Raw genomic sequence first — 55,811 nt, forward strand, 5'->3', positions numbered from 1 at the left:
GGCCCGGTGGGCTCGACCCGCGTGGATCCGTTCTGGCGGGGCCCGGATCCCGCGGCTTGCGGCCCGAGGGGCTTGCCTCCGCGCGGCCCGTCCGGGACGATCGTGAGCCGCGGCCAGGACCGAGGGCAACGACCCCGTACCGCAGCGCGTCCCCTTCTGAGAAGTCGACCACAGATCCGACCGGGGCGGCCCCCGGCCCCCCGAAGCCAGCACCCGCACCGACGGGGAGGACCACGACTCCGTCAACTCCGAGCCCGGATCCCTCGCACGTCCACCGCGGGGGGCTAGGTTCTGAGGACAAGGTGTAGACGTACGAGGGAAAGTGCACATATGAGTCAACCTCGGCTGCTCGGCGGCCGCTACCAGCTCGAGGGCGTCATCGGGCGCGGCGGCATGGCCGAGGTCTACCGTGCCAGAGACCTGCGTCTCGACCGCGTCGTGGCGGTCAAGACGCTGCGCTCCGACCTGGCTCGCGACCCCACCTTCCAGGCCCGCTTCCGGCGGGAGGCGCAGTCGGCCGCGTCCCTGAACCACCCGTCGATCATCGCCGTGTACGACACCGGCGAGGACACCGTCGGCGACACCTCCATCCCGTACATCGTCATGGAGTACGTCGACGGCAGCACGCTGCGCGACCTGCTGCGGGAGAACCGGGCGCTGCTCCCGGAGAAGGCGCTGGAGATCACCGACGGGATCCTGCGGGCGCTGGACTACAGCCATCGCGGCGGCATCGTGCACCGCGACATCAAGCCGGCCAACGTGATGCTGACCCGGGCCCACGAGGTCAAGGTCATGGACTTCGGCATCGCCCGGGCCATGGCCGACTCGGCCGCCACGATGACGCAGACCGCCCAGGTGATCGGGACGGCCCAGTACCTGTCGCCCGAGCAGGCCCGGGGCGAGCGGGTCGACGCGCGCAGCGACATCTACTCCACCGGCTGCGTGCTGTACGAACTGCTGACCGGCCGGCCGCCGTTCACCGGCGACTCCCCGGTGGCCATCGCCTACCAGCACGTGCGGGAGGAGCCGGTGCCCCCGTCGCAGGTGGACGCCGACATCCCGCAGTGGGCCGACGCCATCGTGCTCAAGGCGATGGCCAAGGACGCCGACCACCGCTACCAGAACGCCAACGAGTTCCGGCAGGAGATCCAGCGGGCGCTGCACGGGCAGCCGGTCGCCTCCACCGCCGCGTCCACCATGCTGATGGGCGCGCAGCCGCAGGGCACCCAGGTGATGGGCGGCGTGCCGCCGCGCACCCAGATGCACCCGCCGGTCGGCAACGGCTACGACCTGCCGCCGGTGCACTACGAGGACCCGCAGCAGCGGGGCGGCGGGGGCAAGAAGGCCGCGCTGTGGGTGGCGCTGGCGGTGGTGTTCATCGGCGGCGCCGCGCTGGTCGGCTGGGCGCTGTCGGGCCGGGGCGGCGAGGAGATCAAGCAGGTCGCCGTGCCGAGCAGCATCGTCAACCAGTCCCAGGACGAAGCCGTGGCCGCCCTCGCCCGGGTCGGGCTGAAGGTCGGCCAGACCAAGGAGGAGTACAACGACGACGTCCGGCGCGGCTACGTCATCAGCACCGACCCGCGGCCGGGCACGCAGGTCGACGAGGGTTCGCCCGTCAACCTGGTGGTCTCGCGCGGCAAGAAGCCGCCGGAGCAGGTCGAGGTGCCGGACGTCGCGGGCCGCCCGTACGACGAGGCGGCGCAGATCCTGACCGGCCGCGGCTTCCGCGTCGCCCGCGACTTTTCGTCGTCGTCGGACGTGCAGCGCGGCATGGTGATCCGGACGACCCCGCCGAGCGGTTCCAAGGTCGACGCCAAGTCCCGCGTGGTGGTCGTGGTCTCGACCGGCCCGAGCCAGATCAAGCTGCCGGACCTGTACAACCAGAGCCAGCGCGCCGCCTGCAACCGCCTCAAGGGGCTGGGGCTCAAGTGCAACGTGCAGAAGCAGCCCGCCCCGCCGGACAAGCCTGTCGCCCCGGGCCAGGTGTTCGCCCAGAGCCCCGAGGCCGGTGCGACGGTCGCCCCGGGTGACACGGTGACCGTCATGGTGAACGAGCCGCCGCCGTCCAGCCCGCCCCCGGGCTCGGAGGGGCCGCCGGACGGCCACCGGCCCGACTCCGGCTGACCGACGGGCCCCGGATGCCTGTCCAGGGATCCGGGGCCCTTGCTTGTGCGGAGAGAACTGTGGTCGTGGACGCCCCCGATGACCACGGGTCAAGCATGACCCGTCCGGTCACCCGCCGCAACAAGAAGGTTTCAGAAAGTGATGAATCCGGGGGCCGGGGGTGGCGAGAACGTGAGAGAGGGCTTCCGCCACTCGGGGGCAATGGCGGAAGCCCTCTCGTGATGGTCTTCGGATACCGGGCCGGACGCGTTACGGGTTTCCGAAGAAATTTTTGCCTCGCACCGGCGAAGGGCTCGCCGCCACCCCGGTCACACGGTAGATGCGCAGGCGGCCAGCCAGTTCCGGAGCAGCGCGTGGCCGGATTCGGACAGCACCGACTCGGGATGGAACTGCACGCCCTCCAGCGGGCGGTGCCGGTGCCGCAGGCCCATGACCACCCCTTCGGGCGTGCGTGCGCTGATCTCCAGGACGTCGCCGGGCACGGTCGCCGGGTCGACGGCCAGCGAGTGGTAGCGGGTGGCGGCGAACGGGTCGGGCAGGCCGGCCAGCACGCCGCGTCCGTCGTGGTGGATCGGGCTGGTGTGGCCGTGGACGATGCGCGGCGCCCGGGTCACCACCGCGCCGTAGGCGTGGGCGAGCACTTGGTGGCCGAGGCAGACGCCCAGCAGCGGCAGGCCGCGCCGGTCGGCGTCGCGGACGAGGTCGAGGCAGACGCCGGTGTCGGCGGGGTGGCCCGGGCCGGGGCTGAGCAGCACGCCGTCCACGTCGCGTGCGTCGTCCGGGAGCACGTCCGAGCGGTCCTTGACCACGCAGTCGGCGCCCAGTTGCAGCAGGTACTGGACGATGTTGAAGACGAAGCTGTCGTGGTTGTCCACGACGAGAATGCGCACGTTCCTATTGTCGCAGGTCAGCGGCCCGTAGAGGCGGGGGCGGAGGGGGTGGCCCCGTCGACGACGCCGCGGTCGAACTGCACCTTGGGTTCCAGCCAGGGGAACACGACATACCACAGCAGCAGCACGCCCGCGGCGGCGAGCGCGAGGGCGGCGAGCGCCTTGGTCCGCAGCCGCTCGCCGGGCAAATGCCGCCAGATCCAGGCGTACATCGCGGAATCCTCCAGGGTCAGTCGCCGGCCTGCGGGCTGGTGGGGGCGGTGACGCGCGCCCGCGTCTCGACCAGCCGCCCGAAGACGATCATCCGTTCGGCGGCGGAGTACTTGGGATGGCAGGTGGTCAGGGTGATCAGCCGTTCGGTGGGACGGCGCCGCGGGTGGTTCGGCACCGGCGCGATCACCTCCACGTCGTCCGGCTTGACGATCTGGCGTCCGGTGACCTGGTAGACGAACTGGCGGTGGCGGGTGTCGATGAGGATGCGGTCGCCGCGGCGCAGCTCGCCGATGCGGTTGAACGGGGCCGAGTAGGTGGTGCGGTGCCCGGACACGACGAAGTTGCCGACCTCCCCGGGCATGGCCGTGCCCGGGTAGTGGCCGGGCCCCTTGCGCAGGTCGGACAGCTCCACGCCCTCGATGACGACGTACCGGTACTTGCTGCCGAGCCTGGGGATGCGGATCATGGCCAGGCCGCTGCCGAGCTTGACCTTCTCGGTGGTGACCGGCGGCGCCTGCCACGACTTCGCCAGTTCCTCGCCCAGCCGGTCCTGCTGCTCGCGGGTGTAGCGGCCGGTCCCCCACAGGCTGTAGACGACGAACAGCAGCAGGACCAGACCCCCGGTGATGCACAGCTCTCCCAGGCCACGGATCATCGTCCGCACCGCGCGTCGTCCCCCCTCGCTGCTCGTCGGGTCGCCGTCCCGCGGCCGCCGCCCGGCTAGGGGCCCGCGTACGGCGGCACCGTGGCGTGCTTCATGGTCACGTTGCCGGTGAAGGCGGGCAGTTCCACACGGCGCAGCGTCCGCACCGTGTAGCCCAGCCCGTACTCGCGCACGTACCGGCGGTAGACCGCGATCTCGGGCGAGTCGTCGAGCGCGGCCCGCAGCCGGTCGGGGTCGCCGACCGCGGTGACGCGGAACGGCGGCGAGTACACGACCCCCTGGAGGATCAGGGTATTGCCCACGCACCGCACGGCGCTGGTGGAGATCACCCGCTGGTCCATGATCTGCATGCCGGTGGCGCCGCCCGCCCACAGCGCGTTCACCACGGCCTGCACGTCGGCCTGGTGGACGACCAGGTCGTCGGGGCTGGTCCCGCGCGGCAGGTCGCCGGACTCGGGCTGCGGCGCGTCGTCCAGCGTCACCCGCACGCCCCGGCCGCGCAGCGGGGTGAAGCCGGACGCGGCGGCCAGCCGGTCGGCCCCCGCCTGGGCGTCCTTGACCCGCGTGTCGTGCCGTCCGGCCTGCCGGGACGCCCGGTCGACCTCGTCGCGCAGCCGCCGGTACTCGGCGCGCTCCCGGTCGCCGCGGCGCTGCTCTGCGATGATCAATTCGGTCAGCCGGGTACGGCCGGTGTCGCGCAGGTCGGTGCCGCGGGACGTGCTCGCCCCGGCTGCGAACAGGGTTCCGGACAGGACCGTCAGGAGCGGGAGGATGCTTCGCCACGCTCTACGCCGTACGCTGCTCACCAGCGACTACGCTAACCGACAAAGACCCATGTGCGGACCGGCGCTCCGGCCGCCGACCGCCCGAGGAGATCGATCCGACCGTGGCCAAGTCCAAAGTCCGCAAGAAGGCCGTCTACACGCCGCCGCAGAAGTCCAAGGCGCCCGAGGTCAGCCCGCGTTGGCTGGTGCCCACCATGATCACATTGTGGTTGCTGGGGCTGGCCTGGATCGCGACGTTCTACGTGACGGCGAGCACGGGCACCGAGCTGCCGTTGATGACCGACCTGGGCAACTGGAACCTGGGCATCGGGTTCACCGCGATCATCCTGGGCGTGATCCTGTCCACGCGCTGGCGCTGACCGTCCGCCGGTCGGCGTACGGCCGCGTCCGGTCACGTTGTCCACAGGCGTAAGGCCCGCGGCACGGAGTTGTCCCCAGGTTTTCCACAACCTTCGTGCGTTCCGTCGTGGCCGGACGCGGCCAATCCTGGCTGCCGCACGCCCAGGGACACCCGCCGGCGCCGCAGCGCCGCGAGCGAACGCGGGCGCCGCGGACCGCGGTGGCGTGCGCGGTGGCGTTACAGCAGCATGCCGCCGGAGGTCAGTTCCGCGGTCTTGACCGCGACCAGGATGGCGAGCACCGCCAGGACGGCCACCGGAGCCGCGATGTGCACCGCCCCGCGGACGCGGTCGGGCGCATAGGCGTAGGCCGCCGCCAGGACCCCGCCGGTGACCAGGCCGCCGACGTGGCCCTGCCAGGAGATCCCCGGCACCGCGAAGGTGATCACCAGGTTGATCACCAGCAGGAACACGATCGGCCCGACCTGGCCGCCGAGCCGCCGTCCGATCACGAAGTACGCGGCGAACAGGCCGAAGATGGCGCCGGACGCGCCCACCGCGCCCTCGGTCGGCGCCTGCAGGTAGAGCAGCACCGACCCGCCCAGGCCCGACAGCAGGTACAGCGCCAGGAACCGCCAGCGGCCCAGCACCTGCTCCAGCGCCGGGCCGATCGCCCACAGCGCCCACATGTTGAACAGGATGTGGGTGATGCTGAACGAGCCGCCGCCCGGCCGCTGGTGCAGGAACATCGAGGTGACCAGGCGGTACCACTCGCCCTCGGCCACCCCGATCATCCGCCCCGTGCGCCCGATGCCCTGGCCGACCATCATGAAGTCCCACACGACCCGCAGGGACGCCAGCTCCGCCAGGTAGACCAGCGCGCAGATGCCGATGAGCGTGTAGGTCACCACGGGCGTCGCCGAACCGGACGCGCGGGCGCCCAGCGTGGTGCGGGGTTGGCGGACGCCCCGGTTCCCCTCGGCCACGCACTCGACGCACTGGTGCCCCACGGCCGCGTCCCGCATGCACTCGGGGCAGATGAAGCGGTCGCACCGGGTGCAGCGGACGTAGGTCTCCCGTCCCGGATGCCGGTAGCAGGTCGGTACCGGCGTCCCGGATCCGGACGCGAGGTTGGGGTCTGTGCTCATTCAGCGGCTCCGCGGGCCTGTGCGTGGGCTCTCACATGTACTACGACTGGCGGCGCTCGATCGTCACCGACTGGATGACGACGTCCTCGCGCGGCTTGTCGTTCGGGCCGGTGGGGACCTTGGAGATGCGGTCCACCACGTCCGTGCCCTGGATGACCTTGCCGAAGATGGTGTGCCGGCCGGTCAGGTGCTGGGTGTGGGCGACGTTGGTGGTGATGAAGAACTGCGAGCCGTTGGTGTTCGGCCCGGCGTTGGCCATCGCCAGCAGGTAGGGCCGGTCGAACTTCAGCGACGGGTGGAACTCGTCCTCGAACTCGTAGCCGGGTCCGCCGATGCCGCGGCCCAGCGGGTCGCCGCCCTGGATCATGAAGTTCTCGATGACCCGGTGGAAGATCGTGCCGTTGTAGAGCGGGGTGCCGGTCTGGATCTCCCCGGTCTCGGGGTGCCGCCAGGTCTTGGTGCCCTCGGCCAGCCCGACGAAGTTCTCCACCGTCTTGGGCGCCTTGTCGGGGTACAGCTGGATCACGATCGGGCCGAGCGACGTCTGCAGCGTCGCGAAGATCTCCTCCGCCATGGCGGGGCCTCCTCGTCGTCGAGTCGGGAAGTATGTCGGATCGGTGCGTTCGACGCGTTCGCACACGTCGAGTGCGGTCACACACGCGGCCTGCTCACCCTGCGTGACGCTTCGGACGCGCGAACGGGGTTTACCCCCCGCCTCCTGGGAAGGGTGCCGACAGGACCTCGCAAACAGGGAGGTTAGCGTGTCCCTAAAGATGAGCATTCGCCGCAGGCCGCGAGAAGTGGCAATCTCGCGGTTGGAGCGTATGCAGGAGGCGTGCCGGCAGGGCGCGTTGCTGTGCCGGCAGGGTGCCTCCGGCGCCACCGAGCGGATCGTTCCGGCGGCGCGCCAGACGCGTGACATCGCCGCCGAGCGTGTGCTCGTCGCGCGCGAATGGAGCGCGCCCCGGCTGGAACAGGCCGCCGGGTACGTGGAGACGGGTCTGGCCCCGCGCGTGAGCTCGTTCCTCACCGAGGTCGCCCACCGGGTGGAGCCGCCCCGCCGCCACCGGCGCGGCCGCAACGCCGCCCTGATGACGGTGGCCGGTGTGGCCGCGGTGGGCGTGGCGGGCGCGCTGCTGACGCGGCGCGGCGTCACACGCAGTGCGATGGACGAGCTCAGCGGGTCGCAGTCGCAGCACCAGTCGTCGTCCGACGGCCAGGTGCACACGTCCTAGCGCCGGGGGAGTCCCCCCACAGCGTGGTGAGGGCCCGGCCGTCCGGCCGGGCCTTCACCTTGAGCTGGGCCTTCCGTCGCGGGACGGGGGCGATTCCGGTGATTGCTACCAACCGGTACCGTGAACGCCATGTCGCCGAAGGCCCGTTCGCTACGGCAGTTCGTCGCCGTCCAGGCCCGCCGCGCCGCGCACGCGGCCGTGCACCGCGGCTGGGAGTGGATCCAGCGGCAGGGCGAGATCACCCCGCACACCCCCGGCCGCCGCCGGTTCGCCTACCTGGGCGAGGGCGCCTGCATCGGGTTCCCGGTCGGCGCCATCTACGGCGAGCCGTGGATCTCCATCGGCGACCACACGCTGGTCGGCACGCACTGCACGATCTCGGCGGGGTTCGTCCCCGGCCTGGACCTCGGCCCGGACCTGATCGTGCGGATCGGCAAGGGCTGCTCGCTGGGCCGCGGCACGCACATCGTCGGCCACCAGTCCATCGAGATCGGCGACGACGTGTTCACCGGGCCGAACGTCTACATCACCGACCAGAACCACAGCTACGGCGACCTGGACATGCCGATCGGACGGCAGTGGCCCGAGAACAACCCGGTCGTGATCGGCGACGGGTGCTGGATCGGCACGGGCGCCATCATCCTGCCCGGCACCCGCCTGGGCCGGAACGTCGCGGTGGCGGGCGGCGCCGTGGTGCGCGGCGAGTTCCCCGACCACTCGGTGGTCGGCGGCGTCCCCGCCAAGCTGCTGCGCCGCTACGACGCCGAGCTGGGCTGGCAGCCGCCCCTGCGCAACCGCCCCCTGGCCTCCCTGGAGGAGCTGGACGGCCTGGCCGCCCTCACCCTGGACGACCTGCGCGAGGAAGCCAGCTGAACCGGCCGGGGCCGGCCCGGCACGACCGGTTCAGACGACACCGGCGCGGCCCGCGCAAACGCAGGCCGCGCCGGGACACGTGTCTCAGGAAGGGCGGGGGTCTCCGCTGCGGCGGGTGCTGTGGGCGGCGGGGCCGCGTCCCCCGTGCGGGGCGCCGCGGCGTTCACCGCGCTCGGGGCGTCCCCCCGAACGGCGGCCGCGACGGTCGCGGTCGCCCGGCGCGCCGCGGTGGACCCGGCCGCGCGAACCGCCCGGACGGCGTCCCCCGCTCCGCTGCGGACGTTCGGGGATCAGCGGCTCCTCGATCGGGATGCCGGACGGCTGCCGCGCCCCCGTCAGCCGGACCAGCTCGTCGTCGCCGGACGCCACCCGGACACGGCGGGCGTCGATGCCCGCCCGGCGGGTCATGGCGGTGGTCGCGCGCACCTGGTGCGGCAGCACGAGCGTCACCACCGTGCCCCGCTCGCCCGCGCGCGCCGTCCGGCCCGCGCGGTGCATGTAGTCCTTGTGGTCGGCGGGCGGGTCGACGTGCATGACCAGGCTGACGTCGTCGACGTGGATGCCGCGGGCGGCGACGTCGGTGGCGACCAGCACGTTGATCGAGCCCTCGCGGAACTCGGCCAGGGTGCGGGTGCGCAGGCCCTGGCTCTTGCCGCCGTGCAGGCCCGCGGCGCGCACCCCGACGTTGGTGAGCTGCTTGGTGAGCCGGTCCACGCCGTGCTTGGTGCGGGCGAACAGGATCGTCCGGCCCTCCCGGTTGGCGATCTCGGCGGTGATGAGGGCCTTCTCCTTGGGCGCCACCAGCAGCAGGTGGTGGTCCATGGTGGCGACGGGCTCGTCCACCGGGCCGATGGCGTGCGTCACCGGGTTGTCCAGGTAGCGCTTGACGAGCACGTCGACGTCGTCGTCCAGGGTGGCGGAGAACAGCAGCCGCTGCCCGCCCGGCCGGGCCTGGTCGAGGATGTCGGTGACGTCGGGCAGGAAGCCCATGTCGGCCATGTGGTCGGCCTCGTCCAGCACGACGATGCGCGTGTCGCCGAGGTCGCAGGCGTCCTGGCGCATGAGGTCCTTGAGCCGCCCGGGGGTGGCCACCAGCACCTCGACGCCGCGGCGCAGCGCGTCGATCTGCTTGAACATCGAGGTCTGCCCGATGACGGTCTTGAACCGCAGGCCGACGGACCGGCCGAGCGGCTCCAGGTTCGTCTGGACCTGCTGGGCCAGCTCGCGCGTGGGCACCAGGATCAGGGCGAGGGGACGCTTGGGCTGGGCCCTCTGCCCGGCCAGGCGGGCCAGCAGCGGCAGGCCGAACGCCAGGGTCTTGCCGGAGCCGGTCTTGCCGCGGCCGAGCACGTCCCGTGCGGCCAGCACGTCGGGGATCGCGGCGGCCTGGATGGGGAAGGGTTCGTGGATGCCCTGCCGGGACAACGCCGCCACGAGCTGGTCGGGCAGCCCGAGTTCGGCGAAGGAGGGCAGAGCGATGTGGTTGTCAGCGGGCGGTACGGTCACGCATTACCTTCCGAGAGGGGGCTACGTCTCGGGAGGCCACCTCGGATCTCGGAGCGGTGGGCTGCGCGGACGAGCCGGACGCGGGGGCGTCGAAGAAAAATCGGTTCGGCCAGTCTAACGCCGGGACGGCACGCGTTTATGCCCGATCCTCTGGGATCCCTCTCACCACAGCCGTCTGGGAGACGGGGTGGGGGGCCTGGACGGTGACGCCGCCGAAGAGGGAGAACGCGCGAATCCGCAGGGTGGGCGCGTCGGGCGGCAGCGGCTCGCAGTCGTCGTCCGCGCGTCCGCCGAACAGCCCGGCGGCGCGCAGCAGGCTGCCGCCCTCCAGGACGACCCGCACGCCGTGCGGCACGCACACCGTCACCCCGCCGAGCAGGGAGACCTTGGTCAGCGTGACCTCGGGGGCGGTCAGCTGCGCGTCACGCAGGTCGAGGCAGGTACCGCCGACGACGCTGAGCGACACCAGGTGCCGGTCCATGTGCCAGCGTCCGTGCCGCCGCAGCCCGCCCACGGGCGCCACGTGCCACTCGGTGCCGCCCTCGGCCGCGGCGTCACTTTCGGCCACGGCGTCGCCCTCGGGCAGATCGCGGACGAGCCGTTCGAGATCGTCCCGGGTGCGGGCGAAGTGGATCTCCTCGACCCGCGCGCTGTAGTCGCGCAGGCTGAGCAGGCCCTGGCCGCAGGCCCGGTTGAGCCGGGCCACGACGGCGTCGCGCGCCGCGTCCGGCACCGTCTCCGCGTCCGCCCTTCGCCGTGGACGCGCCGTTTGGCCTAGTTGTTCCATATCGCAGGTCCTACCCAAGAAGTCCGAGATAGTGCAAGGTTCGACAATCAAAGCCGAGACGACCGGAGCCTCCCGCAGACTCCGCCTCGCCTGGCCACCCGTACCACTCGGCGGATCGCCGGTGGATGTCAGGTGTTGCGCGGCACCACCAGGCCGGATTCGTAGGCGAGGACCACGAGCTGAGCGCGGTCACGGACATGCAGTTTGGCCATGGCACGGTTGATGTGGGTCTTCGCGGTCATCGGGCTGATCACCATGCGGTCGGCGATCTGGTCGTTGGACAGGCCCCGCGCGACCAGGGCGACGGCCTCGCGTTCGCGGTTGGTCAGCTCTTCCAGCCCCGTGCCGGTGCCGGTGCCGAGCGGCTGGGTGACGTACCTGTTGATCAGCTTGCGGGTGATCGAGGGGGCGAGCAGGGCGTCGCCGCGCGCGGCGACGCGCACGGCGTGCAGGAAGTCCTCCGGCTGGATGTCCTTGACGAGGAATCCCGCCGCGCCGGCGCGCAGCGCGTTGAAGACGTACTCGTCCAGGCCGTAGTTGGTCAGGATGACGACGTGCACCCCGGCCAGGGTCGGGTCCGCGGCGATGCGCCGGGTCGCCTCGATGCCGTCGACGACCGGCATCTGGATGTCGATGAGCGCGATGTCGGGCAGGTGTTCCCTGGCCAGCGCCAGGGCCTCCTGCCCGTTGGCGGCCTCGGCCACCACCTCGATGTCGTCTTCGAGGTCGAGGAGCGCGCGGAATCCGCTGCGGATGAGCGGCTGGTCGTCGACCAGCAGGACACGGATCATGACGTCTGGTCCACGGGGAGTTCGGCCTGGACGGTGAAGCCGCCCTCGCTCCGCGGTTCGGCGCGCAGCCGGCCGCCGAGGGCGGTGACCCGTTCGCGCATGCCCAGCAGCCCCACACCGGGCGTCGGGGCGGCGCCCGGCGCGGCCTTGCCGTCGTCATCGATGCGTATCGCGAGGACGTCCGGACGGCAGTCGATCCGAACCGACGCCGTGGCGGCGTCCGCGTGCCGGGCGATGTTGGTCAGCGACTCCTGAACGATCCGGTAGACGGTCCGGTCCACCGCCGCCGGCACGTCGTGCCGGTCGCCCTCGATCGTCAGCGTCGTGTCCAGGCCGATGGTACGGGCTCGTTGCACCAGTTCCGGGACGTGGTCGAGCCCACGCGGCGGGGCCGTGTCGTCGTCGCGCAGCGCCTCCAGGGTCGCGCGCAGCTCCCGGGTGGCCTCACGACCGGCCTCCTGGATCGCCAGGAGGGCCTCCGGCACCTGTTCGCCACGCCTGCGGGCCACATGGACGGCGACCTCGGCCTGCACCTTGATGATGGAGATCTGGTGGGTGAGCGAATCGTGCAGCTCCCGCGCGATGCGCAACCGCTCCTCGTTGGCGCGGCGCCGCGCGGTCTCCTCCCGAGTCCGCTCGGCTTCGTCCGCCCGCCGCTCGGCCTGCCGCACCGCCTCCCCCGCGGCGCCCGCGGCGATCAGCCAGGCTATCTCCAGGGCGCCCCGGGACCGTGCGAACGCCTCGCCCGTGTCGTGCAGGCCCGAGGCCAGGGCCGCGAGGGGGAGAGCGGCCAGCATGGCCACACTCGCCGCCACCGTGATGGTGCGGTGTCCCGCCCGTACGGCCGCGTACACGGCGAACAGGTACGCGACGGCGGGCACGTCGAAACCGGCCGCCTGGTAGCCCAGCGCGCACAGCCCGGTGACGACCAGGACGGGCACCGGAGCGCGGCGGCGCGCGGCCAGCGCCAGGCCGCCGACCGTCAGCGGCACGTAGCCGAGCAGGTCGAGGTCCGTGGCGGGGTGCTGCCCGGACAGCCCGGTGACCAGCAGGAGCGTCGCCACCCCGGCGGCGATCGCCCAGTCCCTGGCATCGATCCGTCCCCTGCCCATGCGCGCACCCTAGCCGGGTGTTCACGCGGGCGGCTCCTGCGCTCGGATGATCAGTCGGCTACCGCGCACGCGGTACCTTCCGGCCCCTGCGCCGTCCGCGGTAGCCGGATGCGACGTCGGCGGCAGCGCGAATTGCCCACCTCCGCCGGACGACCGGCGGCAGGTCCGGCGGTCATGATCAGGCGACGTCCAGTCACAGAGGAGAAGGAGCGCCCCATGTCCGTCCGTCACCTGCTCGCCGCCGCCGCGGCCGCCCTGCTCGCGGGGATCGTGATCGCCACACCTGCAGCCGCGCACGTCTCGGCCGAACCGGCCGCCGCCAGCGCCTACGACCTGAGCCCCGGACGACTCGGGGCCATCGTGGCCGCGCTGTTGGGGCTGGTCAGCGTGGTCATCGGCGGACTGGTCCTGGCCCGTCCCACCGGTCGCGGACGAAGCAGGGCCAACATGGCCTTGGCAGCGGGACTCATCGGCATGGCCCTCGGCGGAGTGGTCGTCGCCACCGCCGACGGCGGTCTCGGCACCGGCAACGGCCTCGGCGGTGGCATCGTCGCCCTGACACTGGGCCTGATCGGCACGGCCCTCAGCGCCCTGTCCCTGACCCGCTCCCGCCAAACCAACTGACGGCCCGCGCTTTGGGCGAAGGTATGGGATTCGACCCCGGACACCTGGCCCGCGAAGCCGATCATGCACCGCGGAGAACGCAGCGCAGGCCCTCACCGTCGCCCGAGCCAGCGGGTCGATGAGAATCCTGTCCATGGTCACCTCAGTTGCCACGGACCTGGCGCCGTATGGGCACCTGGCCCCGGTCGCCGCGCTCCTGGCCGACGTCGCGGATACACGGGCCGTGTGATGGCCGTCGATGGTGAAGTCGCCGCGATGCGGCGGGCGATCGCGCTGTCAGCGTTGGGTCTGGGCAGCACCAGCCCCAATCCACCCGTCGGCTGCGTCATCCTGGACCTGAACGGCAATGTCGTCGGAGAGGGCTACCACCTACGCAAAGGCCGGCCACACGCCGAGGCCAATGCGCTGGCCGCCGCCGGGCCGCGCGGCCAGGGCGGAACCGCCGTGGTCACTCTGGAGCCGTGCTGCCACCACGGCCGCACACCCCCATGCCACCAGGCGCTGCTCGACGCCGGCATCGCGCGGGTCGTCGTCGCGTTGATCGACCCGACGTCCCGTGAGGACGGCGGTGTGGCCAAACTGCGGGCCGAAGGTGTCGACGTGGAGGTCGGTGTACTGGCCGACGAGGCCCGCATCGTCCTCGGCCCATGGCTCCACGCGCTGCACACCCGGCGCCCGCACGTCACTTGGGGCCGTCTCGCCGCGGGCTCCCCAGAGCTGGCGGCGCTGCGGGTCGGCGTGGACGCCGTGCTGCGCGGGCACGGCCGTGTCGAGGAAGGCCGGCCCGGCGCGCACGCACCGGACGTCTTCCAGTTGCGCGACGTCGACATGGCCACCGGGCCCCACGCCGTCGTGGAAAGCCTGTACGGGCAGGGGGTGCGCAGCGTCCTGCTGGACGCCGACGACGTGGTGGCCGGGGCGTGGTTGGCCGCCGGGCTCGTGGACCGGCTCGTTGCACACACAGCGGATCAGGCCCCGTCGTCCCCCGGCAAGGCATGTCCGCTGCCGGAAGGCTTCGCGCTGGTCTCGACAACCCGCGTGACGTCCGGCGCGCTGGTGGAGGCACGGAAGACCCGGTAAACGCGGCACGCCCGGCCCAACCACGACAGCGCAGTGTTTCCTTGAGGAAACCCGCGCACGTCTGCGGACGTGGAGGAAATCGAGGGCAATTGTCCTTGGCAACCTCAGTCTCGCTTATATACGGCTACGTCGACTGGACGCCGCAACGGGTGCCCTCCAGGAGGCGATCGACGTGGTGGAGCAGACCCGTGGGGGCGGCGGCCTGAACGTAGTGTTCAAAGCCGGTCGCGAACTGCGTCCCTGGCGGAACGAGCCGCTGGTGCGGGATGTTCACGACCGCATGATGGCCTTGATGACGAACTCCTGAGGGCAGCGATGACCACGGACATGGATCAAGCCAAGAACGCCGTCCGCACACGAATCTGGGACCTCCTGGAGCGCGAGGAGGCCGTGCCACAGCTGGGCGTCCATGGACGCATCCCGAACTTCCACGGGGCCGCGGCCGCCGCTGAACGCCTCGCGGCACTGCCTGTGTGGGCCGATGCCCGCGTGATCAAGGCAGTGCCCGACAAGGCCCAGGAGCCCGTTCGCGCCCTCGCCTTGGAAGCCGGGCGACTCCTCTACATGGCCGTGCCGAAGCTCGCCGACGAACTGCCGTTCTACCTCCTGGATCCCCGCAAGCTCAGCGTGCCGCCAGCGCAAGCCGCCTCCAGGGACGTGGCGGCTCGCATCGCCCAGAAGGTCGGCGTCGACCAGTTGCAGCCAGTCGACCTCGTGGTCTGCGGCAGCGTCGCGGTCAACCGTCAAGGTGTACGGCTCGGCAAGGGCGCCGGCTACTCCGACATCGAGGTCGCGCTGCTCCAGGAGGCGGGGCTCATCAGCGACCAGACAATCATCGTGACGACCGTGCACGGGCTGCAGGTCGTCGACGAACGGCTACCGGAAAGCGAACACGACTTCCGCGTGGACCTGATCGTCACTCCTGACGAGGTGATCCGCTGCGGTCCGCCGCGCAGACCCAAAGGGTTGATCTGGGAGCACCTGACCCCGGAGAAGATCGCCTCCATTCCGCTCCTGGCCGCGCGTGCCGCGCGGTGACGCGAGCGGAGCCATGGAAGTCGATAGCGTCGCCGTCACCTGATCCCGTCCCACGGAGGAGACCGTGCCGGTACCTGAACCGCTGACCGACGAGGAGATCGTCGAGCGCTTGGCCGACCTGCCCGGCTGGGAGCGGGAGGGCGACGCGATCACCCGGACGTTCAAGCATTCGTACCACGAGACGATCCATCTGGCGATGTACGTGGCTGCGAAGGCCCGGGAGATCAGCCACCACCCGGACATCCACATCACGTGGCAGCGAATCCGGTTTGAGATCACCACCCATGACGCCGGGCATCACCTCACGGAGAGAGATTTCGAGCTGGCCCGCCACATCGACGCGATAGCGGCAGGGCACGGAGCCGAACCGGTCTGAACCGTGCGTGCCGTGCAGGTGGCAGGGAGCTTCCGGTCGCCACACCGTCCATGAGCGGCCCCTTCACACGTTCCTGATCAACGCCGGTCGAGCACCAGCCGACCGTCCGGTGGCCGCTCAGAGTCAGCCCCATGGGCCGCGACCGATCAGCGCTGCGCGCGGTGCGTGGGCGGGCGGTGGTGCGGCCTGCGCGGCCCGTTCGCCCCGCCGGCCCTGAGACCGGCGCCCGCCGCAAGCTCCGGGCGGCGTGGGCGCAGCCGGTGCGGCGGCGTGAGTGGCACCCGGCACTGAACGGCCGCAGCGGGAAGCGAGCGGGCACGCAACGGGCACGGAAGCGCGGGAAGCGGGTCTGGAGGACGAAAGCCCAGGTGGGGGATTGTTCCTTCTGGGTGGAGGCACGGGGATTCGAACCCCGGACACCTGGCTTGCAAAGCCAGTGCTCTGCCAACTGAGCTATGCCCCCTGGTGGGCGCCGCGGGCGCGGCAGGCGACAGCTTACCCGGGTGCGGCGCTCAGCGTGTCATCGTCGCGTGTGCCGCCGGACGTGGTGAGGACCAGGTCGGGGAAGTCGGCGATGCTGGGCAGCACGTGGGTGGCGCCGGCGCGCAGGAGGCGGTCGCGGTCGTGGGCGCCGGTGAGGACGCCCGCGACGATCGAGGCGCCCGCGCGGCGGCCGGACAGGACGTCGTTCTCGGTGTCGCCGCAGACGGCGATGTGCCGGACGTCGTCGACGTTCAGGTGGAGCGCGGCGGACAGGATGAGGTCGGGCCAGGGACGGCCGCGGTGGTCCTCGTCGGGGCACAGCGCCAGCTTGACGCGGTCCCACCAGCCCAGGGCGTCCAGGATCCGGCCGAGGGTGCGCTGGCTGAACCCGGTGATCAGGCACACGTGGACCCCGGCGCCGGCCAGCCGTTCGATGGCGGTGTCGGCGCCGGGCACGGGGACCACGCCCCGCCGGTCGACGATCAGGTCGTAGGCGCGTTCGAACGACAGGTGCGCGGCCCGCGCGCGGGCCTCGTCCTCCGGGAACAGCGCCCGGAAGATCTCGATCTTGGGTCGTCCACGCCAGTCGCGCACCCGCGCCATCGCGCGTTCGTGCGCCGCCGTGCCGGGCGCGATGCCCAGCGCTGCGATCGCCTCGGCGAAGGCGGTCTCCACGGCGTCCCCGTCGGCGACGGTGGTCCCGGCGAGATCGAGGCAGGCGACGGTGATCCGCCCCGCTCCGGTCACGCCGGGCCCTCCTCGAAGTCGGTCTCCCGTCCGCCGCGAAAGCCGCGTCGGTGGATCAGTTGTCGGAGGACGTCGCCTCGGTCCACAGGTCCAGCTCGGCACGGTCCTGCTGCAGCCGACGCCACACGACGAAGCCACCGAGAGCGACGACAGCGAGAACAAGCAGCTTCTTCACGGTGGGACCCCTTACCTCGACTATGAAGCCAGCCCCTGGGGAAGGAACGGATGCGAAAAGAGTCTCCCCCAGGCTCTCCGCAGCCTAGCAACCGATGCCGGTCGGTCCGCACCCCAACACCGGTATCGGACAAGGTGTCCGGTCCGTCCAGGCCGGACCGCGCGACCCCGGGGGGAGGGGGGCGGATGCGCGCTGAGGACGACTTCGGTCTCTGGGAGCAGGAGCTGCGACGCGACCGGGCGGACGCGGCCGAGGACCGCGGCGGCCAGCGCGGCATGCTGCTGGTGGCGATCATGACGATGCTGGGCTGCACGGCGATGATCGCGATCGGTCAGACGCCGCTGGGCGCGGCGGGGCTGGTGGTGTCCGGGCTGATCCTGCTGCTGTGGCGGACGGGCTGGTGACCGGCGATCTCCGCCGCGGAGCCGCGAAGTGATCTCACCGGTGGTCAAATGAAGACACGACCACCGAACGGACATTTGGGGGATGCATGAGTGACACCGCACGTCCCGCGACCGCCAGCGGCACGTTCACGATCGGCGGCGACCTGACCGTGCACCGGCTCGGCTACGGCGCCATGCAGATCACCGGGCCGGGCGTGTGGGGCGAGCCCGCCGACCGCGACGAGGCCGTCCGGGTGCTGCGCCGTGCCGTCGAGCTGGGGGTCGACCTCATCGACACCGCCGACTCCTACGGCCCCTTCGTCAGCGAGGATCTGATCGCCGAGGCGCTGTACCCGTACCCGGAGGGCCTGGTGATCGCGACCAAGGGCGGCCTGACCCGGCCGGGTCCGCACCGCTGGCTGCCGGTGGGGCGTCCGGAGTACCTGCGGCAGTGCGTGGAGATGAGCCTGCGCCGGCTGCGGCTGGAGCGCATCGACCTGTACCAGCTGCACCGCATCGACCCGAAGGTGCCGCTGGAGGAGCAGCTGGGCGTGCTGCGCGAACTGCGGGACGAGGGCAAGATCCGCCACATCGGGCTGTCCGAGGTGACGGTGGAGGAGATCCGGGCCGCGCGCGAGCACGTCGAGGTGGCGTCGGTCCAGAACCTCTACAACCTGACCGAGCGCAAGTCCCAGGACGTCCTGGAGTACTGCGAGAGCGAGAAGATCGGGTTCATCCCGTGGTTCCCGCTGGCGACCGGGGAGCTGGCCAAGCCGGGCGGGGTGCTGGCCGAGGCGTCGGCCCGGCACGACGCCAGCCCGGCGCAGCTCGCGCTGGCGTGGCTGCTGCACCGGTCCCCGGTGATGCTGCCGATCCCGGGCACGTCCAAGGTCGCCCACCTTGAGGACAACGTGGCGGCGGCGACGATCTCGCTGACCGGCGAGGAGGTCTCCGAGCTCACCGAGCTGGCCTAGGCGCGCGCGGGGCCGGTGTCCTCGGCGACGGGCCGGGCGGGGAGTTCGGCGGACGCCGGGGGCGCCGGAGGCGGCGCGTCCTGGGCGCGGCGGGCGGTGGCCATGAGCGAGCCGCACAGGATCAGCGCGAACGCGGCGGCGATCGTCAGGGTGAGCGGCTCGTCGAGGACGAGCACGCCCGCGGTGACCGCCACGGCCGGGTTGACGTAGGTGAACACCATGGCGCGGGACGTGCCGGCCTCCCGGATCAGCTCGAAGAACACCAGGAAGGCCAGGGCCGTGCACACCACGCCGAGCCCGGCGAGGGCCGCCAGGACGCGGCCGTCGGGCAGGTCGGCGGGCCAGGTCGCCAGTGCCGGGGGCGTGTAGACCAGCGCGGCCAGGGTGAGGCAGGACGCGGTCAGCGGCAGGCTCGGCACGTCGCCCAGCCGCCGCGCCACGATCATCGGGGCGATGGCGTAGCCGACGACGACGAGCAGCACCTCGATCACCGGCCACACGGCGGCGTCGCCGCCGCCCAGGTGCGGCGCGGCGAGGACGGCGACGCCGCCGAGCCCCAGCAGCAGCCCGGCCCAGCGCAGCGGGCCGAGGCGTTCGGTGTCGCCGGTCGCGCGGGCAAGGACGGCCCCCACGATGGGCACGGCGGCGATCAGCAGGCCGGTCATGGAGCTGGACAGGTGGCGTTCGGCGTCCGACAGCAGCGCCCAGGGTCCGATGATCTCCATCGCGGCGAATGCGAGCACCGGCCGCCAGTGGCGGCGCACCCGGTCGAAGCCGCCGGCCCGGACGGCGAGCGGCAGCAGCACCAGGGCGCCGAGCGCGGTGCGCGCGAACACCAGCACGGGCACCGACACCCCGTCCACGGCCACCTTGATCATCAGGTAGGGGACGCCCCACAGAACGCTCATCAGCGCGAACAGCACCCAGCCGCGGCGACTCACCGCACCCTCCGCTACGTTCCCGGCCGCCGGACGGCCCGGCGCGCGCAGAGGTCAGCTTGGGGCGATGCGGACGATTCCGTCTTGAACGCTGTTGCGGTACGCGCCGGGCGTGACGCCCATTACGCGGCGGAACCAGCGCGTCAGGTGGGCTTGGTCGGCGAAGCCCACGTGGGCGGCCGCCTGTGCGGGACGGTGCCCCGCGTCCAGCAGCGCACGGGCGCGGGAGACCCGGTACTGGGCGAGCCACGCGTACGGCGGCATTCCCGTGGCGTCGCGGAACGCGCGTAGGAGGCGGTAGCGCGACATGCCCATCTCGGCGGCCAGTTCCGCGAGCGTGGGAGGGTTCGTCAGCTCGTCGGCCAGGCGTTGGGCGACCGTTTGGGCGATGTCGCGTCCGGCTGAGGGTGTGCCACGGTCGGGGGCGAAGACGGCGTGCCTGTGGACGAGCGTGCCCAGCACCCACAGCAACCGCGATTCGGCCTCCAGCACGTCCAACGCCCTGGGGCGGGTCAGGGCGCGGTGGGCGAGCCCAAGCTCTCGGGCGAGTTGCGCGTCCTGGATGACCGGAGTGGGGAAGCGTGGCAGGGTGCCGGGGCGGCGGGCGTCCTCCGACACCAGATCGGCCGCCGGGTACAGCACACGGTAGGCGAAGCCCTCGGTGCCTGCGGGACCGCCGGTGTGGGTCTCGCCGGGCTCCAGGACGACCAGCGCCCCTGGGCCCGCGTAGAGACGGCCGCCCCGGTACTGGATGACCTCCAGGCCGTCCGTGCAGACGCCGATCGCGTACTCGGCGTGGGTGTGCGGCGCGTAGTGACGCCGTCCTATGCGGGCGGTCAACAGGTCCAGGGACGCGCCCCGGATGCCGTTGACGCGCGTCCAGACGGCCTTGTCCCGCGCCGCCGGTGGGCCCGGGAGCGGGCGATGTGTCGTGTCAGGCGGGGAAGACATGCCGGAGCCGCCAGCGGTCGGCGTCACGGCCCAGCTCCGCGACCGCAACACCTTCGGCGCTGTTGACTCGCACCCGGTAGACCGTGCCGTGCGGGGGCGCCGCGTAGGTCTTCAGGACCGCGGCCACGGCGTAGCGGGCCCCCCGCCATTCGTACGCGGTGAGCCGTCCGGAGGCGTCGTGCTCGGCGCGGATCGGCTCGTTGAGAAGCTGCCCCATGGTTCCGCGAGCCTAGCACCGTTCGAACGTATGTTCGCAGGTTGGAGGCCGCGTGGGACGACTCCGAGAGGGCCCGGATCGGCGTCCCCGCAGGGCCTGTGGGCCCGTGCGGCACTCGCGGAGATTTTACGTGTCCGGATGCGGCCCGGCCGCGAACCGCCACACCGCCGCGCGCCGCGCGCCAGGGCGCCGGGAGCGGAGTTGACTTCATGTGCACATGAAGTCGCAGCATGCCCGGCATGTCCATCGACGCACTCATCGCGCGGCTCGACGCGTTCGACGCCGACCCGGCCGCGGTCCGGCTGCGCATCCGTTCCTACGAGCTCCTCGGCGACCCCGGCGGCCTGGTGGCCGACGTGGGATGCGGCGCGGGCCGGGCCGTGGCCGAACTGGCCGACCGGGGCGTGCACGCGGTCGGCGTCGACGTCAGCGAGCAGATGATCGAGCTGGCCCGGCGCCGCTGGCCCGGCGCCGACTTCCGGATCGGCGGCGCCGGCGAACTGCCGTTCGGCGACGGCGCGCTCGCCGGGTACCGCGCGGACAAGGTGCTCCACGAGCTGGCCGACCCGGCGCGCGCCCTGGCAGAGGCGCGGCGGGTGCTCGCCCCCGGCGGACGCGTCGTCCTGGTCGCCCAGGACTGGGACACGTTCGTGCTCGACTCGTCCGCCCCCGAGCTCACCAGGCGCATCGTGCACGCCCGCGCCGACCAGATCCCCTCCCCGCGTGTGGCCCGCGCGCACCGCTCCCTGCTGCTGGACGCCGGGTTCGTGGACGTGGCGGTCGAGGTGCACACGGGCGTCTTCACCGGCCGGACGGCCGAGCCGATGCTGGGGGCGCTGGCGGCCGCGGCCGAGGCGGCCTGCGCGTCCGGCGCGGTGACGCGCGCGGAGGCGGACGGCTGGCTGGCCGAGCAGCGCGACCGCGTCCGCTCTGACCGTTTCCTCCTGGCCGTGCCGATGTTCGTGGCCGCCGCGACCCGCCCGCCCGCCACCACCTAGCACACCTGTGAATATCAACAGGCTGTGGATAACTTCGTGCACACGCTCCGACCGGTGTGCACGCGCACCTGGACGCCTTGCCTCCACACGGAAATCCCCAGCGGACAGGGCTTTCCGCAGCCCGTGGAGCGAGTTTTGCACAATCGTCCCAGCCAAACGATCACCTGTGGACATTCCCCAGGCGTCCACAGCCTGTGGATAACCATGGTGCACAACCTGGGGGTGAGCGGCGGGGTGATGGTCCACCGCTCATCCCCACCTCCACCCCCAACCTCCGGACCGCTTATCCACTTGGTGGATAACGCGCTGACCAGGCGACACAGACGAGATGATCACGCACCGCACCCGTCCATTCACAATCTGTGGATAAATCGTCTCCACAGTGCCGCCGGACAGGTGGATGACGTCACCCACCGTCTGTCCCCAGGACAGTCCCCAGGCACGGGCGGGTGTGGAGGACACGATCCCGGCAGGACGCACCCCGGTTCCACGCGACACACCGTCAGCGCGCGGGGGTGTTGTTTCTCAGAGGTCGTCCAGGTTCACGGCGGCGGCGATGGCGAGGGCGCCCGCGTCGTTGGGGTGCAGGCCGTCCATGAACACGTAGCCGGGAAGCGGCCGTTGCGGGTCCGCCGGGTCGGCCATGACGCGGTCCACGTCCAGCACCGCGTCGTACTCGCCGCTGGTGCGCATCCACTCGTTGACCTGCCGGCGAACCTTCTCCGCCTCCTGGCTCCAGATCGGGAACAGCGCGCCCTTCATCGGCAGGATCGTCGCGCCGATCGCCTTGATCCCGTGGGCGTGCGCCTCCCGGATCAACCGGCGATGGCCGTCGATCAGTTCCTCCGCGCTCACCTTCGGATTCGGCCGGACGCACGGGTCGTCCACCTGCGGAGCCCCGATGTCGTTGGCGCCCAGATGCACGATCACCGCGCGGACGCCGGGACGGCCGAGCACGTCGCGACGGAAGCGGCCGACGCCGCTCTGCCCGCCGCACGCCGAGTCGCGCAGCAGCTTGCCGGTGCCGACCCCCGCGTTGACGACGCCGAACGGGCGGCGCGCCGCGGCCAGCCGCTCGGCCAGGCCGTCGGGGAGGCGGCGGTCGGCGCCCGAGGTCGTGCCCACCCCGTCCACGAGCGAGTCGCCGAGGACGACCACCGTCCGCCGCCCGGCCCTGCCGCCGTCCACATCGATGCCGCTCAGGAAGTACCAGGAGCCCGTGGACGCGCCGAACGCCTCCGCGCCGACGTCCGACAGGTGGTCGCCGTCCGCCCGGTAGGTGGAGTCGAGGGCGAAGCGGTGGAAGGTGGCCGGGCCGGTGGCGCCGGTGAACCGCAGGTTCACCGTCAGCCGTTCCAGCGGCGACGTGCGCAGGGGCACCGCGTCGCTGACCGCCTCCCGCCCGGGCGGGATCACCGTGCCGGGGGCGCCGCCGAACGTCACCTTCCGCAGGCTGTCCGGCCACACCAGGGCGCCGCCCGCCGACCTGCCCACCGTCGCGCCGTCCACCCGCAGCGGCTTGGTGCCGAACACGTTGGACAGGCGGACGCGCATCCGCGTCCCGCCCACGCCGACCCGCACGACCTGCCGGACGGTCTGGTTCCGGAAGCCCTCCTTCGACCAGTTCTGCCCGGAGTCCTCATCGCCCGCCACCGGGGGCTGCACGGCCGCGCCCCAGCCCCCCACCCAGGTCGTGGCGTTGGACTTGGTGACGCCGGCCCATGCCGCCGCCACCGCCGGACGGGACGGCGAGGTGTGCACCATCCCCGCGACGAGCGCCAGACCGACGACGCTGCCCAGCGTTATCTGCACGCCCCGGGCGGGTGAGTTCAGGATTCGCATGCGTCCGAGCCTTCCGGCCGGAAGGCTGGGGCACAGCGGGGCTGCCTCCCCGCCCGGGGGTGCGGTTTCCCCCACCATGGCGTCAACGCCGGACGCGGCTGCGCGGCGGAACCTTCCCCGGAGGCGGGCGGTTCCTTCTGCCACCGACACATCTTCCACAGGTTGTGGATAACTCGCCCGGCAGCACCTGAGCAGGGACGACGCGGATGGATCGCGATCTTGTAGGAGGCGTCGTCCCCAGGCCGGCGAGCGCGGCCATGATCGCAGACCGCCTCGAACGCCGCCTACGATGCGAAGGTGAGCGACGCGGGCGGCGGGCGACCTGGGGACACCGAGGCGGAACTCAGCAGCCTGATCACCGCTGTGCAGGACGGCCGGGACGCCACGGCATGGGATCTCGTGCGACGCCTGACCGACAGCGGCACCGACCCCGACGCGGCGCTCAGCGCGTTGTTCATCGCCGAACCCCGAACCTGGCTGCGGCTCGACACCGCACTGCGCGCCTGGCACGCCTACACGGGCGCCGCCAGGGCCAAGCCTCCCGTGGACGCCAACGCGCTGGACGTGCTCATCGCGGCCTGTTCCAACGATGGACGCGTCCGTCAGGCCGCCCTCGCCACCACCGCCATGCGCACCGACACCCGCCTGTGGCCGATTCTGGTGATTCGTACGGCCGACTGGGCCGCGCCCGTCCGGAACGACGCCAGGACCGTCCTGCGGGATGCGCTTGCCGCCACCTACGGCAGCCCCTACAACGTCGCGCTGCTCAAGGCGATCGACGTGGCCCTGCGGATACGCGAACAGCACCGTGCCGACGCTGCCATGGCGCTGGTGACCGAGGCCGTACGCAACAGCCCGCCGGAGGTGCTGGCCGCCGCACGTGAATCCCGGAGCCTGCCCGCGCGGCGATGGGCCTATCGGCTGTGGCTGGACGGCACGGTTCCCTTGGACACGCTCGTCGACGCCGCCTTGCGGGAGACCGAGATCGTCTGCCGCATGCTGTGCGCCGAAGCGGCCGCTGAGCGCGCTCTGGCAGAGGGAAACGCCCAGCCGCTGGAACGAATGCTCACTTCGCGCAACGAACGCGTACGGGCAGAGACCCTCACCGCATTGGTCAAGCTGGGCCGTGCCGACCGCGGACGGGATTTCCTCACCAGCCGCTCCGCGCTGATGCGGGCCACCGCTCAGTGGGCCGTACGGCAAACGGGGCGCCGACCCAGTGGAGTTGTACCGCTCCGCCCAGGCGTCCCCCGCTGAGCTGCCGGGGCTGGTGGCGGGCCTGGGCGAGTGCGGGGACGCGCGGGACGTCGAACGAGTGCGCCCCTACCTGCGTCACGAACGTCCACGGGTGCGAGCCGCCGCCGTCCGCGCCTTCCACCGGCTCGGCGGGCCGGACGAAGAGGTCGCGGCGTTGCTGACGGATCCGTCCCCGGCCGTGGTCCGCGCGGTGACACGGCGGCGGGTGACCGCCCTGCCCCTGGAACGGCTCCAAGAGCTGCTGGCCGATGCCGCACAGCCGCGTCACGTCCGCCAGGGCGCGTTCCACCTGGTGAAGACCCACGGCGCCTGGGCTCGGGTCGAGGCCGACCTTCTGCTGCTCGCCTCCGATGACCCGGCCCTGGGGCAGCTCGCCCGCACGGATCTGCTGGCGTGGGTGTACGGGGATTCCGCCACCGTTTACACGACGCCGTCCCCGCGAACACGCGAACGGCTGCGCGCACTCGCCGACCAGGCCGGGCCGCGCCTCGGCGACGACGGGCTGCGCCGGCTGCGCTGGCTCCTCGGCCACGACCGCCCCTGACCGCCGGGCACAACCCGGCAGCCCTCCCGGCACCGCGCGAGCGGACGGCCGATTCCGGCAAGGCGCACATGGGTTCGAGACCCGTCGGGAAGGATCTTCGCCAAGCGCCGAAAACAACCCCGGAACGGCCATGCACGCCATTTCAAAAGGTCCGGTGAACCACACATCACACCGGTTCGTCGGAATACCACAGAGGTCCATTTCCCCAGAACTCGACCTATGAGAAGGTGATCACACCGCCATTCGCCTAGGCTCGCGACAGGACCGGCGGTCGAAGCCGTGAACGCCGGTACGCCCACCCCCCGAAGGCCGACCATGGAACCGCGGCACCACACGATCTTCTGCGTCGACATGGTGGACTCCACCAAGAGGCCCACCGACTGGCATCGGCGCGTGGCGCGGGACGGCATGTACCGGGCGCTGCGCCGGGCGTTCGTGCGGGCCCGGCTGCCCTGGTACCTGCCCTGGCGGCGGCACCGCGAGGACCGCGGGGACGGCGCGCTCATCCTGGTCTCCGCGTCGGTGCCGACCGCGCGGGCGCTGCAGGCGCTGCCGCACCTGGCCCGCGAGCTGGCGGCGCACAACGCCACCACCAACGCCGGCGCGCACATCCGGCTGCGGGTCGTCCTGCACGCCGGAGAGGTGGGCCACGACCCCCACGGGGTGTCCGGCAAGGCGGTCGACGACGCTTTCCGGCTGCTGGAGGCGCCGGAATTCAAGGCGGTGGCGCGTGAAACGGACGCCGCCGTGAGCGTCATCGTCTCCGATTCGTTCTACAACGGCGTCGTCAAACAGGGCGGTCCGCACAACGATCCGGGCGATTACCGGCCGCTGACGGCGTCGGTGCGGCAGGACCGGCCCGCGCGGGCGTGGACGAGGTCGTTTCCCGCGCCGCGGCTGCGCGTCCGCGTCACGGGCCTGTCGGCGCCGCGCCGTCTCGGCGGCGTCGTGGCGGTGGGCGTGGTGACGCTGGCGCTGCTGAGCCTGGTGCCGGGGGAGTCGCGGCCGCTGTTCTGCGACCGTCCGCCGGTGCAGGTCCGGGTGCGGGTGTCCGCCGAGAAGGCCGACGTCGTCCAGGCGCTGACCCAGGATTTCGAGAGCCGCCGCCGGCGCGAGGCGAGCGGCTGCCGGGCGGCCGACATCAACGTGGTGACGGCGTCCAACGCGGGCGGCATCGAGGAGTCGATCAGGCAGGGCTGGCTGACGCGCAGCCCGGCCCAGGCGGCCGTCGAGCAGGCGGCGGCGACGGCGCAGGCCACCGGCGGTGAGGTGTCCGACGAGGCGGACGTGTGGCTGCCCGACTCCTCCCTGGAGGTCGAGCAGTTGCGGGAGGTGCTGCGCGCCCAGCGGATCGGCACGGTCACGCTGGGCGTCAGGGGGTCGGTCACCGGATCGCGCCTGGTGGTGGGCGTGCCCCGGCCCATGGCCGACGAGCTCGGCCTGACCGGACGCCAGTACCGGGACCTGTCCTGGGACGAGGTGCTGGCATGGCCGCAGCACGGCTACCTGTTCGGCCGGGCCAGCCCCCGCACGTCCAGCACGGGCCTGGCGGCGACGGCCGCGCTGTACCGTGCCGCGCTGGGCCGTGACGTGCTGAACGAGGACACGCTGGGCGGCACGGAGGCGGCCACGCGGCTGCACGCCGTGGAGCAGGCCGTCGCCCGCGACGACGACGAGCCGGAGCGGCTGCTGTGCGCGGTGCGCACGTCCCCCGCCGGCAGCGACCTGCACGACAGGACGGCGGTGCTGGTCTCGCAGAAGGCGCTGATCGACTACCGTTCGGGCGGCTCGCTGGGCGGCCGCTGCCCGCTGCCGTCCGGCGCCGCCCAGCCCGACCTGCTGACGTTCGTGGTCCAGGCGGAGACCCCCCTGTTCGACCACCCGTACGTCGTGATCAACCGGACACCGCAGGCGAGCCCCGAGCGGCGGCGGGTCATCGACGAGCTGTACCGGTTCCTGCTCACGCCCGAGGCGCAGCAGCGGTTCCGCGACGCCGGGTTCCACGACGTGAAGGGGCAGCTCCCGCTGCAGGACGTGGTGGTGACGCCGCGGCTGCTGGACCTCACCGGGAAGATCCACTACGGGCCGCTGCTGGAGGCGTGGGACCGCGTCCGCAGGTCCGCCGACGTGCTGATGGCGGTGGACGTGTCGCGGGCGATGGACGCCTCGTTCCCCGACGCCGGCGGCACCCGGCTGGCGGCCGCCGAGGACGCGATCACGCGGTCGCGGCGGCTCATGGGCGGACGCGACCAGATCGCGCTGTGGACGTTCGCCCGCGACCTGGACGGCCGCCGCGACCACCGCTCGGTGGTGCCGCTCGGGCCGCCCGACCGTGCGCAGAACGACCGGCTGAACAGGGTCCGGCTGGACACGGGCGGTCGCGGCACCGTCCTGTACGACCCCGTCCGCCAGGCCGTGCGGGAGCTGCGGCGGTCCGGCGGCGACGGGCGGGGGCGCAAGCCCGCCGACGCGCCCACCAAGGCCCTGATCGTGATCGCCGACGGCACCGACGACGGCGGCGACGACCAGGCGCGGGCCGACCGGCTGCGCGCCGAGCTGCTGGACGGCGTCCCCGTCCGCCTCTACGTCCTGGCGTTCCACAGCGGCGGCTGCGAGAACGGCCTGGACCGGGTCGCGCAGGCGGGCGGCGGCGCGTGCTACCCGATCAACGACATGACCGCCATGCGCAAGGCGCTCGACGGCGTGGCGGCCGGGCTGTGGGGCAATCCCCGGCGGTCCACGTGAGGCCCGGCCGCGTGTCCCGCCCACGCGCGGCGCGCGGCCGACGACGAGGGAGTCGCGATGGAACTGGCTTCGCCGGCGCTCCGCCGGGCCGTGTCGGCGGTGGCGGCCGCGTCCGTGGCGGTGACGCTCGCGGCGGCGTGCACGTCCGCTGGGCAGGACGACGAGGACGCCGACGGGGTGGGCCGCATCGTCTTCGCCGACAGCCACGACACCACCCGCGGCCGCCAGATCAAACGGCTGGTCGACGCCTGGAACGGCCGCCACCCCGACGAGCGCGTCGAGATGGTGGAGCTGCCGGAGAACTCCGACGACCAGCGGGCCCAGCTCGTCGCGCACGCCCAGGACGCGGCCGCCGCGCGGGAACGGGAGGCCGGCGGGGAGGCGGCCGCGGCGACGGGCGCCGACGCCTGCTACGACGTCGTCTCCATCGACATCATCCGCACGGCCGAATTCGCCCGCTGGGGCTACATCGTGCCGCTCGACCGCGACGAATTCGAGGCCGACGCCTTCCTGGCCAGGCCCATCGAAGGCGCCAGCTACCGGGGCGGGCTGTGGGCGATTCCGCTGCGTGCGGATGTCGGGCTGCTGTATTACCGCAAGGACGTGCTCGACCAGGCCGGTGAACACGTCCCCGCCACCTGGGAGGAACTGCACAGGACGGCCCTCAGAGTGGCGCCCGCGAACAAGCTGGCGGGTTATGTCACCCAGCTGGGGGCCTACGAGGGATTCACCGTGAACGCCATGGAGGCGTTCTGGGACACGGGCGGGGAGATCCTCGGCCCCAAAGGCGAGATCCTCACCAGGCCGGACGCGCTGCGGGACGGAATCGACCGGCTCCACCAGGGCATTTCCGAGGGCTGGATTCCGCGGGAGACGCTGTCGTTCAACGAGGAGGGCAGCCGGGCGGCGTTCCAGGACGGCACGGCGCTGTTCATGCGCAACTGGACGTACGCCTACCAGGTGCTGAACTCCAGCGGCTCGCGCGTCGCCGGCAGATTCGGGGTGGCGCCGCTGCCGACGCCCTCGTCACTGGGCGGCTGGAACCTGGCGTTGTCGCGCTGCTCGCGGCACCGCGACACGGCCCGGCGGTTCATGCGGTTCCTCACCGGCCCGGAGAGCCAGCGGACCCTTTTCAGCCAGGCCGGGGTCGCCCCGACCCGCAAGGCGCTCTACGACGACGCCGCGCTGCGGAGCGCGTATCCGCATCTGGCGATCATGCGGGAGGGAATCGAAGGGGCCCGCACCCGTCCGGTCACGCCCTATTACGACCAGGTGTCCAGCCTCATCCAGACGCATCTGCGCCGGGCGCTGGTCGAGCCCGGCACCATGAACCGCGAATGGGTCGCCGTCAGGGACCGTGAACTGAGAATCCTCAACGAGCAGATGCGCACGGCCGCGGACGGCCGGTGACGTTCGGGGCGGCCCTTTCGGGCCCTTCCGCCACGGGTGCGAGAGGATGGAGGGCATGGGACAGGTCACTGCCACCGCCGAGAAGACGGTCAAGGCGAGCCCGCAGCGGGTGCTGGAGGCGATCGGCGACTACGACGGCGTACGTTCGAGAACGCTCACCGAGCACTTCAGCGAGTACGAGGTGCGCGAGGGCGGTAAGGGCGACGGCACGGTGGTGCACTGGAAGCTGGCCGCCACCAGCAAGCGCGTCCGCGACTGCCTGATGTCGGTCAGCGTCCCCGACGAGAACACGCTCGTCGAACGCGACGCCAACTCGTCCATGGTCACCACCTGGACGGTCTCCCCCGCCGGTGACGGCACGCGCGTGCGCATCACCACCACCTGGAGCGGGGCGAGCGGCATCGGCGGGTTCTTCGAACGCACCTTCGCGCCCCGCGGCCTGCAGCGCATCTACGACGAGCAGCTCGCCAAGCTCGAATCCGAGCTCGCCGGATGACGCGCGCCGCCGAGAACGCGGCAGGCGACGACGCGGCGGCGGGGGAGCGGTACCGGCGCCATACGGCGCGCGTGCTGCTGGTGGACGACGCCGAGCGCATCCTGCTGTTCCGTTTCATGCGCGTGGGGGGCAGGCCCGACCTCGGCTACTGCTGGATCACGCCGGGCGGCGGCATCGACGACGGCGAGACCCTGCGCGAGGCGGCCGCCCGCGAACTGCGCGAGGAGACCGGCCTGGTCGTCGCGCCGGGCGAACTCGGCCCGTACGTCGCGGTCACGTCCGGCTACGCCGACCTGGGGTGGGCGAAGGGCCTGTTCCGGGAGGACTTCTTCCTGCACCGCACGGCCGCCTACGAGATCGACACGTCCGGGTTCGAGACCCTGGAACGCGACCAGATCACCGAGCACCGCTGGTGGACGCTGGACGAGCTGCGGTCGGCCGACGAGCCCGTCTACCCGCTCGGCCTGGCGCCCCTGCTCGTCGACCTGCTCGCCGGACGCGTCCCCGACGAGCCCGTGCGTCTCCCCTGGCACCACTGAGCAGCCGGCTTCGCGAATCGGATTTTTCTGGACGACCATCCAACTCTTGGGGTGGACTGGTCGTCAATTTCTGTGCCGGCCCCCGGCAACGCCCTGGTGCGCGCGTTCGAGGCTGGGTGGCCGTCCGGCCGTTGGCGCCGGAGTCACGGATCATGGTCGCGTCGTCGCTCCCTGCGACACGAGCTGGTGAGAAGAGGAACAGTTGAACACCGAGGGTGGGCGTCCCGAAGAACCTCGTCATCCTTCCGAGCAGGGGTCCTGGGCCGACCCCGCCGCGGGCCGGCCCGCAGCTGGTCAGGGCCAGGGGCAGCCTCCGTCCGCACACCCCCCGGGCCAGCCGCCAGGTATGGCCCAACCACCCGGCCAGCCGCCGGCAGGTCAGCCGTCCGGCCAGCCGCCGGCCTGGGCCGGGCAACCGGGCCGGCCGCCGGAGACGCCTGGGCAGGGGTACGGAGGGCCGCCGCCCGTTCCGCCCGGCGGTCCGACCGTGCCGCCCGGCGGCCACGCCGTGGCGCCCGGCGGTCCGACCATGCCGCCCGGTGGCATGGGGCCGGGGCAGATGCCCACGATGCCCTCCCCCGGTTTCCCCGGCCAACCGCCGCAGCCCGCGCCGCGCAAGAACGGGCGCCTGATCGCGCTGCTGGCGGCCGGTGGCGTCGTGGCCGTGGTCCTGCTGGCGACGGTCGCCGTGGTGGTCGTGCGGAACGCGAGCGACGAACCGAGCGGCCCCGTCGCGGCCGAGCACTGCATCGACAAGCGGCTGGATCTGAGCGGTAAGTCCAGCACCCTGCAGACCGTGCCGTCCGCCCTGCGGGTCGGCTGCAAGTCCGACGAGGCGAAGGGCCGGGTCACCAAGGTGCTGCGCACCGGCCAGGGCACCTTCGGCGGTTTCAACTTCTCGGCCGAAGGGTGCCCGGACGATTCCGATGGCGGTGCCCGCGTCCGGGTGTCGGCCAAGGAGACCCAGTACTGGGACGTCTGCGTGCGCAACCTCAAGGGCCCGCACCCCGGTGATCCCGGCATGGGCGGCGGGCAGCTCGGCCCCGGCGACTGCATCAGCAACAGCATCGCCTTCAACCGCGAGGTGCCGTGCTCGTCGGCGGACTGGTACGGCAAGGTCATCGCGCGGGTGGCGACGGAGGCGCAGTGCCCCGCGCCGCGCACCATGGAGACCGCCAAGTTCACCAGCTCGTCCGAGCGGCGTCCCGTCCTGTGCCTGGGCGCGGGCGGCGCGGTGCTCGGCCCGGGCGACTGCATCAAGGACCCGACGTACAGCTTCCGCGGCCCGGAGAAGGTCGAATGCGGCGGCTCCGAGGCCGTCGGCAAGGTCACCGGCCGCGTCCGCACGCAGAGCGAGTGCCCGGCGGGGTCCGACAAGTACATGGAGGCCAAGGAGGCCTACCTGCCGATCCTGTGCCTGAAGCAGCTCAAGCCCACCCTCAGGGAGCAGCTCGGCAACCTCGGCCGCACCTGACCGGCCGCCGCACCCGACCGGCCGGTCAGCTGTCGTAGTCGATCGTGAGGCGGTCGGTGGCGGGGGTGGCCTGGCAGGTCAGGACGAACCCGGCGGCGAGTTCGGACGGTTCGAGGGCGAAGTTGCGGCGCATGTCGGCCCGCCCGTCGACGACGCGGGCGCGGCAGGTGCCGCACACACCGCCCTTGCACGCGAACGGCAGGTCGGGGCGCACCCGCTGGGCGGCGTCGAGGACGGTCGCGTCCCGGGGCTGCGTCACGGTGGTGGCGCGGCCGTCCAGGACGATCGTCACCTCGGTGGCGGGCCCGGCCCCCTCCGGCGGCCGTTCGTCCGGGTGGCGGACGGGTTCGGGCGGCACGTCGTCCACGTGGAACAGCTCCTGGTGGACGCGGTCGTCCGGCACGCCGAGGCCCGCCAGCACGGCCCGCGCGTCGGTGACCATGCCGAACGGGCCGCACAGCCACCAGTGGTCGACGTCGCGGACGGGCAGCAGCAGCGGCAGCAGGGCGCGCAGCCGGGCCGCGTCCAGCCTGCCGCTGAACAGCTCGGCCTCGCGCGGCTCCCGCGACAGCACGTGCACCAGCTCGAACCGGTCGGGGTGGGCGTCCTTCAGGTCGGCCAGCTCGTCGGCGAACATGACCGTGTCGCTGCGCCGGTTGCCGTACAGCAGCGAGACCCGGGACTCCGGGTCGCGCAGCGCGGACGCGGCGATCGACAGCACCGGCGTGATCCCCGACCCGGCGGCGATCAGCACATGGTGGGCGGGCCGCCCGAGGTCGGGCGTGAACCCGCCGGACGGCGGCAGCACCTCGACCAGATCGCCCGGCCGCACCTGGTGGACCAGCCAGGACGACAGCGCTCCCCCGGGGATCTCGCGGACGCCGATGCGCGGGGCGGCTCCCGCCGGGGCGCAGATGGAGTACGAGCGCCGTTCCTCGCGTCCGTCGACGACGCGGCGCAGGGTGAGGAACTGGCCGGGCCGGAAGGCGTACTCGTCCGCGAGCGCGTCCGGCACCTCGAAGGAGACGGCGACCGCGTCCCGGCACAGCCGCTCGACCTCGGTGACGCGCAGGGCGTGGAAGGCGGCGCGGCGGCGGCGCGGTCCGGAGGCGGGGGCGGGCGCGGTGTCGAGCGCGGTCACGGCTCAGATCTCCTTGAAGTGCTCGAACGGTTCCCGGCAGGCGCGGCAGCGGCGCAGCGATTTGCAGGCGGTGGGGCCGAACCGCGACAGCTCGTCGGTGTCGGGGGAGCCGCAGCGGGGGCAGCGCACCACGGTGCGGGACGGGCCGAGGGTCAGCGGTATCGGCCCGGACGTGCGGCGGGGCGCCGGGCCCGGGGGAGCGATCCCGGCGTCGGCGAGCTTGCGCCGCCCGGACTCGCTGATCCAGTCGGTGGTCCACGGCGGGCGCAGCACCGTACGGATCTCCACCTGCGCGAAGCCCGCCTCGGCGAGCCGCGCGCGTAGGTCGTCGCGCATGGTCTGCACGGCCGGGCAGCCGGTGTAGGTGGGGGTGATCGTCACCTCCACCCGTCCGGCCGGGTCGACCCGCACGTCGCGCAGAACGCCCAGCTCGTGCAGGGTCAGCATGGGCAGCTCCGGGTCGGTCACCGTCTCGGCGACCGCGCGGGCCTCGGCGGCGCGGGCATCGGCCGCGGCAGGAGCGCGGGCGCCGGTCACCATGTCGCCCGTCACCATGTCGCCCCCGGGTGCGCGCGGGCGACGCTCTGCAGCTCGGCGAGCAGCGCGTGGAACTCCTCCGAGTGAACGCCGTCGCGTCCGCTGCGCCCCGGCTCGTGCGGCGTCCCGGCGGGATCGGGGACGGGCAGGGTGGCCGCCGCGAGTACCTCGGCGATGACCTGGTCGAACTCGGCGCGCACCGTGGACGGGTCGACACCGAGCCCCCGCTCGGCCATCCGCCGCTCCACGTCGTGCGGAGCGAACAGTTCCCCGGTCAGCGGCCAGACGGCGGCCAGGGCGCCGGCCATGCGGCGGCGCGACTCGGCCGTCCCGTCGCCGAGCCGGATCGTCCACATGGCGGCGTGGTCGCGGTGGTAGGCGACCTCCTTGACGCCCTTGGCGGCGACCGCGGCGAGCACGGGGTCGCGGGAGGCGGTAAGCCGGTCCAGCAGCGCCAGCCGCCAGGTGGCGAACACCAGCAGCCGCACGACGCAGAACGCGAAGTCGCCGCGCGGCGCCTCGGCCAGCCGGACGTTGCGGAACTCCCCCGCGTCCCGGAAGAACGCCAGGTCGTCCTCGGTGCGGCCGGTGCCGTCGGCCTGCCCGGCGCGGGTCAGCAGCAGCCGCGCCTGCCCGAGCAGGTCCAGGGCGATGTTGGCGAGCGCGACCTCCTCCTCCAGCTCGGGGGCGTGCGCGCACCACTCCTGCAGCCGGTGCGACATGATCAGCGCGTCGTCACCGAGCATGAGGCAGTACGCGGCCAGGGCGTCGCCGTCGACGCCGTCCGGCACGGCCGTGTCGAGCCCGGCGAGCGGGTCGTGGAAGCCGGTGCCGTACGCCCAGCGGGCGTCGTCGTGGTCCTCGGCGAGCGCGCCGAGCGCGTTGCCGGCCAGGTCGCCGGCCAGGTTGTCGCGCGACATGCGGCCCCTCAGATGTGCGGGACGTTCTCGGGGATCTCGTAGAACGTCGGATGCCGGTAGACCTTGTCGCCGCTGGGGGCGAAGAACGGGTCCTTCTCGTCCGGGCTGGAGGCGGTGATGTGCGCCGCCTCGACCACCCAGATGCTCACGCCCTCGTTGCGGCGCGTGTACAGGTCGCGGGCGTTGCGCAGCGCCATCTCGGGGTCGGCGGCGCGCAGCGACCCGACGTGCACGTGGTTCAGCCCGCGCTTGCCCCGGACGAACACCTCGTACAGGGGCCACTCCGCCCGCACCGCACCGTCGTCCGTCATGCCGCCTCCTCCGCGTGCCGAGACCGCCGTGCCCGTTTGGCCGCGTGGGCGGCGGCCGCCTCCCGCACCCACGCGCCGTCCTCGTGCGCGGCGCGGCGCACCGCGATCCGTTCGGCGTTGCACGGCCCGTCGCCGCCGACGACCCGCCTGAACTCGGCCCAGTCCACCTCGCCGAAGTCGTAGTGGCCGCGTTCGGGGTTCCAGCGCAGCTCGGGGTCGGGCAGGGTGACGCCGAGCGCCTCGGCCTGCGGCACCGTCATGTCGACGAACCGCTGCCGCAGCTCGTCGTTGGTGTGCCGCTTGATCTTCCAGGCCATGGAGCGCGCGGTGTGCCGCGACTCGGCGTCCGGCGGGCCGAACATCATCAGCGACGGCCACCACCAGCGGTTCACCGCGTCCTGCACCATCTCCCGCTGCGCGCCGGTGCCGCGCATCATCGTCATCAGCAGCTCGTAGCCCTGCCGCTGGTGGAAGGACTCCTCCTTGCAGATCCGGATCATCGCCCGCGCGTACGGCCCGTAGGAGCTGCGGCACAGCGGCACCTGGTTGCAGATGGCGGCGCCGTCCACCAGCCAGCCGATCACGCCCACGTCGGCGTACGTCAGCGTCGGATAGTTGAAGATCGAAGAGTACTTCTGCGCGCCGGAGATCAGCCGTTCGGTGAGGTCGGTGCGGTCGGCGCCCAGCGTCTCGGCGGCCGCGTACAGGTACAGGCCGTGCCCGGCCTCGTCCTGCACCTTGGCCAGCAGGATCGCCTTGCGCCGCAGCGACGGCGCCCGGGTGATCCAGGCGCCCTCCGGCTGCATGCCGATGATCTCCGAGTGGGCGTGCTGGGCGATCTGCCGGATCATCGTCGCCCGGTAGGCGTCCGGCATCCAGTCCCGTGGCTCGATCCGCTGGTCGCGGTCGATCGTCCGCTCGAAGTGGCCGGACAGCTCGCCGTCCTCGGCCATCACCCCTCCTTTCCCTCGGGACGCTTGGCCACCAGGGTCAGCACGTCGTACTTGGCGACCGCGACGCCGTCCTGCCGGGTGACCTCGGTGTCCCAGCGGACCTCGCCGTAGTCGGCGCCCTCGCGCGGCGTGATCTGCTTGGCGGTCAGCGTGACGGTCAGCTCGTCGCCGGGGAACGTCGGCGCCAGGAACCGCAGGTTCTCCAGGCCGTAGTTGGCCAGCACCGGGCCGGGTTCGGGGGAGACGAACAGACCCGCCGCGAACGACACGACCAGGTAGCCGTGCGCGACGCGGCCGCCGAAGAACGGGTTGCGCTTGGCGGCCTCCTCGTCCATGTGGGCGTAGAAGGTGTCGCCGGTGAACTCGGCGAAGTGCTCGATGTCCTCCAGCGTCACCGTGCGCGGCCCCGCCACGACCGTGTCGCCGACCCGCAGGTCCTCCAGGTGCTTGCGGAACGGGTGGACGTCCGTGCCGGTGCGCGGCGCCCCGGGCACCCACCGGCCGGTCAGCGCGCTGAGCATGGACGGCCCGGCCTGCACGGCCGTGCGCTGCATGTGGTGCAGGACGCCGCGGACGCCGCCCATCTCCTCGCCGCCCCCGGCGCGTCCCGGCCCGCCGTGCACGAGCATCGGCAGCGGCGAGCCGTGCCCGGTCGACTCGCCGGCGTCCTCGGCGTTCAGCACCAGCAGCCGGCCGTGCGACGACGCCGCGCCCAGCACCACGTGCCGGACGAACCCGGGGTCGGCGCTCACCACCGACCCGGCCAGGCTGCCCCGCCCGCGCGCCGCCAGCTCGACGGCGTGGTCGGCGTCCCGGTACGGCAGCAGCGTGCTGACCGGCCCGAACGCCTCCACCTCGTGCGGCTCGGCGCGCTCGGGGTCGTCGGCGCGCAGCAGGACGGGCGACATGAACGCGCCGCGCTCGGCGTCGGCGTCGACCACCTCGACGCGCTCGGGGTCGCCGAACACGATCCGGCCCGCGTCCGCCAGCGCCTTGAGGCCCCGCCGTACCTCCTCGCGCTGCTCCAGCGTGGCCAGCGCGCCCATCCGCACGTCGGGGTTGGCCGGGTTGCCGACCGTCACCCGGCCGAGCCGCGCCCGCACCGCCTCGGCGACCTCGTCGATCCGGTCGGCGGGCACCAGCGCGCGGCGGATCGCGGTGCACTTCTGGCCCGCCTTCACCGTCATCTCGGCGACCAGCTGCTTGACGAACAGGTCGAACTCCGGTGTGCCGGACGTGGCGTCGGGTCCGAGGATCGAGCAGTTCAGCGAGTCGGCCTCGGCGTTGAACCGCACCGCCCGGCCGACGATCACCGGGTGGGTGCGCAGCAGCCGCGCCGTGGCGGCCGACCCGGTGAACGCCACCAGATCCTGCTCGGTGAGGTGGTCGAGGAGGTCGCCGGGCTCGCCGCACAGCAGCTGCAGCGTGCCCTCGGGCAGGATCCCCGACTCGATGATCAGCTCGACCAGCCGCGCGGTGAGGTAGGCGGTCTGGGGCGCGGGCTTGACCAGGCTCGGCATGCCCGCCAGGAACGCGGGCGCGAACTTCTCCAGCGGCCCCCACACGGGGAAGTTGAACGCGTTGATCTGCACGGCGACGCCCCGCAGCGGCGTGCAGAGGTGCTGGCCGACGAACGTGCCGCCCTTGCCCAGCGGCTCCACGTCGCCCTCCACCAGCACGGTGTCGTTGGGCAGCTCACGCCGGCCCTTGCTCGCGTAGGTGAACAGCACGCCCAGGCCGCCGTCCACGTCGATCTTGGAGTCGGCGAGCGTGGCGCCGGTGCGGGCCGACAGTTCGTACAGCTCCTGGCGGTGCTCGCGCAGGTGGGCGGCGAGCTGCTTGAGCAGCAGGGCGCGCTGGTGGAAGGTCAGCTCGCGCAGCGCGGGCCCGCCGACCCGGCGCCCGTGCTCCAGCGCGGCCGCGCGGTCGACCCCGGTCGCGGAGAACCGGGCGACCTGCTCGCCGGTCACCGCGTCCAGCAGCGGCACGCCCTCGTCCGGCGGCGCCTGCCAGGCCCCCGAAACATAGCTGCGCAACGGAGCCGTCGTGCCCATCGCGGGCCTCCTCACCTCGTCTTCCGACCCGAATAACCGACCGGACGTTCAGTTGGGATAGTAACTCCGGACGGGGGAGCGCCGCCAGGTCTCGGCACCCCTGGAACGCTGCGATACTGAGCGGCGTGACCACCGCGGACGGACGGCAGACGCGGCGGGGACGCCCCGGCTACGACAAGGAGTCCCTGCTCCAGGTCGCCGTCAAGGTGTTCAACGAGCGCGGCTACGACGGCACCAGCATGGACGAGCTGTCCAAACGGCTCGGCATCAGCAAGTCCGCCATCTACCACCACGTGTCCGGCAAGGACGAACTGCTGCGCCTCGCCGTCGACCGCGCCCTCGACGGGCTGTTCGCCGCCGCCGAGCAGGCCATGGCGGTCGACGGACGCGCCGTCGACCGCCTGGAGCATCTCGTGCGCGCCAGCGTCACCGTCCTGGTCGACCGGCTGCCGTTCGTCACCCTGCTGCTGCGGGTGCGCGGCAACACCACCGTCGAGCGCCGCGCCATGGCCCGCCGCCGCGAGTTCGACCGGATGGTGGCCGACCTGGTCGCGCAGGCCGCGGCCGAGGGCGACATCCGCCCGGACGTCGACCCGGCGATCACCAGCCGGCTGCTGTTCGGCATGGTCAACTCGCTGGTCGAGTGGTACCGCCCGCAGGGCCGCCGCAGCGCCGCCGAGCTCGCCGACACCGTCTGCAAGATCGCCTTCACCGGCGTCCGCCGCTCCGGCGGCGCTACAGATGGGTGACCAGCACCTCCGGCCGCTCAACGCAGTCGGCGACGAACCGCAGGAAGCCCCCGGCGACGCCGCCGTCGCACACGCGGTGGTCGAACGTGAACGACAGCTGCGCGACCTTCCGCAGCCGCACCTCCCCTTCGAACCCCCACGGCCGGTCGGCGATCCGCCCGACCCCGAGCATGGCCGCCTCGGGATGGTTGATGATCGGCGTTGACCCGTCCACCCCGAAGACGCCGTAGTTGTTCAGCGTGAACGTCCCGCCCGTGAGCTGCCGTGGCGTCAGACCGCCGTCCCGCGCGGCCGCCGTCAGCTCCCGCAGCCGGGCGGCCAGTTCGGCCAGCGTCAGCCGGTGCGCGTCGTGCACCACCGGCACCACCAGCCCCCGGTCGGTCTGCGCGGCGAACCCCAGGTTGACGTACGGCAGCCGCACGATCTCCTGCCGTTCGACGTCCACGTAGGCGTTCAGCTCGGGGAAGCGCCGCAGCCCGGCGACGCAGATCCGGGCCAGCAACGCCAGCATGCCGATCCCGGCGTCCGGGGAGGCCCGGCGGATGCCGTCCTTGAGCTCCACCAGCGCCGTGGCGTCCACGTCGACCCAGGTGGTCGCGTCGGGGATCTCCCGCCTGCTGCGCGAGAGCTTGTCCGCGATGGCCCGCCGCACCCCTTGCAGCGGCACCCGCTCGACCTGCGGCGCTTCCCAGGTGCCCGGCGCGTCGGCGGCGGGCGTGTCGGCGGCGGGGGTCTCGTCGGACGCGGCGATGGCGGCCTCCACGTCCCGGCGGAGCACGACACCACGCGGCCCGCTGGGCGTCACCAGCGCGAGATCGATGCCGTGCTCCTCCGCCAGCCGCCGCACCAGCGGCGAGATGACCCGCGGCACCTCCTCCCCGGCGCCCCGTCCCGCGAGCCTCAGCGCGGCGTCCGCCTCGGCCCTCGGCAGGGCCGCCAGGCGGGACGTCGACACGGACGGCACCACGGCACCGGCGGCCCCGCCCTTGAGAGCGCCGCCGACGGGCCCGGGCTTCACGGTCGCCGGCCCGGGCGGGGCGGCCGTGAGGGGCCTCGACACCTCCGATCCGGGCCGCTTGACGCGGGGACGGCGCCGGGACCGCCTGGAGGAACCGGTGCCGTACCCGACGAGGACGTTGCCCGACCCGGCGCGCTCCTCCTCCCGGTACCGCTCGTCCGGGACGGCCACCGCGATCAACGGCGCACCCACCGCGACGGACGTGCCCGGCTCGCCGTACAGGCGCACCACCGTCCCGGCGATCGGAACGGGCACGTCGACGGCCGCCTTGGCCGTCTCGACCTCCACCACGACCTGGTCGACGGCGACGACGTCCCCCACCGACACCCGCCACTGGAGGATCTCCGCCTCGGTCAGCCCCTCCCCCAGGTCGGGAAGGCGGAACACCTGCTCGGTCGCCGTCGCGGTCATGCCGCACCCGCCTCGGGCAGGTACCGGACGTCGGGTTCGTCGTCGCGCTGCAGCCGGTCCAGGGCGTCCAGGATCCGGTCGACGTCCGGCAGATGGTGATGTTCGAGCATCGGCGGCGGATACGGGATGTCCAGCCCGGTCACCCGCAGCACCGGCGCCAGCAGGCTGTGGAAGCAGCGCTCCTGGACGCGGGCGGCGATCTCGGCGCCCACCCCCGCGAACCCGGCCGCCTCCGCCACCACCACGCAACGGCCGGTCCGGCGCACCGACGCCGTCACCGTCTCGTCGTCGAACGGGACGATCGTGCGCAGGTCGACGACCTCCAGGTCCCAGCCCTCCTCGGCGGCCGCCTCGGCGGCTTCGAGCGCGACCGGCACGGCGGGCCCGTAGGCGACCACCGTCGCGTCCCCGCCCGGACGGCGCACCACCGCACGGCCGAACGGCTCCGTGCGCACCGGCAGGGTCACCGGCGCCTTCGACCAGTACAGCTTCTTGGGCTCCAGGAAGATGACCGGATCGGGATCCTCGATCGCCTCCCGCAACAGCGAGTACGCGTCGTCCACCGTCGCGGGCGTGACCACCTTCAACCCGGGCGTGTGCGCGTAGTACGCCTCGCTGGAATCGCTGTGATGCTCGACCCCGCCGATCCCGCCCCCGTACGGGATGCGGATGACCATCGGCAGCGCCACCCGTCCCCGCGTCCGGTTGCGCATCTTCGCCACATGCGAGGCGATCTGCTCGAACGCCGGGTAGGCGAACGCGTCGAACTGCATCTCCACCACGGGCCGGAACCCGCCCATGGCCATCCCCACGGCGAAGCCCACGATCCCCGACTCGGCCAGCGGCGTGTCGAAGCAGCGGTCCTCGCCGAACTTGGCGGTCAGGCCGTCCGTGATCCGGAACACCCCGCCCAGCGGCCCCACGTCCTCACCGAACACCAGGACGCGCTCGTCGTCCTCCAGGGCGTCGCGCAGCGCGGCGTTCAGCGCCTGCGCCATGCTGATCGTCGTCATCTCAGCGCCTCCTCGGCCTGCAGTTCGGCCTCCAGGACCTCGCGTTGCTCCGCCAGTTGCGGCGTGGGCGTGCCGTAGACGTGATCGAACAGCCCCAGCGGCGCCAAACGCGGGTCGGCGTTCAACTCGGCCCGCACCCGGGCCGCGAACTCCTCGGCCTCGGCGTTGATCGCCGTGACGTCCTCGTCGGCGAGATGGCCGCGCCGCCGCAGATAAGCCTCCAGCCGCGCGACGGGGTCACGCCGACGCCAGCGCTCGGCCTCCTTCTCCTCCCGGTACCGGGTGGCGTCGTCCGCGTTCGTGTGGGGCTCCATCCGGTACGTGTGGGCCTCCACCAGGAACGGCCCCCCGCCCGAACGCGCGTGCTCAGCGGCGGCGGACAGCACCGCCAGGACGGCCACGGCGTCGTTGCCGTCGACCTGCTCGGAACGCACCCCGTACCCGACTCCCTTGTACGCCAGCGCCGGCGCAGCGGTCTGCCGCTCCAGCGGCACGGAGATGGCGTACTGGTTGTTCTGGACGAGGAACACCACCGGCGCCTTGAACACGGCGGCGAAGTTCAGCGCCTCGTGGAAGTCGCCTTCACTCGTCGCCCCGTCCCCCACGCACACGAGCGCGATGCGTCCCGTCCCCTTACGGAGTTCCGCATACGCCAGGCCCGCAGCGTGAATCGTCTGCGTCGCCAGGGGAGTGCACTGGGGAGCGACCTGGTGGCGGTACGGGTCGTAGCCGCAGTGCGCGTCACCCCGTAGGAGCGACAGCACCTCCACAGGCTCGATGCCCTTGGTCACAAGGGCCACCGAGTCCCGGTACGTGGGGAACAGCCAGTCGCCCTCCTCAAGGGCCAGCACCGCCCCTACCTGGCACGCCTCCTGGCCCTTGCTCGACGGGTACACCGCCAGCCGCCCCTGCTTGGTCAGCGCGGTCGCCTGGGTGTCGAACCGGCGCCCCACGACCATGTGCCGGTACGCGCGGCGCAGCAGTTCGGGGCTCGGCTCCGGATACGCGGGACGGCCGCGCGCGGGCGCCCCGCCGTCGGTCAGGAACCGGACCGGCCTCTCGGACGGAAGCAGCGCCCCCGGGCCCTCACGGCGTCGATCCGACATACGGCACCAACCTCCTCGTCCGTGCCTTCTTGGGAGGAATATGGATTAGTTCGGCCATACGTCTCAAGAACCGCGCTAAAGTCCGGACATCCGGCTTTTCCAGGGGGCCACCATGGACCATCTGTCCCTCAACATCCCACCGGCGACCCCGTCCCCGGGACATTCGGCGGCCCCCCTGGACGACGTCGACCGCGCGATCCTGCGCGAGCTGACCGCCGACGGCCGCCTGTCCATCCGCGCCCTCGCCGAACGCGTCCGCGTCTCCCGCTCCAACGCCTACGCCCGCCTGGAACGCCTGCTCACCGAAGGCGTCATCACCGGCTTCACCGCCCGCATCGACCCGGCCCGCGCCGGCCTCGGCACCACCGCCTACGTCCTGGTGAACATCGACCAGCACTCCTGGCGGGACGTCTCGGTGAACCTGCGCGAAGTGCCCTACGTGCAGCACCTGGCGTTCGTGGGCGGCGACGTCGACCTGGTCATGCTCGTCCGCACCCCCGACACCGCCACCCTCCGCGACGTCGTCCTCGCCGGAGTCCACGCGGTCACCGGCGTCCGCTCCACCCGCACCTGGATCGTCTTCGAAGAGGCCCCCGGCTCCTCAGCCAACGGCTGAGACCGACCACCGCACGGTGACCACACGACGGCCCGCCAGACGTCCTCCCACCCGCAGATCCTCCGCAAGGAACGCGGCCGTCACAGCACGGCCAGCTCAGCGATCTCCGTCGACGACCCTGCTGGTGAACCCCGCCGCCACCAACCGCTCATACGCACCCAACACCTCAGCGGGCACGTCCTGCGCGATGGCGAACCCGCGCTCCGCGTACACCCACACCCGCTGCGTGTCCCCGACCAGCATGTTGATCACACGATCCGCGTCCCCGATGCCGCGGACGTACTCGTCAAGCGACAGCGGCCGGGACGCGCACACGACCTCAAGCTCCGGCCACACCTTCTTCGCGGTCGCATAGGCCCGCCGCTGCTGATACGGACGGCTGATCAACAAGGCCGACCGCACCTCGATCCCCCTGCCGTCGAGCAGCCTGCGCGTCAACGCGATGTTCTGCCCGGTGTTCGTCGCCTCCGGCTCGACCAGGATCGCCTCGTCCGGCACCCCCAGCGCAAGAGCGTGCTCCCGATAGTGAACGGCCTCCCCACGCGGAAACCGCCCCACCGTCGTCGGCGCGTTCGCCCCCGTGAACACCACCAGCGGCACCATCCCCCGGTGATAAAGCTCGGCCGCGTACGTGGCCACCCCCAGATCATGGCTCCCAAGCCCGATGGCGACATCACAACGCCGCACCCCATGCCCCATGTCGTGATACCGCCACAACACCCCAACATCCGCCCGGAGCCCCTCAGGCAAAACCCCGCCCAATCCACTTCCCCCCTGCTAACCGCGCCGGACGCCCCCCGACCACATGCACAAACCATGCCATGGCAGGAACGACGCCGCCCCTGCCCCCATCCCCCTCCCCGCGCACGCACCTCAATCAGCCAGCCGAGCTAGGCGCGGACCTGCCGCTCGTAGCCCTTGACGCTATTGGCAGCCGAATAGCACCGATCGAGGCGCCGACGCACAGCACTCAGCGCACCCCCGGCGGACCGAGTACCGAGCCGTCAGCACAGCGGCGGCCGGCAAGCTCGGGGCGGTCAGCACGGCCCCGTTCGGCACCAGACCGACGCTGGGGGGCGTAGGAGGACGTCAACTACTCGCGCGAAGTGGCGAGTTCGCAGCTCGTGACTGCCCCCGACGACGGGACGGTGACACGGCCGCATAGGGCGCGTTGACAAAAGCCCACGCCACGCGTGCCCGTCTCGCGACGTTCACGGCGGCGATGTGGTCGGCCGGGCCAGCGAGCCCGCAGACCACGCACGCGAAGTCATCCCTTGTGGGACGGTTCTTACGGGAGACGTGCCGACAGCGCGGGCACGTCTGGGAGGTGTAGGCCGCATCCACCTCGATGACCGGTACACCGGCCCGCTTGGCCTTGTAGGCGATGAACTGGCCCAGTTGCTGGAACGGCCAGTTCGACAAGGTGGCCCGCTGGTGCCGCCTGAGCCGTACCCGGTCGCGGATTCCCCGAAGGTCTTCCAGGGCGATGCCGCGTCCGGTGCGTTGGGCATCGGCCACCACAGTCTTGGCGATCTTGTGGTTGACGCAGGCGGCGTGCCGGGCCTCCCGGCGCGCGCGCCGCTTCAGCCTGCGCTTGGCGGATCTGGTGCGCTTGGCCTGTAACTCCGCGCGCAGACGCGCCATGCGCCTCCGGTACCGCTCCAAGCCGCGGCCCTGGTAATTGCCCCCGTCGCTGGTGGTAGCCAGATTGGCGATGCCCCGGTCGACTCCCATCCAGTCGACGGGTTCTCGCTGAGGCGACTCGGGCACCTCACAGGTGGCGAGGAGAAACCACTTGCCGTCGCGGTACACCAGGTCCGACTCACCCCTGCGGTACTCGGCGAGGGTCTTCAACTGCGACTGCTCGCCGGTGAACGCCACGTTCTTCAACCTGCCGCGAGTGGTCCAGATCGACACCGTCCGAGCGTCCATCTGCCAGGAGAGGCATCGATCGTCGAACGGCTGGGCTGCGTCAGAGCGAAAGGTGATCGGTTTCCGCTCGGCCCGGACTCGCCGCGCCGAGCCTTCCTTCCCCAGCAGACCAGCCTGGATGTGAGCATGCAGGGTGGTGTAGGCATCGGCGACCTTGCGGATCACGTGCAATGCCGGCTGCGCCGAAAGCCCTCGTGCCTTCAACTCCGCGTATACGAGCTTCTGCAGGACGGCGCGTGAGAACAGCTTCCGCTCGAACGCCGCCCGCGCTACGTGATCGGCGGCGCTGTTGCAGGCGTGCAGGGTCTCGGTGAGCGCCGCGGCCTGCTCAGGCGTCGGCAACAGCTTCACCTGCACCGCCATTTTCACGCTACGTGACTATAGCATTACAGTCGCGATTCGAGGCGGCAATTAAAGCCGCCCTCGTCAGCCCGGCTCCGACTGCTGTAAGCGGAGCAAGGCCAAGCTGTGCGTCGGCTTCGGTGCGGGCTGACGATTTCGAACACCGCGACCGATCACGCACCTAATGATGCGGCAGCCAGCCCTGGCGGCCCATCAACGAGGGTCAATCTGTTGAAGGAGCCTTCGGCCAGCGACTACCGGCTCGACTCGGGATCCCTGGCACACTGTCTGGGGCATGAGTACGCCCCTGCGGCGACACGCCACTGAGTTGTGTGGGGCGGCAGAAAAGCGAAATGCCCGGATAAAATCCGGGCAAAATGGACAAAGTGGGCGTACCAGGACTTGAACCTGGGACCTCATCCTTATCAGGGATGCGCTCTAACCGACTGAGCTATACGCCCGAGGGGGTCGCCGTCCTTGCGGCGTACCGAGAGACTACCCCATCGCGCGGTGCGACCGGTAATCAGTTCGGCGGACGGCGGACCCCGTCGCTACTCGGCCTCCTTGAGGGTGACCTCCACGCCTCCCACCAGGTCGGCGACCAGGTTGTAGATGACCGAGCCGACCGTGGACAGGGCGGTGATCAGCAGCACGTTCAGCGCGCCGACCAGCAGCGTGTAGGTGAAGATGCGGGCGAAGGAGAACCAGCTGCCGGCGTCCAGGCCGCCGGTCGTCTCGCCCTGCTGGCGGGTCAGGTCGTTGACCGTGTCGCTGATCGCCGAGAACACGCCCAGGCCGGACAGGATCACGTACAGGACGACCACCGCGACCAGCAGGACGATGAAGCAGACCAGCGACATCATGAAGCTGAACTTCATGACCGACCACGGCTCGAGGCGTGACAGCTGCAGCTGGGCCTTGCGGGACGGGCGGCCCGACGCGGACGACGAAGACGACGCGGATGCACCCGGCCCGGGCCCCGTCGCGCCCGGAGCCCCGGGTGCACCGGGTGCACCGGCCGCGGCGGCGCCGGCCACCGGTGTGGCGACCGGGCCCGCGCCGGGCGCCTGACGGTCCTTGACGGCGGTGCCGGTGAAGCCCGAGCCCGCGGGGCGGCCGGTCGGCTGGTCGGTGCGCTCGGCGGAGACCGAGCCGGCCGGTTCGGCCGGCTTGGCCCAGCCGTCGACGGTCGTGTCGTCCGTGACGGGCGCGATCTTGGTGTCGTCCTTGGCGGCGCGCAGGTCCGGCCGGGTCTCGTCGGACACCGGGGCGTCGGGGATGTTCACGGTCGCCTCGTCCCGGTCGGACCGGGACGAGCCCGCCGAGGTCTTCTTGCCGCCCCCGGAGGCGGACGAGGAGCCGGGCGAGGAGCCGGATGCCTTCCCCTTGGGCTTACCGGGCTGGGTGCTCACGTCTCCTCCTGGGCTGCGGGCCTGCGGACGTCACTCACTCTCGCTCTCCTCGCCGCCGTTGTCGGCGTCCGAGTCCTCCATGGACTCTACGTTCCGCGCGATCGCGACGACGCTGTCCCCGTCGGCGAGGTTCATGAGGCGCACGCCCATGGTCTGCCGCCCCGACTGCTTGACCTCGGCCGCGCTGGTGCGGATGACGCCCCCGTTGGAGGTCATCGCGAACACCTCGTCGTCCGGGCCGACCATCAGTGCGCCGACCAACCTGCCGCGAGTTTGCACGATCTTAGCGGTGAGCACGCCCTTACCACCCCGACCTTGGACAGGGTATTGGCCCACAGGAGTCCGCTTCGCGTAGCCGCCTTCGGTGGCCACCAGGACGTCGTGCGTCTCGTCCTGGACGACCAGCATGTTGAGGACCTCGTGGTCGCCGTCGAACCGCATGCCGATGACGCCGCTGGTGGCGCGGCCCATCGGGCGCAGCGAGTCGTCGTCGGCGTGGAACCGGATGGCCTGCGCGCCGGTGGAGACCATCAGCAGGTCGTCCTCGGGCGCCACCAGGCGGGCGGAGATCACCTCGTCGCCCTCGGCCAGGTTGATGGCGATGATGCCGCCGCTGCGGGGCGAGTCGAAGTCGCGCAGCGGCGACTTCTTGACCTTGCCCTGCTTGGTGGCCAGCACCAGGTACGGCGCGACGTCGTAGTCGCGCAGGTCCATGACCTGGGCGATGTGCTCGTCCGGCTGGAAGGCCAGCAGGTTGGCGACGTGCTGGCCGCGCGAGTCGCGGCCGCCCTCGGGCAGCTCGTAGGCCTTGGCTCGGTACACGCGGCCCTTGTTGGTGAAGAACAGGATCCAGTGGTGGGTGGTGGTGACGAAGAACTGGTCGACGATGTCGTCCTGCTTGAGCTGCGCGCCGCGCACGCCCTTGCCGCCCCGCCGCTGCGCGCGGTACAGGTCGGTCTTGGTGCGCTTGGCGTAGCCGCCGCGGGTGATCGTGACGACGACGTCCTCCTCGGCGATCAGGTCCTCGTAGGACACGTCGCCGTCGAAGGGGATGATCTCGGTGCGCCGCTCGTCGCCGTACTTCTCGACGATCGGGGCCAGTTCCTCGCCGACGATCCGGCGCTGCCGTTCGGGGGAGCCGAGGATGTCGTTGTAGTCGGCGATCTCGGCCATGAGCCGGTCGTACTCGTCGGTGATCTGCTGGCGTTCCAGGGCGGCCAGCTTGCGCAGCTGCATGTCCAGGATGGCCTGCGCCTGGACCTCGTCGATCTCCAGCAGGTTCATCAGGCCCCGCTGGGCCTCCTGCGCCGAGGGGGAGCGCCGGATCAGCGCGATGACCTCTTCGATCCGGTCGAGCGCCTTGAGCAGGGCGCGCAGGATGTGGGCGCGTTCCTCGGCCTTGCGCAGCAGGAACCGGGTGCGGCGGACGATGACGTCGATCTGGTGCGCCACCCAGTACCGGACGAACTGGTCGAGGCGCAGGGTGCGCGGCACCCCGTCGACCAGCGCCAGCATGTTGGCGCCGAACGTCTCCTGCAGCTGGGTGTGCTTGTAGAGGTTGTTCAGGACGACCTTGGCGACCGCGTCCCGCTTCAGCACGATCACCAGGCGCTGGCCGGTGCGGCCGGAGGTCTCGTCGCGGACGTCGGCGACGCCGTCGAGCTTGCCGTCCTTGACCAGTTCGGCGATCTTGAGGGCGAGGTTGTCGGGGTTGACCTGGTAGGGCAGCTCGGTGACGACCAGGCAGGTGCGGCCCTGGATCTCCTCGACCTCGACGACGGCGCGCATGGTGATCGAGCCGCGGCCGGTGCGGTAGGCCTCCTCGATGCCCTTGCGGCCGACGATCAGGCCGCTGGTGGGGAAGTCGGGGCCCTTGATCCGCTGGATGAGCGCTTCGAGCAGTTCCTCGTCGGAGGCGTCGTAGTGGTCCAGGTACCACTGGACGCCGTCGGCGACCTCGCGCAGGTTGTGCGGGGGGATGTTGGTGGCCATCCCGACCGCGATGCCCGCCGATCCGTTGACCAGGAGGTTCGGGTAGCGGGACGGCAGTACGTCCGGCTCGGCGGAGCGACCGTCGTAGTTGGGGGAGAAGTCGACGGTCTCCTTGTCGATGTCGCGCAGCAGCTCCATCGCCAGCGGCGCCATGCGGCACTCGGTGTACCGCATGGCCGCGGCGGGGTCGTTGCCGCGCGAGCCGAAGTTGCCGTTGCCGTCGACCAGCGGGTAGCGCATCGCCCACGGCTGCGCCAGCCGTACCAGCGCGTCGTAGATGGCCGAGTCGCCGTGGGGGTGGTAGTTCCCCATGACGTCGCCGACGACGCGGGCGCACTTGAAGTAGCCGCGGTCGGGCCGGTAGCCGCCGTCGTACATCGCGTACAGCACCCGCCGGTGCACCGGCTTGAGTCCGTCGCGGACCTCGGGCAGCGCGCGGGACACGATGACCGACATCGCGTAGTCGAGATAGCTCCGCTGCATCTCGACCTGGATGTCGACCGGCTCGATCCGCTCGGGCCGCCCCCCGCCTTCGGTGGTCACGTCCGTCACTGTCTAAGACCTCTTCTACTGGGTGAAGTACGGTCGGCGTCTGGCCCGCACGCCCGGCCTGCCGCCGACCCGGGGCCGCCTGCCCCCGAGGTTCGTGGCCCCTGTGTCGTCCGTCCGCCCCGGGTCTCGCCGCCGCGCGCGCGTCGCGGACGTTCCGCGTGCGGCACCGCGCCGGATTCCGGGGCGCCGGGCCGGCCGTGGGTGTGGCCGGGCGCGGGCCCTGGAGACGGACCCGGACGGGACCGGAGGGACGGCGAGGGAGTCGTCATCAGATGTCGAGGAAGCGCACGTCCTTGGCGTTGCGCTGGATGAACTCGCGGCGCGGTTCGACGTCCTCGCCCATGAGGACGCTGAACAGCTCGTCGGCCTGGGCGGCGTCGTCGAGGGTCACCTGGAGCAGGACGCGGTTGTCGGGGTCCATGGTGGTGTCCCACAGCTCGTTGGCGTTCATCTCGCCCAGACCCTTGAAGCGCTGCACCTGGTCGCGGGGGCGGGGGTCGCGCTTGCCGGCGGCGATGCCCGCCTCGATGATCGCGTCGCGTTCCCGGTCGGAGTAGGCGTAGTCGACGTCCGAGCCGCGGGCGTCCCACTTGATCTTGTAGAGCGGCGGCTGGGACAGGTAGACGTGCCCGGCCTCGATCAGCGGCTTCATGAACCGGAACAGCAGCGTCAGCAGCAGCGTGTTGATGTGGTGGCCGTCGACGTCGGCGTCCGACATCAGGATGATCTTGTGGTACCGCAGCTTGGAGATGTCGAACTCGTCGTGCACCCCGGTGCCGAGCGCGGTGATGATCGCCTGGACCTCGTTGTTCTTGAGGATCTTGTCGATCCGCGCCTTCTCGACGTTCAGGATCTTGCCGCGGATCGGCAGGATCGCCTGAAAGTGCGGGTTGCGGCCGCCCTTGGCCGAGCCGCCCGCCGAGTCGCCCTCCACGATGTACAGCTCGGACTTGCCGGGGTCGGTGGACTGGCAGTCGGCCAGCTTGCCCGGCAGCGACGTCGACTCCAGCAGGCTCTTGCGGCGGGTCAGGTCGCGCGCCTGCCGCGCGGCGATGCGGGCCCGCGCCGCCTGGGTGGCCTTGTTGATGATCTCCTTGGCCTCGCCCGGGTTGCGCTCGAACCAGTCGCGCAGGTGCTCGTGGCAGGCCTTCTGGACGAACGACCTGGCCTCGGTGTTGCCGAGCTTGGTCTTGGTCTGCCCCTCGAACTGCGGGTCGGCCAGCTTGATCGAGATGATCGCGGTGAGGCCCTCGCGGATGTCCTCGCCGGTGAGGTTGTCGTCCTTGTCCTTCAGGAGCTTCTGCTCCTTGGCGTACCGGTTGACGATCGCGGTGAGCGCCGCCCGGAAGCCCTCCTCGTGCGTGCCGCCCTCGGCGGTGTTGATGGTGTTGGCGAAGGTGTGCACCGACTCGGCGTACGAGGCGTTCCACTGCATGGCGATCTCGACCGACATGCCGTCGGTGTCGTCGCCGAAGTAGATCACCGACTCGTGGACGGCGTCCTTCTTGCTGTTGATGTAGCGGACGAAGTCCTCGATGCCGCCCTCGTAGTGGTAGCGGGCGACGCGGGGCTCACCGTTGATGTGGTCGGGCCGCTCGTCCCGCAGCGTGATGGACAGGCCGCGGTTGAGGAAGGCCATCTCCTGCATCCGCCGCGACAGCGTCTCGAAGTTCCACTTGGTGGTCTCGAAGATCTCCGGGTCCGGCCAGAAGGTGATCGTGGTGCCGGTCTCGTCGGTCGGCTCGCCCTTGGCCAGCGGCGCCTCGGCGCCGCGCCAGGTGTAAGCCTGCCGCCACACGTGCCCGTCCACCTTGACCTCGGCCTCCAGCCGGGTGGACAGCGCGTTCACCACCGCCGAGCCGACGCCGTGCAGACCGCCGGAGACCGCGTACGACTTGCCGTCGAACTTGCCTCCCGCGTGCAGGGTGGTGAGCACCAGCTCGATGGCGGGACGCTTCTCCACCGGGTGCTCGCCCACGGGGATGCCGCGGCCGTTGTCCTTGACGCGGACGCCGCCGTCCGCCAGCAACGTGACCTCGATGGTGTCCGCGTAGCCGGCGAGGGCCTCGTCGACGGAGTTGTCGACGATCTCATAGACGAGATGGTGGAGTCCGCGTTCACCGGTGGTGCCGATGTACATGCCGGGGCGCTTGCGTACCGCCTCCAGCCCTTCGAGGACAGTGATCGAACTAGCGTCGTACGCCAAAGGAGATCCTCCTGCCGGGGACGCTCGCCGTCCCGCGCTCGCGGGGAACGCGGTGTGCCCCGTAACACACGTAAGGGCGCCCTTCTCCAACCAACACCGCGGGGCCCTGGCCCGATCGGCCGACGGCCGATGTGCGGCAGGACCCTTCACGTGCTCCGTTGCGTCGGAGGGGAGCCGGGCGACCCGTGACGGCGCAGCATCCTGAACCCATCATCATTCTACCGGGTGGACTGACAAAAAGAGGCACTCACGGGCGCTGTGTGCGCGTGTGGCGGCCCAGCGGGCGAGGAGACACATCCCCCCATTCGACTGGGGGTGTCATCTTCCCTACGGGGCACTGGCAGCGGAATCGGGTGACACGCGCTCCGAACAGATGTTCGCCCTCGTCCCGCGCTCCCCTTCGACGGTACGCGGCGAGGCCGGGTGGTCCTGCCTCCGTCCAGGGCTGGTCCACCGGGTGCGACCGTGGGACCCGCGAACGCGCTCACCGGCGGCGAGGCCGGCCCGCGACAAGGCGAACCTAACCTCCGCCACCGACAGTCTCCTGCCCCTGTTCTGACGCCTGCGGGACCATCGCTTGTTCACCGCTTCGGCCACGAATCCCGCACGCATCCGGCCCGCGAGTTCTCCACTACAGGTCGGCCCCCGGCACGCAGCGCGGCCACGGCCTGGTCGGCGCGGCCCGGTCGGCGCGGCCGTCACGCCGGGGGCGCTCCGGCGCGGCGGTGGTGGTCAGCGGACGCGCCAGGTGCCCGGGCGGCGCGGGCCTGACGACGGGCCCACCACCTTGACGCGGCGTACGGTGCCGTGGCCGAGTTCCTCGTTCAGGCGCCTGACGAGGGTCGACGACAGCAGGCGCAGCTGGGTGGCCCAGGTGGTGGAGTCGGCGGCGACCGTCAGCTCGCCGTCCTCGAAGCGTTCGGGACGGGTGTGCTCGGCCAGCTCAGGGCCGACGATGCCGGGCCAGTTGCCGAAGACGCCGCCGACCGCGGCGCGTTGCTCCCATCCCCGTGAGGCCAGCAGCTCACGGATGGCCGCGCCGAACGCCTTGGGGTCGCCGCCCCGTCCCGGTTCCCTCAGCCGTACGGGACGTTGCGTCTTGCGCTGGCCGCCCCCCTGTCCCGGCACCGAGCCGCGCTTGCGAGCGTCCGCCTTGGCCTGGGCCAGGGCCTGGCGCGCCAGCTCTATCCCCGACTTGGCGGGCGGCTCCGGCGGCTGCGCGGGGCTCTGGCCGTCTGGGCGCGGCGCCTGAGGCTCCGCCGAAGCGCTCGACTCTGCCTCGGCCCCGGGGGTCGCGGGGTTGTGCACATCCTGTGGATGATCGTTCATGTCGGCTCCCCTGCGGGCCGCCGCGGTGCGCCTTGCCGGGACGTCATGCCGGCGTCACCTTGCCGTCGGACACGGCGAACGAGGCGCCGGTCAGCTCGTCCGGGACGTCGGCGGGCACGGCGGCGGTGATGAGGACCTGTTCGGCCGGGGCGACCATCTCGGCCAGGCGGCTGCGACGGCCGGCGTCGAGCTCGGCGAACACATCGTCCAAGATCAGGACGGGGTCGTCGCCGTCGGCTCGCAGCAGTTCGTAGGCGGCCAGCCGCAGTCCCAGAGCCAGCGACCAGGACTCGCCGTGGCTGGCGTAGCCGCGCGCGGGCAGGTCCCCCAGCCGGATCAGAAGCTCGTCCCGGTGCGGGCCGACGAGGCTGAGCCCGCGTTCCAGTTCCTGGCGACGTGTCTCGTTCAGCGCCTTGAGCAACGCCTCGGCCAGTTGTGCACGGTCTGTGGACAACTCGACGTCGCCCAAGGAGCACTTGTAGGCGAGATCGGCCGCGCCACCGGACGGGGCCAGGGCTTCGTAGGCGCGGGCCATGAGCGGACGCAACGCGGCGACGAGGTCGAGCCGGGCCGCGAGAAGCTCGGCGCCGGTACGGGCGAGGTGGGAGTCCCACACGTCCAGAGTGGCCAGAACCTCGGCACCTGGGGCGCGCCTGTGGGCGGCCGCCGATTTCAACAGGGCGTTGCGTTGCTTGAGGACACGTTCGTAGTCGGATCGCACCCCCGCGAACCGGGGCGCGCGCGCCGTCAGCAACTCGTCCAGGAACTTGCGACGCTCCCCCGGGTCGCCCTTGACCAGAGCCAGGTCTTCCGGGGCGAACAGGACCGTCCGCAGCATCCCCAGGATCTCGCGTGGCCTGGGGACAGGGGCGCGGTTGAGCCTGGCCCGGTTCGCCTTGCCCGGGTTGATCTCCAGCTCGATCAGGGCCTTGCGGTCGTCCCGTACCACTCCGGCGCGCACGATGGCCCGGGGCGCGCCCTGCCTGACGAGGGGGGCGTCCGTGGCGACACGGTGGCTGCCGTGGGTGGACACGTAGGCGACGGCTTCCACGAGGTTGGTCTTGCCCTGCCCGTTGGGGCCCACGAACGCGCTGACCCCCGGCTCAAGCGCCACCTCGGCGGAGGCGTACGAGCGGAAGTCCTGGAGCGAAAGGTGGGCGACGTGCACGGAACACGAGCGTAGAGCCTCCCGCGGGCCACGTCCGCCACGGCGTGTCTCCCACAGCCGCCCCATAGTTGTCCACAGACCTGTGGACAACTATGGGTGCGGGGGGTGTACGCCTGGGGATCAGACGGCGGGCGGGGTCACGTCGGCGCCGGGGGAGTCGGCGCCCTTGGCGGCCTCCACTGCGTGGCCGCCGAACTGGTTGCGCAGCGCCGCCACGACCTTCATCGCGGGGGAGTCCTGCTGGCGGGAGGCGAACCGCGCGTACAGCGACGCGGTGATGGCGGGCAGCGGGACGGCGTGGTCGACGGCGGCCTGCACCGTCCACCGGCCCTCGCCGGAGTCGTGGGCGTAGCCGCGGATCTCGTCCAGGTGCGGGTCGTCGGCCAGCGCCCGGTTCATCAGGTCCAGCAGCCAGGACCGGATGACCGAGCCCTCCTGCCAGCTGCGGAACGTCTCGGGGACGTTGGTGACGATGTCGCTGGCCTCGATCAGCTCGTAGCCCTCGCCGAAGGCCTGCATCATCGCGTACTCGATGCCGTTGTGGACCATCTTGACGAAGTGCCCGGCGCCGATCTTGCCGGCGTGCACGAAGCCGAACTCGCCCTCCGGCTTGAGCGTCTCGAAGATCGGCATCAGCCGCTTCACGTGCTCGTCGTCGCCACCGACCATGAGGGCGTAGCCGTTCTCCAGCCCCCACACGCCGCCGCTGACGCCGCAGTCGAGGAAGCCGATGCCCTTCTCGCCCAGCTCCGCGCCGTGCCGCTGGTCGTCCACATAGTGCGAGTTGCCGCCGTCGACGACGACGTCCCCGGCCTGCAGCAGTTCCCCCAGCCTGTGGATGGTGTCGTGGGTCGGCTGCCCCGCCGGCACCATCACCCACACCGCCCGCGGCGGGGTGAGGCGCTCGACCAGCTCCGCCAGCGACCCGACGTCGCTGACGTCGGGGTTGCGGTCGTAGCCGACGATCGTGTGGCCGCCGCGCCGCAGGCGCTCGGCCATGTTCCCGCCCATCTTGCCGAGGCCGATGATCCCCAGCTCCATGCTTCAACTCTCCCTGTCGCGTTCGGCTCGTCCGCCTTCGGCGCGCCCGGCCCGCCCCTGCGGCCGCCCGTCCGCGGCCCCGCGGGCCTCGGACGGGTCCGGCCTCTCGGACCGGCGGCGGCCCGCTCCGTCCACTGCCTGTGGACGGCCCAGGCCGGACGGCCCGCGCGGCCCGGGACGTGCTCCCGACGTCGCCCCGTAGGCCGCGGCAGGCGTCCGGCCGGCCCGCGCTCGGGCCCGTGACGCGGTTCGTCCTGGTATGACCGTGCCCGCATGGCCCAGGGCCTACCCACGGCGGCGCGGTCACTCCCGTGCGAACCGTCCACGAACGACCGTGCGGCGGGGGGCGCCGTTCGGCGGCCCGGGGGGCGCGCCGGTCACGCGTGCGTTCGGCTTCTTCGCTCGTTCCGGCTTGTTCTGACTGTTTCGCTGCTCTTTCGGTTGTGAGGCTACGACCGTGGGGGACGGACCGGTACGCCGCCCCCGGCGCCGCACGCGACCCGATCGACCGACGCGTCCCGGCCTCCCGTCCCGTTCCGGTATGCCCCGGCGTCGCCGGTTATGCCGGCCGGACCCGCAGCGAACCTCCGGACGCTCAGCCGGACAGCCGGACCGGCATGATCAGGTACCGGTAGTTGGGGTCGGAGCCCTCCTCCGGCGGCTTGCCGGTGAGCACGGCGGGCTTGGTCGGCGTGGTGAACGACAGCCGTGCGACGTCCGAGCCGATCGCAGACAGCCCGTCCAGCAGGAACCCGGGGTTGAAGGCGATGTCGATGTCCTCGCCCTCCAGCGTGGCCTCCAGCGCCTCCACGGCCTGTGCCTCGTCGCCGGTGCCCGCCTCCAGGACGACCTCGCCCTGCCGGAACGACAGCCGCACCGGCGTGTTGCGCTCGGCCACCAGCGACACGCGCTTGACCGCCTCGATGAACGGGGACGTCTGCACCTCGGCGAGCCCGGCGTACTCGCTCGGCAGCAGCGAGCGGTACTTGACGAAGTCGCCGTCCAGCAGCCGGGAGGTGGTGCGGCGGCCGCCGCCCGCGAACCCGATCATGCCCTCGCCGCTGCCACCCGCGCCGCCGAGCGCGATCGACACCTCGGCGCCCGAGGTCAGCGACTTGGCCGTGTCGGCCAGGGTCTTGGCGGGCACCAGGGCGACCGCCGAGAAGTCCGGACGCTCGGGCTTCCAGTGCAGCTCCCGCACGGCCAGCCGGTAGCGGTCGGTGGAGGCCAGCGTGACGGTCTCGCCCTCGA

Annotated in this window: 56 protein-coding genes and 2 tRNA genes (2 of these 58 only partly in view); 22 read left to right on the top strand and 36 right to left on the bottom strand. The window is 72.0% G+C overall.

The genetic code is table 11. The features are described 5' to 3' along the window. Both ABD811_RS06160 and pknB read left to right on the top strand, forming a co-directional pair. Positions 1-308, top strand: partial view of a serine/threonine-protein kinase gene (locus ABD811_RS06160; RefSeq protein ID WP_344942088.1) — the end only. 1,129 nt of this gene lie to the left of the window's left edge; the window shows 308 of its 1,437 coding nt (coding positions 1,130-1,437); its start codon lies beyond the left edge, outside the window; it ends in the stop codon at positions 306-308. Positions 309-330: 22 nt separating this feature from the next. Continuing rightward, a complete protein-coding gene (pknB, locus tag ABD811_RS06165) occupies positions 331-2,124 on the top strand; it encodes a Stk1 family PASTA domain-containing Ser/Thr kinase (protein ID WP_344942091.1) in 1,794 nt (597 codons plus the stop codon). Between the two features lie 308 nt (positions 2,125-2,432). On the opposite strand, the gene ABD811_RS06170 is transcribed toward pknB, so the two are convergent. The 4 genes from ABD811_RS06170 to ABD811_RS06185 form a co-directional block, all read right to left on the bottom strand. After that, entirely contained in the window at positions 2,433-3,014 is a 582-nt protein-coding gene (locus ABD811_RS06170) for an anthranilate synthase component II (RefSeq protein ID WP_344942094.1), read from the bottom strand. Positions 3,015-3,031: 17 nt separating this feature from the next. Further along, positions 3,032-3,226 carry a hypothetical protein gene (locus tag ABD811_RS06175; RefSeq protein ID WP_344942097.1) on the bottom strand — a complete coding sequence of 65 codons (195 nt, stop codon included), beginning with the start codon at positions 3,224-3,226 and terminating at the stop codon, positions 3,032-3,034. 17 nt (positions 3,227-3,243) lie between these two features. Continuing rightward, positions 3,244-3,882: a class E sortase gene (locus tag ABD811_RS06180; RefSeq protein WP_344942100.1), complete on the bottom strand. Its 639-nt coding sequence runs from the start codon at positions 3,880-3,882 to the stop codon at positions 3,244-3,246. A gap of 65 nt (positions 3,883-3,947) precedes the next feature. Beyond that, positions 3,948-4,697 carry a DUF881 domain-containing protein gene (locus tag ABD811_RS06185; RefSeq protein WP_344942103.1) on the bottom strand — a complete coding sequence of 250 codons (750 nt, stop codon included), beginning with the start codon at positions 4,695-4,697 and terminating at the stop codon, positions 3,948-3,950. Between the two features lie 80 nt (positions 4,698-4,777). Here ABD811_RS06185 and ABD811_RS06190 point away from each other — a divergent pair, with 80 nt between their 5' ends. Next, the gene (locus ABD811_RS06190) at positions 4,778-5,035 is read left to right on the top strand and encodes a cell division protein CrgA (protein ID WP_344942106.1); all 258 of its coding nucleotides are present in this window, start codon (positions 4,778-4,780) and stop codon (positions 5,033-5,035) included. Between the two features lie 218 nt (positions 5,036-5,253). On the opposite strand, the gene ABD811_RS06195 is transcribed toward ABD811_RS06190, so the two are convergent. Beyond that, positions 5,254-6,162, bottom strand: coding sequence for a rhomboid family intramembrane serine protease (locus ABD811_RS06195; protein ID WP_344942109.1), 909 nt, complete (start codon positions 6,160-6,162; stop codon positions 5,254-5,256). A 40-nt stretch (positions 6,163-6,202) separates the two neighbouring features. Continuing rightward, the gene (locus ABD811_RS06200) at positions 6,203-6,736 is read right to left on the bottom strand and encodes a peptidylprolyl isomerase (protein ID WP_344942112.1); all 534 of its coding nucleotides are present in this window, start codon (positions 6,734-6,736) and stop codon (positions 6,203-6,205) included. Positions 6,737-6,977: 241 nt separating this feature from the next. Between ABD811_RS06200 and ABD811_RS06205 the strand changes: the two genes are divergently transcribed. Next, complete coding sequence (locus ABD811_RS06205; protein WP_344942115.1) at positions 6,978-7,397, top strand: hypothetical protein; 420 nt, start codon at positions 6,978-6,980, stop codon at positions 7,395-7,397. Positions 7,398-7,526: 129 nt separating this feature from the next. Continuing rightward, positions 7,527-8,270, top strand: a complete 744-nt coding sequence (locus ABD811_RS06210) for an acyltransferase (protein WP_344942118.1) — start codon at positions 7,527-7,529, stop codon at positions 8,268-8,270. Between the two features lie 84 nt (positions 8,271-8,354). Here ABD811_RS06210 and ABD811_RS06215 read toward each other — a convergent pair whose 3' ends face one another. The 4 genes from ABD811_RS06215 to ABD811_RS06230 form a co-directional block, all read right to left on the bottom strand. Then, positions 8,355-9,776, bottom strand: coding sequence for a DEAD/DEAH box helicase (locus tag ABD811_RS06215; protein WP_344942121.1), 1,422 nt, complete (start codon positions 9,774-9,776; stop codon positions 8,355-8,357). 136 nt (positions 9,777-9,912) lie between these two features. Further along, a complete protein-coding gene (locus ABD811_RS06220; protein ID WP_344942124.1) occupies positions 9,913-10,509 on the bottom strand; it encodes a DUF1707 SHOCT-like domain-containing protein in 597 nt (198 codons plus the stop codon). Between the two features lie 182 nt (positions 10,510-10,691). Then, the gene (locus ABD811_RS06225) at positions 10,692-11,354 is read right to left on the bottom strand and encodes a response regulator (RefSeq protein ID WP_344942127.1); all 663 of its coding nucleotides are present in this window, start codon (positions 11,352-11,354) and stop codon (positions 10,692-10,694) included. After that, on the bottom strand, positions 11,351-12,466 hold the full coding sequence (locus ABD811_RS06230) for a sensor histidine kinase (protein WP_344942130.1): 1,116 nt from the start codon (positions 12,464-12,466) through the stop codon (positions 11,351-11,353). The genes ABD811_RS06225 and ABD811_RS06230 overlap by 4 nt, the downstream gene beginning before the upstream one ends. 216 nt (positions 12,467-12,682) lie before the next feature. On the opposite strand from ABD811_RS06230, the gene ABD811_RS06235 reads away from it, so the two are divergent. The 5 genes from ABD811_RS06235 to ABD811_RS06255 all read left to right on the top strand — a co-directional run bounded on the left by ABD811_RS06235 (position 12,683) and on the right by ABD811_RS06255 (position 15,584). Next, the gene (locus tag ABD811_RS06235; RefSeq protein WP_344942132.1) at positions 12,683-13,090 is read left to right on the top strand and encodes a DUF6223 family protein; all 408 of its coding nucleotides are present in this window, start codon (positions 12,683-12,685) and stop codon (positions 13,088-13,090) included. A gap of 228 nt (positions 13,091-13,318) precedes the next feature. Beyond that, positions 13,319-14,170, top strand: coding sequence for a bifunctional diaminohydroxyphosphoribosylaminopyrimidine deaminase/5-amino-6-(5-phosphoribosylamino)uracil reductase RibD (gene ribD, locus ABD811_RS06240; RefSeq protein WP_344942135.1), 852 nt, complete (start codon positions 13,319-13,321; stop codon positions 14,168-14,170). 172 nt (positions 14,171-14,342) lie between these two features. Then, on the top strand, positions 14,343-14,477 hold the full coding sequence (locus ABD811_RS06245) for a hypothetical protein (RefSeq protein ID WP_344942138.1): 135 nt from the start codon (positions 14,343-14,345) through the stop codon (positions 14,475-14,477). A 20-nt stretch (positions 14,478-14,497) separates the two neighbouring features. After that, on the top strand, positions 14,498-15,208 hold the full coding sequence (locus ABD811_RS06250; RefSeq protein ID WP_344942140.1) for a 5-formyltetrahydrofolate cyclo-ligase: 711 nt from the start codon (positions 14,498-14,500) through the stop codon (positions 15,206-15,208). A gap of 64 nt (positions 15,209-15,272) precedes the next feature. Beyond that, a complete protein-coding gene (locus ABD811_RS06255; protein WP_344942143.1) occupies positions 15,273-15,584 on the top strand; it encodes a 4a-hydroxytetrahydrobiopterin dehydratase in 312 nt (103 codons plus the stop codon). Between the two features lie 390 nt (positions 15,585-15,974). Here the strand turns inward: ABD811_RS06255 and ABD811_RS06260 are convergent. The 3 genes from ABD811_RS06260 to ABD811_RS06270 form a co-directional block, all read right to left on the bottom strand. Next, positions 15,975-16,047: transfer RNA gene (locus ABD811_RS06260), tRNA-Ala, on the bottom strand. Positions 16,048-16,079: 32 nt separating this feature from the next. Continuing rightward, entirely contained in the window at positions 16,080-16,814 is a 735-nt protein-coding gene (locus tag ABD811_RS06265; RefSeq protein WP_344942146.1) for an HAD family hydrolase, read from the bottom strand. Between the two features lie 55 nt (positions 16,815-16,869). Next, positions 16,870-16,989: a DLW-39 family protein gene (locus ABD811_RS06270; protein ID WP_217998498.1), complete on the bottom strand. Its 120-nt coding sequence runs from the start codon at positions 16,987-16,989 to the stop codon at positions 16,870-16,872. Positions 16,990-17,174: 185 nt separating this feature from the next. On the opposite strand from ABD811_RS06270, the gene ABD811_RS06275 reads away from it, so the two are divergent. Continuing rightward, positions 17,175-17,393 (top strand): hypothetical protein, encoded by a 219-nt coding sequence (locus ABD811_RS06275; RefSeq protein WP_344942154.1) that lies wholly within the window; start codon positions 17,175-17,177, stop codon positions 17,391-17,393. 86 nt (positions 17,394-17,479) lie between these two features. Continuing rightward, the gene (locus ABD811_RS06280; RefSeq protein ID WP_344942157.1) at positions 17,480-18,346 is read left to right on the top strand and encodes an aldo/keto reductase; all 867 of its coding nucleotides are present in this window, start codon (positions 17,480-17,482) and stop codon (positions 18,344-18,346) included. Here ABD811_RS06280 and ABD811_RS06285 read toward each other — a convergent pair. The 3 genes from ABD811_RS06285 to ABD811_RS06295 form a co-directional block, all read right to left on the bottom strand. Next, the gene (locus ABD811_RS06285; protein WP_344942160.1) at positions 18,343-19,287 is read right to left on the bottom strand and encodes a DMT family transporter; all 945 of its coding nucleotides are present in this window, start codon (positions 19,285-19,287) and stop codon (positions 18,343-18,345) included. The genes ABD811_RS06280 and ABD811_RS06285 overlap by 4 nt on opposite strands. A 51-nt stretch (positions 19,288-19,338) precedes the next feature. Continuing rightward, positions 19,339-20,124, bottom strand: a complete 786-nt coding sequence (locus ABD811_RS06290) for a helix-turn-helix transcriptional regulator (protein ID WP_344942163.1) — start codon at positions 20,122-20,124, stop codon at positions 19,339-19,341. Between the two features lie 94 nt (positions 20,125-20,218). Beyond that, the gene (locus ABD811_RS06295; protein ID WP_344942166.1) at positions 20,219-20,452 is read right to left on the bottom strand and encodes a hypothetical protein; all 234 of its coding nucleotides are present in this window, start codon (positions 20,450-20,452) and stop codon (positions 20,219-20,221) included. 239 nt (positions 20,453-20,691) lie between these two features. Between ABD811_RS06295 and ABD811_RS06300 the strand changes: the two genes are divergently transcribed. Next, the gene (locus tag ABD811_RS06300; protein ID WP_344942168.1) at positions 20,692-21,450 is read left to right on the top strand and encodes a methyltransferase domain-containing protein; all 759 of its coding nucleotides are present in this window, start codon (positions 20,692-20,694) and stop codon (positions 21,448-21,450) included. A 525-nt stretch (positions 21,451-21,975) separates the two neighbouring features. Here the strand turns inward: ABD811_RS06300 and ABD811_RS06305 are convergent. Then, positions 21,976-23,292 (bottom strand): SGNH/GDSL hydrolase family protein, encoded by a 1,317-nt coding sequence (locus ABD811_RS06305; protein ID WP_344942170.1) that lies wholly within the window; start codon positions 23,290-23,292, stop codon positions 21,976-21,978. Positions 23,293-23,589: 297 nt separating this feature from the next. On the opposite strand from ABD811_RS06305, the gene ABD811_RS06310 reads away from it, so the two are divergent. The 7 genes from ABD811_RS06310 to ABD811_RS06340 all read left to right on the top strand — a co-directional run bounded on the left by ABD811_RS06310 (position 23,590) and on the right by ABD811_RS06340 (position 31,757). After that, positions 23,590-24,549 (top strand): hypothetical protein, encoded by a 960-nt coding sequence (locus ABD811_RS06310; protein WP_344942173.1) that lies wholly within the window; start codon positions 23,590-23,592, stop codon positions 24,547-24,549. Continuing rightward, on the top strand, positions 24,512-25,093 hold the full coding sequence (locus ABD811_RS06315; protein ID WP_344942176.1) for a HEAT repeat domain-containing protein: 582 nt from the start codon (positions 24,512-24,514) through the stop codon (positions 25,091-25,093). The genes ABD811_RS06310 and ABD811_RS06315 overlap by 38 nt, the downstream gene beginning before the upstream one ends. Before the next feature lie 315 nt (positions 25,094-25,408). Continuing rightward, positions 25,409-27,838, top strand: a complete 2,430-nt coding sequence (locus ABD811_RS06320; RefSeq protein ID WP_344942179.1) for a vWA domain-containing protein — start codon at positions 25,409-25,411, stop codon at positions 27,836-27,838. A 57-nt stretch (positions 27,839-27,895) separates the two neighbouring features. Next, entirely contained in the window at positions 27,896-29,248 is a 1,353-nt protein-coding gene (locus ABD811_RS06325; protein WP_344942182.1) for an ABC transporter substrate-binding protein, read from the top strand. Positions 29,249-29,303: 55 nt separating this feature from the next. Then, the gene (locus ABD811_RS06330) at positions 29,304-29,744 is read left to right on the top strand and encodes an SRPBCC family protein (RefSeq protein WP_344942185.1); all 441 of its coding nucleotides are present in this window, start codon (positions 29,304-29,306) and stop codon (positions 29,742-29,744) included. Continuing rightward, on the top strand, positions 29,741-30,283 hold the full coding sequence (locus tag ABD811_RS06335; RefSeq protein ID WP_344942189.1) for an NUDIX hydrolase: 543 nt from the start codon (positions 29,741-29,743) through the stop codon (positions 30,281-30,283). Before ABD811_RS06330 ends, ABD811_RS06335 begins: the two co-directional genes overlap by 4 nt. 559 nt (positions 30,284-30,842) lie before the next feature. Beyond that, a complete protein-coding gene (locus ABD811_RS06340) occupies positions 30,843-31,757 on the top strand; it encodes an LppU/SCO3897 family protein (protein ID WP_344942192.1) in 915 nt (304 codons plus the stop codon). A 25-nt stretch (positions 31,758-31,782) separates the two neighbouring features. Here the strand turns inward: ABD811_RS06340 and paaE are convergent, their stop codons facing one another. From paaE to paaZ, 6 genes are read right to left on the bottom strand one after another with little or no spacing between them, the layout of a single operon-like run. Then, positions 31,783-32,898 carry a 1,2-phenylacetyl-CoA epoxidase subunit PaaE gene (gene paaE / locus ABD811_RS06345; RefSeq protein ID WP_344942195.1) on the bottom strand — a complete coding sequence of 372 codons (1,116 nt, stop codon included), beginning with the start codon at positions 32,896-32,898 and terminating at the stop codon, positions 31,783-31,785. Between the two features lie 3 nt (positions 32,899-32,901). Beyond that, on the bottom strand, positions 32,902-33,438 hold the full coding sequence (gene paaD / locus ABD811_RS06350; RefSeq protein WP_425549369.1) for a 1,2-phenylacetyl-CoA epoxidase subunit PaaD: 537 nt from the start codon (positions 33,436-33,438) through the stop codon (positions 32,902-32,904). Positions 33,439-33,446: 8 nt separating this feature from the next. Further along, positions 33,447-34,340 carry a 1,2-phenylacetyl-CoA epoxidase subunit PaaC gene (gene paaC, locus ABD811_RS06355; protein WP_425549370.1) on the bottom strand — a complete coding sequence of 298 codons (894 nt, stop codon included), beginning with the start codon at positions 34,338-34,340 and terminating at the stop codon, positions 33,447-33,449. 23 nt (positions 34,341-34,363) lie between these two features. Then, positions 34,364-34,666 (bottom strand): 1,2-phenylacetyl-CoA epoxidase subunit PaaB, encoded by a 303-nt coding sequence (gene paaB / locus ABD811_RS06360; RefSeq protein WP_344942203.1) that lies wholly within the window; start codon positions 34,664-34,666, stop codon positions 34,364-34,366. Beyond that, a complete protein-coding gene (gene paaA, locus ABD811_RS06365; protein WP_344942206.1) occupies positions 34,663-35,619 on the bottom strand; it encodes a 1,2-phenylacetyl-CoA epoxidase subunit PaaA in 957 nt (318 codons plus the stop codon). Before paaA ends, paaB begins: the two co-directional genes overlap by 4 nt. Beyond that, positions 35,619-37,673: a phenylacetic acid degradation bifunctional protein PaaZ gene (paaZ, locus tag ABD811_RS06370; protein WP_344942209.1), complete on the bottom strand. Its 2,055-nt coding sequence runs from the start codon at positions 37,671-37,673 to the stop codon at positions 35,619-35,621. Before paaZ ends, paaA begins: the two co-directional genes overlap by 1 nt. A 125-nt stretch (positions 37,674-37,798) precedes the next feature. Here paaZ and ABD811_RS06375 point away from each other — a divergent pair, with 125 nt between their 5' ends. Next, on the top strand, positions 37,799-38,422 hold the full coding sequence (locus tag ABD811_RS06375) for a TetR/AcrR family transcriptional regulator (RefSeq protein WP_344942212.1): 624 nt from the start codon (positions 37,799-37,801) through the stop codon (positions 38,420-38,422). Here ABD811_RS06375 and ABD811_RS06380 read toward each other — a convergent pair. The 3 genes from ABD811_RS06380 to pdhA are packed head-to-tail and all read right to left on the bottom strand — an operon-like array spanning position 38,409 to position 41,970. After that, positions 38,409-39,851 carry a dihydrolipoamide acetyltransferase family protein gene (locus tag ABD811_RS06380; protein WP_344942215.1) on the bottom strand — a complete coding sequence of 481 codons (1,443 nt, stop codon included), beginning with the start codon at positions 39,849-39,851 and terminating at the stop codon, positions 38,409-38,411. The genes ABD811_RS06375 and ABD811_RS06380 overlap by 14 nt on opposite strands. Next, positions 39,848-40,864: an alpha-ketoacid dehydrogenase subunit beta gene (locus ABD811_RS06385; protein ID WP_344942218.1), complete on the bottom strand. Its 1,017-nt coding sequence runs from the start codon at positions 40,862-40,864 to the stop codon at positions 39,848-39,850. Before ABD811_RS06385 ends, ABD811_RS06380 begins: the two co-directional genes overlap by 4 nt. Then, a complete protein-coding gene (gene pdhA, locus ABD811_RS06390) occupies positions 40,861-41,970 on the bottom strand; it encodes a pyruvate dehydrogenase (acetyl-transferring) E1 component subunit alpha (protein WP_344942221.1) in 1,110 nt (369 codons plus the stop codon). The genes ABD811_RS06385 and pdhA overlap by 4 nt, the downstream gene beginning before the upstream one ends. A gap of 112 nt (positions 41,971-42,082) precedes the next feature. On the opposite strand from pdhA, the gene ABD811_RS06395 reads away from it, so the two are divergent. Beyond that, positions 42,083-42,586 (top strand): Lrp/AsnC family transcriptional regulator, encoded by a 504-nt coding sequence (locus ABD811_RS06395; RefSeq protein ID WP_344942224.1) that lies wholly within the window; start codon positions 42,083-42,085, stop codon positions 42,584-42,586. Between the two features lie 96 nt (positions 42,587-42,682). Here ABD811_RS06395 and ABD811_RS06400 read toward each other — a convergent pair whose 3' ends face one another. The 10 genes from ABD811_RS06400 to dnaN form a co-directional block, all read right to left on the bottom strand. Continuing rightward, positions 42,683-43,285 (bottom strand): YdcF family protein, encoded by a 603-nt coding sequence (locus tag ABD811_RS06400; protein WP_425549371.1) that lies wholly within the window; start codon positions 43,283-43,285, stop codon positions 42,683-42,685. 390 nt (positions 43,286-43,675) lie between these two features. Further along, complete coding sequence (locus tag ABD811_RS06405) at positions 43,676-44,881, bottom strand: RNA-guided endonuclease InsQ/TnpB family protein (protein WP_344942371.1); 1,206 nt, start codon at positions 44,879-44,881, stop codon at positions 43,676-43,678. Between the two features lie 366 nt (positions 44,882-45,247). Beyond that, a tRNA-Ile gene (locus ABD811_RS06410) sits at positions 45,248-45,321 on the bottom strand. Between the two features lie 90 nt (positions 45,322-45,411). Next, positions 45,412-46,272: a DUF3566 domain-containing protein gene (locus tag ABD811_RS06415; RefSeq protein WP_344942229.1), complete on the bottom strand. Its 861-nt coding sequence runs from the start codon at positions 46,270-46,272 to the stop codon at positions 45,412-45,414. Positions 46,273-46,302: 30 nt separating this feature from the next. After that, entirely contained in the window at positions 46,303-48,816 is a 2,514-nt protein-coding gene (gene gyrA, locus ABD811_RS06420) for a DNA gyrase subunit A (RefSeq protein ID WP_344942232.1), read from the bottom strand. 268 nt (positions 48,817-49,084) lie between these two features. Then, positions 49,085-51,022: a DNA topoisomerase (ATP-hydrolyzing) subunit B gene (gene gyrB, locus ABD811_RS06425; RefSeq protein WP_344942235.1), complete on the bottom strand. Its 1,938-nt coding sequence runs from the start codon at positions 51,020-51,022 to the stop codon at positions 49,085-49,087. 732 nt (positions 51,023-51,754) lie between these two features. Then, complete coding sequence (locus ABD811_RS06430; protein WP_344942238.1) at positions 51,755-52,351, bottom strand: DciA family protein; 597 nt, start codon at positions 52,349-52,351, stop codon at positions 51,755-51,757. A gap of 43 nt (positions 52,352-52,394) precedes the next feature. Next, the gene (gene recF, locus ABD811_RS06435; protein WP_344942241.1) at positions 52,395-53,519 is read right to left on the bottom strand and encodes a DNA replication/repair protein RecF; all 1,125 of its coding nucleotides are present in this window, start codon (positions 53,517-53,519) and stop codon (positions 52,395-52,397) included. Between the two features lie 120 nt (positions 53,520-53,639). Further along, entirely contained in the window at positions 53,640-54,560 is a 921-nt protein-coding gene (gene gnd, locus ABD811_RS06440) for a phosphogluconate dehydrogenase (NAD(+)-dependent, decarboxylating) (protein ID WP_344942244.1), read from the bottom strand. 595 nt (positions 54,561-55,155) lie between these two features. Further along, positions 55,156-55,811, bottom strand: the 3' portion of a protein-coding gene (gene dnaN, locus ABD811_RS06445; RefSeq protein ID WP_344942247.1) for a DNA polymerase III subunit beta. Its footprint extends 472 nt past the window's final position; the window shows 656 of its 1,128 coding nt (coding positions 473-1,128); the start codon falls outside the window, past its right edge — the gene reads right to left on this strand; its stop codon occupies positions 55,156-55,158.

Origin of the sequence: Actinomadura miaoliensis, assembly GCF_039536785.1 — a bacterium.
Classification (GTDB): domain Bacteria; phylum Actinomycetota; class Actinomycetes; order Streptosporangiales; family Streptosporangiaceae; genus Spirillospora; species Spirillospora miaoliensis.

Excerpts from the sequence above, each read along its gene's own strand:
- ABD811_RS06395 (WP_344942224.1), top strand. The coding sequence starts at position 42,083 with ATGGACCATCTGTCCCTCAACATCCCACCGGCGACCCCGTCCCCGGGA.
- ABD811_RS06235 (WP_344942132.1), top strand. The coding sequence starts at position 12,683 with ATGTCCGTCCGTCACCTGCTCGCCGCCGCCGCGGCCGCCCTGCTCGCG.
- pknB (WP_344942091.1), top strand. The coding sequence starts at position 331 with ATGAGTCAACCTCGGCTGCTCGGCGGCCGCTACCAGCTCGAGGGCGTC.
- ABD811_RS06230 (WP_344942130.1), bottom strand. The coding sequence starts at position 12,466 with ATGGGCAGGGGACGGATCGATGCCAGGGACTGGGCGATCGCCGCCGGG.
- gnd (WP_344942244.1), bottom strand. The coding sequence starts at position 54,560 with ATGGAGCTGGGGATCATCGGCCTCGGCAAGATGGGCGGGAACATGGCC.
- ABD811_RS06195 (WP_344942109.1), bottom strand. The coding sequence starts at position 6,162 with ATGAGCACAGACCCCAACCTCGCGTCCGGATCCGGGACGCCGGTACCG.
- ABD811_RS06210 (WP_344942118.1), top strand. The coding sequence starts at position 7,527 with ATGTCGCCGAAGGCCCGTTCGCTACGGCAGTTCGTCGCCGTCCAGGCC.
- ABD811_RS06280 (WP_344942157.1), top strand. The coding sequence starts at position 17,480 with ATGAGTGACACCGCACGTCCCGCGACCGCCAGCGGCACGTTCACGATC.
- paaA (WP_344942206.1), bottom strand. The coding sequence starts at position 35,619 with ATGGCCGAGGACGGCGAGCTGTCCGGCCACTTCGAGCGGACGATCGAC.
- ABD811_RS06305 (WP_344942170.1), bottom strand. The coding sequence starts at position 23,292 with ATGCGAATCCTGAACTCACCCGCCCGGGGCGTGCAGATAACGCTGGGC.
- paaD (WP_425549369.1), bottom strand. The coding sequence starts at position 33,438 with ATGGTGACCGGCGCCCGCGCTCCTGCCGCGGCCGATGCCCGCGCCGCC.
- paaZ (WP_344942209.1), bottom strand. The coding sequence starts at position 37,673 with ATGGGCACGACGGCTCCGTTGCGCAGCTATGTTTCGGGGGCCTGGCAG.
- ABD811_RS06405 (WP_344942371.1), bottom strand. The coding sequence starts at position 44,881 with ATGGCGGTGCAGGTGAAGCTGTTGCCGACGCCTGAGCAGGCCGCGGCG.
- ABD811_RS06180 (WP_344942100.1), bottom strand. The coding sequence starts at position 3,882 with ATGATCCGTGGCCTGGGAGAGCTGTGCATCACCGGGGGTCTGGTCCTG.
- ribD (WP_344942135.1), top strand. The coding sequence starts at position 13,319 with ATGGCCGTCGATGGTGAAGTCGCCGCGATGCGGCGGGCGATCGCGCTG.
- ABD811_RS06325 (WP_344942182.1), top strand. The coding sequence starts at position 27,896 with ATGGAACTGGCTTCGCCGGCGCTCCGCCGGGCCGTGTCGGCGGTGGCG.
- ABD811_RS06430 (WP_344942238.1), bottom strand. The coding sequence starts at position 52,351 with ATGAACGATCATCCACAGGATGTGCACAACCCCGCGACCCCCGGGGCC.
- ABD811_RS06250 (WP_344942140.1), top strand. The coding sequence starts at position 14,498 with ATGGATCAAGCCAAGAACGCCGTCCGCACACGAATCTGGGACCTCCTG.
- ABD811_RS06200 (WP_344942112.1), bottom strand. The coding sequence starts at position 6,736 with ATGGCGGAGGAGATCTTCGCGACGCTGCAGACGTCGCTCGGCCCGATC.
- ABD811_RS06380 (WP_344942215.1), bottom strand. The coding sequence starts at position 39,851 with ATGACCGCGACGGCGACCGAGCAGGTGTTCCGCCTTCCCGACCTGGGG.
- ABD811_RS06300 (WP_344942168.1), top strand. The coding sequence starts at position 20,692 with ATGTCCATCGACGCACTCATCGCGCGGCTCGACGCGTTCGACGCCGAC.
- ABD811_RS06340 (WP_344942192.1), top strand. The coding sequence starts at position 30,843 with ATGCCCACGATGCCCTCCCCCGGTTTCCCCGGCCAACCGCCGCAGCCC.
- ABD811_RS06275 (WP_344942154.1), top strand. The coding sequence starts at position 17,175 with ATGCGCGCTGAGGACGACTTCGGTCTCTGGGAGCAGGAGCTGCGACGC.
- ABD811_RS06330 (WP_344942185.1), top strand. The coding sequence starts at position 29,304 with ATGGGACAGGTCACTGCCACCGCCGAGAAGACGGTCAAGGCGAGCCCG.
- ABD811_RS06385 (WP_344942218.1), bottom strand. The coding sequence starts at position 40,864 with ATGACGACGATCAGCATGGCGCAGGCGCTGAACGCCGCGCTGCGCGAC.
- pdhA (WP_344942221.1), bottom strand. The coding sequence starts at position 41,970 with ATGTCGGATCGACGCCGTGAGGGCCCGGGGGCGCTGCTTCCGTCCGAG.
- ABD811_RS06295 (WP_344942166.1), bottom strand. The coding sequence starts at position 20,452 with ATGGGGCAGCTTCTCAACGAGCCGATCCGCGCCGAGCACGACGCCTCC.
- ABD811_RS06335 (WP_344942189.1), top strand. The coding sequence starts at position 29,741 with ATGACGCGCGCCGCCGAGAACGCGGCAGGCGACGACGCGGCGGCGGGG.
- ABD811_RS06320 (WP_344942179.1), top strand. The coding sequence starts at position 25,409 with ATGGAACCGCGGCACCACACGATCTTCTGCGTCGACATGGTGGACTCC.
- paaB (WP_344942203.1), bottom strand. The coding sequence starts at position 34,666 with ATGACGGACGACGGTGCGGTGCGGGCGGAGTGGCCCCTGTACGAGGTG.
- ABD811_RS06175 (WP_344942097.1), bottom strand. The coding sequence starts at position 3,226 with ATGTACGCCTGGATCTGGCGGCATTTGCCCGGCGAGCGGCTGCGGACC.
- ABD811_RS06225 (WP_344942127.1), bottom strand. The coding sequence starts at position 11,354 with ATGATCCGTGTCCTGCTGGTCGACGACCAGCCGCTCATCCGCAGCGGA.
- ABD811_RS06400 (WP_425549371.1), bottom strand. The coding sequence starts at position 43,285 with ATGGGGCATGGGGTGCGGCGTTGTGATGTCGCCATCGGGCTTGGGAGC.